This is a genomic window from Paraburkholderia nodosa, assembly GCF_001718195.1.
Taxonomy (GTDB): Bacteria; Pseudomonadota; Gammaproteobacteria; order Burkholderiales; family Burkholderiaceae; genus Paraburkholderia; species Paraburkholderia nodosa_A.
Genome location: NZ_MCNV01000019.1, coordinates 57,672 through 109,359, shown reverse-complemented (window position 1 = coordinate 109,359; position 51,688 = coordinate 57,672). Strand labels below are relative to the sequence as shown.

Sequence of the window (51,688 nt, the reverse complement as noted above, 5' to 3'; positions counted from 1 at the left end):
CTGCGCGCTCGTCTGCTGCGCGGCGGTTGCGGCCGCAGCTGCCTGCCGTGCCTGCTTCAACATGGCCGCAGTCGTCGCGTCGTTGATCCGCGCGCGATCGCCGAGGAAGCGGAGCGTGTAGGCCGCGAGCTCGCGCGTGTCCGCCATCTGATTGCGCAGATCGTCGAGCGCGGCCGCGTCGTGCTGATTCATGTTTGTGAGGTCGTCGATGCGGCCTTTGAACTCACGCACGCATGCCTCGCGCTCCTCGCTGCGCACCAGCGGCATGCGATCGACGAGCTGCATGCGCTCGCGCTGGTTGATCCAGTTCATCACGCCGGCGCCGGCGGCCATGGCCAGCAGAACCACCATCGCAAACAGCACGAAAATGTCGATGCGATGCCAAAACGCTTTCAGTCGCTGCCCTTTCGTCATGGCGTATCCGTCGGCCGACGGCCTCCAATCTGTGCCTGCAGTTCAACGATCCGGCGATCCTTCTCCGCCAGACTGAGCATCAGCGCTTCGATCTTCAGTCGGTCCTGAAGCCGGTCCTCTGCCGCCTGCTGGACCATCTTGCGGTACCGCGCCTCGGAAACCGAGAGCAACCGCCGATAGCGTGTCTCGCGGGAAATCGCCTTGTGGTATTGCGCCTCCCATTCCTTCGACGCGCGGGCGAGGCTCTCGAGGGTCGATGCCTCGATCTCGTCGCGGCGCATCTCGAGCTTGTCGCTCGACTCGGTCTTCCGCACACCGGAAATCTCCCTGCGCGCGCGCAGCCAGCCGGCAGACATCGTGCCTGCGAGCACGGCAAGCGAAGCCGATATGCCGGAAAGGAGCTTTACGAGGCTCATATCATCGCCGGATGTGGGCATGGGCTTCTTATGCTCTCGATATGGTTTTAGAAATGAAAAAAGCCGCCAAGAGGCGGCTGACTGAGTGCTTAGATTTGCGTGCCGTCACTTCGGCATCAGTTGAACCATTGTCTGGAGCGAATTGGAACGTATCACTCGATAGGACGGGAGTGCGCTCAGAAGATCGACGCCCAAATCTGGCGTGCTGCCGCCCTGTCCAACGAAGACACAATCGAACTTGTGCTCATTCAACTGTGCGATCATCGCATCGCGGTCGGCGACTGTGAGCGTCTCCATATAACCGGGACCAATCAGGGGCGAAACGAGGTGAAGCGACGCATAGTAGAGCCCTTGTCGTTTAGACAGGATGACACATGCGTCGCCCCTCTTAGTATTCGACGAGATGAATGCGACTTCATCGTGGACCACTGGCGATGCGGGAATTGACCATTGTGCAATCGTAGACTTCGCCGAACTTGCGAGCGCTGGAATTCCCTGGGCGAAGGCCAAGCCGCAAAGCAGCATGACACCCCCGGCAACAGCCGCAGGCGCGACGAAGATCCGGTTCAGTATTCCAGCTGCCGTTGCTCGAACGAGTCGATCAGCCATCAACGAGGCAGCCAGTAGCGCTGGCCAAGATACCGTGATGAGGTTCAGGATATGAGACCTCCCCTCGTAGTACACAAAGAGGCCTATTCCGAGTAGGCACGTATAGAGCAGCACATCAGCCGAGCGGCTCCGCGGCGAATGTCGCCATGTTGATGCTGCCGTCAAGATGCCCAGCAGATAAACGCCCAGAACCGCCATCCATGGGCTTGCGCGCAGCGGTAGCGGCAGCATCATAAAGCCCAACCCATAGAACAGCCGTTGGTAGCCAACTAGCCACGTCCAGTGCAGCGACCTGTCTGCCTTGAGCGTGAGGTAAAGAACCGCAGTGGTAGCGACCATCGCGAAAATCGCGATATGCAACCATAGCTTCAGGAGGATCGCGCGACGCTCGCGACTTGAGTTCTGCTTGTCGCGGAAAAACAGGGCGCTCCATTTCGCAAGCAGCAATGCGCCAAAGGCCAGCGCTACCATCACCCCTGAATCGGCATTCCACAGACTACCGATCGACCCAATCAATGAAATCAGGGCCGCGCGCCGGATCGTCGGCTTTTTGGCGTAGAGGAAGAACGCAAGGACCGACACCGCCGGCCAAAAAAATCGCACGGGCCAGTACTGGAAGTACAGCTCCGGAATGCCAAGCAGAAATAAACACGTCTCGTATGTGATCATCACAAGCGCGACGCCAAACCCGATCTTGAACAGCGGGTGTCGTAGCGAACGCTGTGCGACCCAGTACACGGTTCCAAGCGAGACTATTTGCATGGCCGCAAACAGAGCGGAAAAAGAGAATATCGATAGCCCGAAAAATCGGAGAACAGGCGCGACGAATTCTGGAAAGAGCCCGTACTGTGAAGGTAGATCTGCAAGGAGTGTGCGACCTCCGACAACCTGGCTCACGGAATAGGTGACGGCGTCCATACTCATCCACCACGTATTACCCTCCGTGATCGAATTCACATTGAGAATGCGCCAGGCCGCTATCTGCAGCATGGCGCTCGAAGCGAAAAGCAACCATCCACTAATTGTCGATGGTATCCGCGTAGAGCGGATCGATGCTTTTATCGGAGGCAAACACGTTAGCGCGGCAACCACGACTACGCCGCAAAGGAGCAGGAAATGATGTGCACCGGACGGCGTCGTCCCCGTCAGTAGCGAGACATCGAAGCCGAACTCTGCGAAGGGCACGAAGAATGCCACCCCAACAGCTGCGGATATTGTCGCTTTCAACGCGTAAAGAAGTGAGTACGCTGGACTGCCTCTGGACTTCAGCGCGCAGAAGAACGCAACGACCGGCATTAGCGACGCCAGCAAGAGGAAAGTGAAGCGCTCGACAGGCTTGGGATTTAGCAGCGGGCGATAGACGGGCAACAGGATGGAGGCATCGATTGGATGATCTCCAACATGCGACCGGTACAAAGAGCCTGCAAGCCAAGCGACAGCTGCCGCTCCGATCACTAAGCCCACGAATGCGAGATAAAGTCTCGCAACTGATTCATCTGCTCGAGCGCGCCGCGCCAGCGAACTCGGCGCGAGTCTGGTCGTATTCATGCCCATCCGTGGCCATTTTGGAAATGGTGCATTCTACGCGATAGTCCCTAGGTGGCTTTACGACGACGCCTGGATTGCCACCCACTGTCCATTCGAATACTGCCATTGACCGAGTTCGAGATTGAACTCGTCTGCTACTGGAATGGCCGTCTGCCCAGGAGCATTCGTTTCGACAAATCCCCATGCCACCAACACGTTGTTTACATCAACAAATGCATTTTTCATAACTTACTCTCCGCCATTTGGAACGCTGTACCCAGTCACGTCGATCGTTACAGACTGACCTGAGCCAGCGAGAATCGCGATCTGGTAGTTGAAACCTTGGGTAATCGCCGGGAATCGTTTTGAGGCGCCAGACGTACCCCATGTTGCCGACGCGGCGCCCGAGCCTTGGATGCCCATCTGAAACGGAGAGTGTGACGACTCGACCTGAATAATCAAGGTCAAACCAGCTGGCCCCGCGGCGGTTGCGTTAATAGAAAGATTCGGAACACTTAGCTCGAACTGGACAGCATTGGGCGGCGTGAGCGTTGCGGTGGTGATCGCGGCAACCGATGTAGAAGATCCCCCCGTGATAACGGCTTGCTGATCCGCATACATGATCCACGAGCCACGCTGGCGCACAAGCATCAGCTGCGAAGACGCATTTAGATAGACCGCGCCGATATACGCCCAGCTCGTATAGCCATTCGGAAGCGCTGGCCCGGTCGGCGGAGCGCTCGCGCTCGAAATCGTCGCAAGCGTGGTGCCATTCCAGACGTAGTAGAAGTGAAGCCACGTCGATGCCGCGAATGCACCGGCTACGTCCCGACCATTAGCGACGGGGCCTGCGGTGAGAATGTTATTGGTGATTACCCCGGGATTTGAAATTGCTGCACACGCCCCGGTCGTCGGGTTTCGCACGACAACCAGATCGCACGACGTATCGAACTGCGTGTTCGGCGTGGCACCGTTGTTCGCGGCCACCATCTTGCGCACCGAGTACGATCCAGCGGCATACGAACTCGTCAGCGACTTGATGGCCAGCAACACCTGGTTATATGCCGTCTTGCTAGGCGAGATGCCAGCGGCTTCCACAACGTTGAGCAACTCCAGCATGAGCATGTTCATGAAGTCGCTTCGCAGGACCGTTGCTGCCTCCGCTTGCGCCGGATTGCCGTCGGTAAAGTAGCCTGACGTGCCCGCTGCGGCTGGCGTCGGCAGCGCAGACACGGCGGTCGGATCGTCATATTGGTACATGCAAACTCCAAAAATGATGAGGGTGCCTAAACGCGCACTAATGAGGAGCGTGGCGACGCAAACAAAGAGCCATCACTCAATGGAAGCGGAGGCAGTTGAGATAGCCGAAGGCGGACATCGTGCTCGTGCTAAAGGCTGCGAAGGTGGACAGGTATACCGTGGTGGCGCTCGAGACGTTCACCATAAGCATTCCGACGGGATAGATGTTTCCGTTCCCGCCAGCAGTTGATGGCAAACTGACAAGGCCGAAGTAGGCGCCGGAATTCGGTGCGCTCGGATTGCTCGCCGATACCGTCGAGATCCACCCGGCCTCCGTCGTGCTGACGGTGGTCGAGCCTGCCAAAAACGCAATGTTTCCGTAGCAGATCCAGTTCCCCGCGGTGAGGGGTACCGATGTAACGTTCGCTGGAGTACCGGACGTAAGCGAGACCGCCGATCCGCTTGGCACATTCGAGTTCTTGCATTCACCAACGTTTCCCGTACTCGCGCACGCTCCGGATGTCACGCCGACGATCGTTGGCGTGGTGATCGTGGGTGAAGATGCGACGAACGCCGTCGTCGCAACTTGCGTGGTGCTCGTTCCGGCCGTGGCGGTCGGAGCCGTTGGCGTGCCACTGAGTGCGGGCGATGCAAGTGGCGCGTATGTGCTCGCCGCACCCGATGTCGTGAGATAGCCAGAAATCGATGCTCCGGACGGAATCGTGACCGTCCCAGTGAATGTCGGGCTTGCAAGAGGCGCGTATGTTGAAGCGGCCGTCGCACTGGTCAGATATGGCGAGAGCAGAGACGTGAAGCCGCTCCCACTAACGGTCCCGCTGACCGAGAGGCCGTCATTGATGGTGACGAGCCCGCTCGACAGATTGACTGAGAACGGGATGTCGGTATAAACGCCGCCAACGTATCGCGCGATGACGAAGCTAGTCGACCCCTGGCTCGCCAGTCCCCACGTGTTGACGCCGCTGGATTGAAACTGAAGGAGAGCCTGATTTGCACCGCCCGAATCATTGAACGTGATCGTCGGGTTGACATACGAGACGGCGAGCGCGCCGGTCATCGTCCCACCGGCCTTCGCGAGGCCGCCGAGGTTGGCCAGCGCAGCCGTCGCGGTCGCCGCGCCAGTGCCGCCCAGGGAGACGCCGATCGGTGCCGTCAAACCGGTAATGGTGCCGTTTGTGATTGTCGGCGAAGCCAGAGCGGAGTTCAGCGCGGCGGCGGTCAGCAGTTGCCCCGACGCAAATTGGGCGTGTGCCGCCATGGATGTAAGCGCGAGCGCGCCCATCGCCGCCAGCCGGCGGGCAAAAAATCTCAGGTTCATAGCGTATTGGTTAGCCGAGAGTGTTTTCGTTCAGGACGAAGTTTTCGTTCAGTCTGCCGAGGCCATATGTGAAGAGCAGCAAGGTGTGCGCCGGTTTTACCGTATTGAGCTCGCACTCGAGCACTGTGTTGTTCCACGACTGCAACGCGTCACCCATCGCCGATTGCCCCATGGTGAATGGGATCAAAGATGCGAGCGGCGCATTAACCGCCCATGTGAATGCCCAATCAGGGCTACCGAGCTGGGAGCCCATGGCCTGCTGCCCCATTCGAAACGGCGCGTACTGGGTGACCGTCACGGTAAAACCGAGCCGTGCCGCGTAATCGATGAAGTATTGGATGGACTGGCCGCCGGTCCCTGCGAATCGAGCCAGTACCTGCGCACGCCGCGCGGCGACAGTCGGCTGCTCGCCGGCGCATGGGTCCGGAAGGCCGAGAGTCAACTCCCATTCCGGAAGCAACTCATACGTCGACGCTGGAAATGCGTCGATCAGAAGATTGTTTGCGCGAGCATTGAGGCGTTCGAAGACGGGGGTGAGCGTGCCTAGCACTGCGGACTGCTTCGCATCGGTGTCGCGAGGCCACACCCGACCACGCGGCAAAAGCGCCTGCAACGCGCGAAGGTAGTCCGCGGCGCTGTAATTAGGAGCGAGCATGGATCAGATGTAGTTGACAGTGCCGAGCACAGGCAATTGGCCCGTGCTCGTGGTGATATTCGCATTCGTCGGAAGCGACGTAGTCACGCCTGCGACTGTGCTTGTGACCGCGGTGATCAGATAGCCACTCGTGCCGGAGACAGAATTAACGGCGCCGGTAAGGTCGGACCAATCGATAGTCCCTTGTGGCTCGCCAGTTCGAATGAATATGTCGGCCAAAGCGGAATTGACCGCGGCTTGAGTAGTGGTGCCTGCTGAACTGAGCCCTGAGATCGTGAAGCCAATCTGATTTTCGATCGGGGAGCAGGCATACAGAAGTGCAGTAACGGGCTGTTCACTCACGATCTTGTCCGCCACCATCAGCTGATCGCCGGAGGCAACTATGCCACGCGGCAATCCGCCCGGGCCTTCATCGTATTGCGATACACCGTTCGTGCCTTGCGGAAAGCCGGAGTGCGCCGACTCAGCGTCATCCATCATGAAATACAGCACGACGGTTCCGACGCCGAAGCCATTGGGCAAACACCATGCACGTGTCACGCCGGCGATGTCCGTGGCCCACTTTACATAGTCGTTCTGGGCTCCTCCCTGCACCGGGCTCTGGTATGCGTCCATCACGCGCGTACGATAATCCTCTTGTTCCTCCACGTCCGCGCCGGGCGTAACCGTTCCGGAGACAGCTCCCGTCGACGGGATTCCCGCAATCGCAGTCGTGAGCGTCATCGCGGTGCCGTTGTCGCAGTTCGCCGCGCTGCCAGCGACCATCGCCTGCACTTCGACGGTCACCGTCCCGTCGTTCGCAACTTGCGTCGACGACAAGACGGTATAGAGGGCATTGTCCTGCCGCGAGACGCCGGCGCCAGCATTGACGGGCGTCCCGGGAACCGCCCCAGTGAAGAGGACATTCAGCACCGTTGCGGTGGCTTCCTTCAGGTAGGTGCTCTTGAGTGCACCCCACCCCGCGAGGTATTCGTCATCGGCCGTCCACGGCACCGCCTGTTTCGCGATCCAGTCGAGATATCCATAAACGCCCCAGATCATCGCGGCCAGCGCGGCACCGAGGATCTTCAGGACAGCCTTCTGCAGGAACGCGAGGATCGAGCTGAGTCCCGTCTGGATGTCGCTCCAGATCTGCGTGCGAAGCTGGGTGAGAGTAGGTCTCGAGTACGGCATTAGTTTGTTCCCCACGCCCAGTTATAAGTCTGTGGTGCACCACCGCCGGGCGGCCACGCGACGATCGTGCTGGCCAGCATGTCCGCGCGAGCCCACTGCACGCCTACGTTAAACCGCGCGACCACGCTCGTGTCGATCAGCCACTGAATTGCCTCAACGATATAGTCATAGGCATCGCGAAGCGTCTCGTCGGTGGGTGATTTGCGCCGCGCGAGTAGCCAGAGGCGCGAGCCCGTGAGGCCTGTCGGATCGTCGGTACCATCGTCGCCCCACCACCCACGACGATCGCTCGAGCCGTCCGGAATGACATCGTCATCCGCAGCTTCGCGATCGCTGAACAGGCTGAACAGGAGGGCTGTCTGCAGGTCGTCACCAGTCGCGATGTCGTTGGCGAGCAGCTGCCAGTCCCCGCGCCCGTTCGCGGCGTCCCAATAAATCTTGATATCGCTCATACGGTGTTGTTCGGGCCCGAAGTTGTAATCGTGCTGCCGCCCGTCTGAACTTCGACGACCTGGTGATCGTGCGAATCGTGAGCCTCGCGCAATTGCGCCACCGTGCTCGTCTGGGTGTCGCAGTTGTCCACGATGTCGCCCGTGCATTCGAAGCGAGGCGTGACCATGCGAACCTTCGACGCCGCATTGATCGTCACGATCGTGGCGTTATCCACCTCGACCGGTTGCCCGTTGGCCGCGACCTTGATGCCGCCGCTTGCCGTGAGATGGATCTGTTTGCCATCCTGCGTATAGATCACGCTCTCGCCCGGCGCGAGATTGCGAACGCGGTACTTCTGGTGGTTCGATGCGACGATCACGCCGTTGCTTCGATCGCCACCGACGAAGACCATGGCCACGTCGCTGCCCGCCGGCGGGTTCGAGCTGAAGCCGAAATCGTGGACGATCGGGATGTTGTCGATCGTCTCGAGATCGTTCACCGTCAGCTGAGCCATCTGCACGGGGCCGGAATCCTTCACGAGATTCACGCGTGCGCGCCCGATGATGTTCAAAATGCGCCGCGCTGCGCGGTCCATGAACCCTTTACTCATCGCGCAGCCCCGGTAGTACTCGCGTCGACGAACATCGGCTGGAGCGCGATCGGCTCCGCCGCGTACGCCGCGGGATCCATGATGATCAGCTCGGCCGTGGTGCCCTCTTCCGCGTTGCGCTTGTAAGTCACCTCGCCGATGAGCCACGTCTGCTGCGAGATCTTCAGCTTCGGGATATCGACATAGACCAGGGTGTTGGGCGTCCACAGCGTGCCTGATGCATCCCGCCAGCTGTCGGTCTTCACCATCACCATCGCCGCGCGCCCGGCGCGCCGGTTCATCTCCCAGATTGCACGCCGGCGCGCGAGATCCTGAAAGCCCTGAACGGCCTCGGCGACGATGTAGCGCTCGCGCACACGCTTCACGCCGACGTCGCTTACCGTGGCGATCATGTTCGGCCCGATACCCGCGTCCGTGAATGACAGAACCGATTGCGCGAAGCACGTGTATGACGAAAACCGGTCGCGCGCCGAATAGACGACCGACGCTTCCTGAATGTTCAAACCCTGCACCAGGCCGCCAGCGGCCTGCACGCCGGAATTCGAGCGCGCTAGCCGCAGACTCCCGTCCGGCTCGTCGTAGACCAGCAGCTGGCTGAAGCGGCTCACGCGCTCGACGATCTCGAACGGTGTCTCGCCGATGAAGACGTTGAACTGCGGGATCGCGATCAGGTCGCTGACATCACATTTGACCGTGATGCCGTAATGCGCCGCCAGCTTCGTCGCGACGTCGAGCGCCGAGGTGCCGCTGATCTGTCCGTTCGGCCACACGGCCGAGCAATCGACCAGGTCCTCACACTTGCTGCGGCCAGCTACGCGCACGGTATGCGTGTTCGGGCCGATCGAAGGGATGTAGTCGTCGATGTAGCCCGTGAGCACGAGGTCCACGCCCAGGTCGATGAGGCATTCGTCGCCCGGCTGCACCACGACCTCGGTCACTACATCCAGCTCGATCTGCTCTTCCGTAAGCCCGATCTCGAAATCGGATACGCAGCGCTCGATGCCGCGCGTCACGCGGATGTCAGTCCAGCCGGTAATCGTCTGGTCACCGACGCTCAAAAACAGTTCATCGTCCATCGATCAGTTCGAAAGCGCCTGAAACGTTGCGGGCATAAAGAGCGGATGGACGGGCGCGACCTGTTGCACGAGCTGGTCGGCGCGCGTGGCGTCGCCATAGATCCGATGAGCGAGCACCAGCGCCGGCAGCGATCCGTTGAACGACATGGTCGACAGCGATGCGAGGTCCGCACCACGCGCCTGCAGATCCTCGACAACGGAGTTGCGAAGCGTGCGCAGCGCGGCGAACGAATTGTCGTCGCCGGCGTCGGCTGCGGTCTCGATCTCGTTGTCGAGCAAGGTCGTGACCGTGGCGATCATCGACGTCGCGTCGTCATACGAGGACGGCTGGTAGACGGACACGGACTGCGCGAGCTGCGAGATTGCCGCGCGCCGCAGGAGCGCAGACGTCGCCGCCTCCATGGTCGACATCGCGCTGCCGATCGTCGACGTCGTATACGTGCCGCTCGGCGCGAAGCTCGCGAGCGATGACAGCGATCGGATCGCGTCGGCGGGACTCGACATCGTCGCGGCCAGCGCCGCGGCGTAAGACTGCGCCGCCGAATTGAGTGCGGCCGACGACGACGGATTCGCGGCCGCTGCCGTGAGCGCGGCTCCCGCCTGTGTGAGCGCAGCTCGAGCAGTGGCATCCGCGTTGAGCAGCTGCTGCGCCGTGGTGCCCGCCGGCGCCGACTGGTTCGACCCGCTGTACCCGGAGTTGCCGGCGCCGAAGAAGCGGCCGAAATTCCCCGCCAGCGTGCTCACGGAGTTCGCGAAGCGCCTCACGTCATTGACTGCCGTCACGCCCAGTTGAACCCAGCTCACAGCAACGCCCACGCCCGTCTGCACGATCGCGGCGCCCTCCTGGATTGCTGCGGCCGTCGACTGAACAAAATCGAGCGCTGCGCCCAGACCGAGCGCATCCGCCGCCCTCTGCAGGAGCGACGTCGTGTCGCTCACCGACGAGGTGTCCGACCGCACGCCGTTGCGCATGAAGACGAAGCGCACGACGATCACGCGGCCGTGCTCGAGACTCTCGCCGGCCTGCGCATCGAGGCATGACACATTCTCGATGCGGCCGAAGGTCGGGTGCACGAGCGTCTGCGCCCCGCTCTCGCAGACCGTCACCATGCGATCGCGCTGGCCGATGACCGCGCCGCCACCATACACACGGCTGTTCTCGACCAGAAAGCCGAAGATCTCGAAGCGACGTGGCAGCTTGCCGAGTTCTTCGACCCAGGCGTCGTCGCGGAAGGCGTACTCATGCACCGCGTTGCGCGTGCCGAACTTCGTGTTCGTGCTGACGACGGCGAACGGCACACCGCCGTATGATGCCTGGCGCAGCGATCCCCACCACGAATTTGCCGACGGGCCGGTGAGCAGCGACGCGAGCTCGCTGGTCGCGGATGCGACGCCGCCAATGCTGCCGGCGAGATTCGTCAGCGATGCGATGCTCATATTGCAGGTTCCATGAGTGCAGAATCGCCCACGTTCGTGGACGCCGTCGTGTTGCCCGTCGTGCGCACGGTCGCGCGCGTGCCAGGCGGCGCGTTCGGCAGCTCGACCTTCACATGCACCGTGCTGTCCCTGCTCTGCGCGACGCTCTGGTTCACGGCGACGGCGTCGGCCGCTCGGCTCGATGCTTCGCCTTCGGCATCCGCCGGACGCTCGTAGAGCCGCGAGACTACGTCGCCGGCCTGCGCCGCGGTTTGCGCCTGTGCCAGCGCGTCGCCGGCGCGCTTCTCGGAGCCCTGCCGCATCTCGTAGTCGACGAACTGCAGCTGCTGGTCGAGCGTCGAGTTGCGGATATCGATTCCGAAACGCTTGCGAAACGCGTCCTGCCGGTCCTTATGCCACTGCCCTAGGCCGTAGGCCGTGCCGTTGTCGCCGACGGCACTGGCGTTGTATCCGCTCTCGCGGTAGAGGTTGGCGGCAATGCCGGAGGCCTGCGCCTGCGACCAACCCATATCCTCGAAGCGCTGCACGATCGCGCCGGTCTGCGAGTTGTCCGCAGCGCTGTTCACGAACAGACTGCGGATCGACCGGAATATGCGGCCGCCGAGACCCCCATCGGCAGGCGCAGCGGCGTTAGGCGTGGCCACGCCGCCGGCGATCGCTTCCGCGACGCGCTGATCGCGGCCAGCAGCCGATTCGCCGGGCAGCTGATGGATGCTGCGATCGAGTGCCGCGGCGCGCTCTTTCTCCGCGATATAGCCGGCCGCCGCGACGACCGCCGCGCCGCCGGGCCCTGTCGTCGCGGCGATAGTCGTGAGAAGGCTCACAAGCCGCACCGCTTTCGCGATCAGCGTCGTGATGCTCAGGATTGGGCCGGCGAACGTGATCGCGGCGATCGCCGCGCCAATCGTCTTCACCCCGCCCAGCGAATCGACGAACCCCTTGATCTCATCGGCCTTCGCCGACCAGTCAGTCTCCTCGATCCAGCGCGCGATCTTCGGGCCGTACTCGTTTGCGATCGGCCCCATCTCGTCGGCCACCTTTGCGAGCGCCAGCGCGAGAGATGCGCCGATCGAGTTCTTCAGCTTGTCGACGTTCGCATCGAGGCCGACGAGGGCCTCGTTATAGCGTTCGCCCTGCGCGATCTGCTCGGGCGTCATCACCGCGTTGAGCGAGCGGAATTTCCCGACATATGCGTCGATCGCCGCGCTGCCCTTGCCAAGCAGCGGCGCGAGGTCACTCACGCCGAAGATCTCGAGGAACTTCTGGCGCGCCTGTGTGTTCGAGATCTTCGAGGCGGCGTTCGCCACATCCTTCAGCGCCTTCGCCGTATCGATCGACCCGTCACGCAGCCGATGGATGCCGATGCCCTTGTCCGCCAGCACGCCGGCAACGAACGTGTCGCGGCCCGCGGCGGCATCCTCAAACGCGCTGCCGACCGACTTCAGGCCGTTGGTCATCGACTCGCTGGACACGCCGGCGAGCCGCGCTGCACCCTGGTATTCCTGCAGCTCCGTCGTGCCCATGCCGATGCTGTAGGCCGTGTTCCGGATCTGCACCGCATTGCGGCCCCAGCTCGTGGCCAGCGCGACGACGCCGGCGACGGTTGCAGCGCCCGTCAGCGCAGCGACCGGCGGCGCGAGCGACGCAACCCGGCGCGCCGACTCGGTCGCGAAAATGCCGACCTTCTCGATGCTCCGCCCGAGCTTGTCCATCCCCGTCTCTTTCGAGAAAGCGGAGACGGACGCCTTCACGTCCGAGATCGGCTTCGTGATCTTGGCGACGGCCTTGTTCACGTTCTGCGCGACGGCCGTTGCCCGGTCGACTGCAGTGATCGTGATCGAAAACACGTTGGCCATCAGGAAGATCCTTTCAGACGTTTAGCTTGCTCAAACCAGTAATTGAACTTCCGCAGCGTCATGCAGCCGGCTGCGTCGGGTCCCCACCGCCAGAAGTAAGTGACGTCTGCGCGTCGGTCCCCGAGCTCTCGCCAGACTGCGGGGGCGTCCAGGTAAAACCCGACAGGTACGCCGTCGCCTCCTCGTAGTCCGTCTTCGTCATCTGGCGCGCGACGATCAGGGGAATGCCGCCGACCATCGAGATCAGCGCGGCATTCGAGGCGTAGGCGCTGCCCTGCGTCTGCGCGCTGCGGTCGAGCTCGTCGACCGTCGGCTCGCGCAGCGTGATCGAGTCGTAGGTCTTCGTGTCGCCCTTGATGGTGATGGGCTTGCGGAGAATGAGAATTTTCGTGTCGTCCATGTTCAGCTCGTGGTGGTTTCAGTAACGCATTCGTCGGGACCCTCGAGACGCACATCGAACTTCGCGTCTTCGGAGTCGACTTCCTGTTCCTCGACCGACCACATGTCGCGGCCGATGATCGTCTTGCCGTTCGCGAGTTGCGCGACGCACGTGACGTCGGTCCAGTTATTGATCGATGCGACCGTCAGGCCGCCCCAATCGCGGAGGTTGAAAGAGATGTACGGCGCCGACGGCTTTTCCTTGTAGCCGTGTACGCGGTCCATGCCCGCGAGCGTTTCGCGTTTTCTGCTGGCCGGCTTGTATTTGAAGTCGCCGGTGATCATGTACGTCGTACCGTCGACGGTCAGCGAAGCGGTGCCGGCGAGCAATCCGGTGGGAGATGCCATTGCGTGTCTCCAGAAGAAAGGAGCGCGCCGCAGCGCGGCGCATCAGGGTGTTTGCTCGCGCGATCAGCTCGAGGTGGCGGGGACGATGTTCGAGAACTGCATCAGCAGCGCGAAGATGCGCAGCTGGTCGATCAGGATTGCCGGGTACAGCACGTCGACGCGGTTCGGGTTCTGCGAGTTCTGCTGCACGATCAGCCCTTGCGCGAACACCGCGCTGCCTTGCACGTAGCCGTTTTCTTCCATCGTCTGGTACTGCGCGACGAGGTCGGCGCGGATGATCGACGGCGTGACGACGTTAGTGCCGGGAACGACGCGCGTGCCGTCGGCGGCGAGCTTCTTGCGCGCGTATTTCGTCGTGACGACCGATTTCAGCTGACGCAGAACGTAAGTCAGCGTATTCATCGTCTCGACCTCCAGATAGCTGTCGTCGGCATCGCCAAACGAGTTCTTCTGGTAGGTCGTGATCGCGTTTTCGATCGCGATCGTGCCGTCATCGGCGACGGAGAACGTGCTGATGCCGTCGTACAGCAGCGTGTTGCGATCGGTCAGCGCGAAGCGCATGGCGAGTGGGGGTGCCTGCATCGTTGCGAGCGTGACCGTCTGCAGGGGCTGCGCCGGATCGGCGCGCGCAGCGACCGCAACCGCAGCTGCGTAGTCAGCTGCAATCACCCAGCTCGGCGTCGGCGAACCGTTGAAGCCCATGATCGACATGTGCTCGTCGTTGCGCGTGACACCGAACGTCGTGAGCGTGCCGAGCGTGCCGCGATAGGCGGCGTAGCCGCCGCCGTAGAGCTGCTGGCTCCAGCTCCAGCGGCCGGTTTGCGTGCTCAGGAATGACTGCAGCGCTGCGAGCGACGTGCTGTCCGTGTATGCGAACGCGATGAAGTCGAATTGCTGATCGCCGAGATTCGCGAGCGCATCGACGACGTCCGGGGCGACGAGGCCACCGGTCATCGCGACAATCGTCGTCGCGAGGCCAGCGGGAGTCGATTCTCCGGCCTGCGTGCCACCGTAGTTCAGTTGCAGGTCGATATCGTTGCCGGCGAGACCTTTGTTCTTCGCCGTGAGGTCGACCTTCGTCGTGACGGTGGCGTCAACCGCCGCCGTCACCGGCAGATCCGGCAACGTGCCGATCTGCGCGACAAGCGCCGTTGCGATTTGCGCCGTCGTCATCGACGGCGTAACGACTAGCGAAACGACCTGCCCACCGATATAGAGCGACAGGACGCCTGTCGCCGTCGGCGGGCTCGTGAAGTTGATGCTGCCCACCGCGGCAACCGATGACGCGCCATCCGCGAGCGGCAGATACCAGACCTCGCCGAATGGGTCGCGCTTGCGATAGGCGGCCGTCATCAGCGCGAGCATCGAGCCCTGGCCGCCAACGGCCTTTGCATCGCTCACGCCCTGGCAGATGCGCGGAATGCCGGGCGTGCCGCTGCCCGAGCTGAGAATCTGACCAACGATCAGCGCGCGTTGCGTCTGCTGGCCGGTGTTCGCCTTGCTGGGGTCCAGGTCCGCATAGAACAGCGGGACGCGCAGGTTCTGCGGGATGTTGGGAAAGGAAATGTCGCCCATTCGATGGCTCCGGTGACGATGTCGCCGCCCAAAAAAAGAGCCCCGCCGAAGCGGGGCTCAGTCAGGGACAGCGCGAGGATCTGTTAGCTCGAGGTCTTTTCGGTGGCCGCCGCGGCGGCGGTCGCTGCAGGTGCAGCCGAGCTGCTCGCCGGCGTGGCGGACTTCTGACCTGTCGCGCGCACTGCGTCGCCGTCGCGCAGGCGGCGGCGCCAGTACAAATCGTTGTCGTCGACCAGCATGCCTTCGTCCGGTACAACGGTGGTTTTGACACCCTCGACAGGCGCGGCGGACAGCAGTTGCTTCGTGACGGGGTCACGCAGCATCAGGCCCGGTGCGGGTTTCACATACATGGAAAGCTCCAGTGGCGCGCGAGCGCCGCTCAGGTTTGCGGAAGGTTGATCGTCAGCCCGGGCTCCGTCGTGCCATTGGGCATCTCGATGGTCAGATCGACACCCTGGAGCGGTACCGCAGCCGGTTGGTAGAAGTCGTCGGGGCCCTGCACGTGCTCCATCTCAAGGTCGAGCGTGAGTTCGCCGATCGGGGACTGACCTTCACGCGGCACATTGATCGTCGACCGAAACGCAGGGAACTGCTGCAGGAGGCTCATGATCGGTGGGTAGTTGATCAGCGCCGCCTTGATCTGCTCGCGCATCAGCTCGAGCTGCTCTTCGACAGCTGCGGCCGCGGCGTCATTCGCCAGCGCCGCCGCCTGCGCGCGCGCCGTCACGCGCAGCGTCGTCGTGACCGTGAACGCAGGCGGACCCTGTCGTCCCCAGCCCTCACCGTTCTCGTCGGGCGTCTGCACGAGCAGCATCGGATACTTCCCGTCCCACGTCGCCCACGTGCGCGGCGAAAAGACGTTCGATCCTGCCGCCGTTGCACCGCTGACCGTGAGCCCCTGCACCGCGAGCTCGCGAAGGTTGCTGGAAGTCGTCATTGCTTGCCCAGATCCATATAGAGCCAGCCGAGACCGTCGATCGCCGCGTCCTTGACGACATACGCGACGCCACCCACCTGAAAGCTATCGCTCTGCACAGGGGAAGGCGCGCCGAGCGCGGCGAACTGCGATGCCTGCATGCCGAGCGTGGCGACGGTAATGTTCCCCTGCGCCTCGCCGGCCTCGTCGAACGTGTGGTCCGTGATCAGCGTGAACACGCCGAGCAGGCCTGCGAAGCTGCCGCCGGCCTTCGGGAGAAAGACGACGGGCTTCTCGTCGCCCAACGTCGCGCTGATCGCGGCGTTGAGCGTGCCGTCAAAATCGATCACGGTCAGATCGTGCCGCTTTGCAGGACTTCCGGACGCGTGCAGATGTGCAGCGGGTAGCTGTACGCCTCCATTTTCCAGAAGCTGTTGCGATCGCGATCGAAGATCGGGATCACATACTGCGGCTTGCCCGGGGTGTTCACCCATTCGAACGATTCGCCCGGCGCATACGCGCAGCGGAAGATCCCGGGCGCACCAACCGGGAAGAACTTCACGGTGTTGTCCGGCACCTTGATCGTTTCGTTGTCGTCCGAACCGCGGTAGTTCAGCCACGTGACACCCGCGAACGGGAATTCATCGAACGCGCCGCCTTGGCGATCATCACGCAGGTCCGCGGCAGCAGACCAGTTCATGAACGTGCGGATGACGTCCTGGTGATTCACGAACGCGTCGTAGAACGCGTCGCCACACAGCGCGTAGATGCGCGTCGTCGGGAGGAACGAACCCTGCGCCTTGCGGGCCATCGCCCGGCGCAGCTTGTTGATGATCGGGCGCAGCGAGAACTCCGTATTCGCCACGAGATTGAACTCGATTGGCTGCGCCGGCGTAATGCCGAATTCGTCGAACCAGTCATACAGCACGGCGCCGTCGGCATCGAGAAGGATGCCTTGGACGGCCGCGAGGCGGTGGAACTCCCACGTGTACTCGATATTGCGCAGGATGCCGGTCGGGCCATTCATGCGACGCGCGACTTCGACCTGAACCTGCATGAGCTCCGATTCCGTGCCGAAGGCGCGGATATTCTGGATCTCGTTCGCATAGATCGTGTCGCTATGCATCAGGCGCGGCACGTCGAAGTAACGCGCCTGGCGCTTTTCGGTCGTACGCTGGAGGCCTTCGGCGCCGCGCGGCGACGTCGGCACGATCACGAGCTTGCCCTGACGCTGCTCGACCGCCAGCGCCGTGGTCCGGATCGGATCCGGATCGAAGATATCGAGGTCGCCGAGCCCCGTCGGCTGGAAAGGATACTTGTCGACCGCCGCAGTGAGCTGGATGGTCGTGAAGGGATCCTGATGGAATACGTCCAAGCTGGCCATTATTTGGCTCCGGAAAAAATAATGGCCGCTTGCGCGGCCATAAGGACTTGAATCGAAGGGAACGCGGCAGACGCCGCGGCGCAATCAGCGCGTGATGATGCCCAGCGCGGTGAGCTGCGAAGTCGCTGCCGCGATCTGCGCTGCCGTCGCCCCGCTCGGCCAGAGCAGCTCCGAGCCGTTGACCTCGCATTCGCGCGTCACGACCGTGCCGGGAACGTCGTTCATCGTCGCGTCGGTAAAGCCAAACGCGATGCCAGCGGCGGTCTGCGAGCCGTCGCTTGCCGACGGATTGAGCGGCACATAGGCACCGGCGATCGCTTCGACCTGCACGGAGAATTCGTCGCCTGCTACGAATGCAGTCGCGCCGGCCGTGATCGTCAGCGCGATCTGATTGCTGAACGCGGTACCGGCCGTCGCAGTTCCGACAGCGTTGCCGAACGGATCGGTCACGGCGAAGTGGGTCGCATCGGTCGCAATCAGCGTGTACATGCCGAGCTGCGCGCCCGCGACGATGGGCGGCGACGCAAGTGCGATCGTGCCGTTGCCGGTATTGTTATTTACCTGCTCGGGGTTGCCCGGCCATGCAGCCGCAACGCCGCCGGTCTGCAGACCGAGCACCGTGCCCGGGTAGACCTTCGCAGCGCCACCGATGGTACCGACGTCGCGCGAGCGGTGCCCGCGTGCTTCGGAAACGAGGAACCCGCCGGCGTGCCATTGCTCGACGAGCGGCGTCTGGGTGAGGTTCGGAGGATTGGTCATGATTCAGTCCTTGATGAGAGAAAGGACGGTGCCTGCGCGTGCGCCGGCGCCCGGGTTTAGCGGCGGCCGCGCGCTCGCGAGTCGCGCGATGCGGACCCGGCGCGCTGGAATGCAACGTCCCAGCTGGCCGCGACCGCCTGCTCGGACGTCATGCCCGGGCCGTCGCCAGACCCGAGGTTCGGATTACGACGCTCCTGCGAGCCCCGGGCCGAACCCGGCGTCTTGTTCAGCACGGCGATCGCTTCGCTGCGCGTCATCGTCGACTCGAAGGCGAGATTGGCGGCGAGCACCGTATTGCGGCCAGCGCCCTTGCTCGCGAAGATCGCGGCGCAGCGCGCGCGCTCACGACGACGGGCACGCGCGGCAGCGCTGTTGCCGCGCATCTCTTCCTCGTCGTCGTCATCCTCTTCGGCGCGCTCGTCGTCGTCATCGTCAGCCGCGCGCTTGCCCTTCTTGCCGCGCTTGCCCTTGCCGCTGTCGTCGTCCGGATCGTCCTTGTCGTCGACGTCGTTGTCCGGATCGTCTTCGTCGTCATCGTCCGAATCGCCGCCCTCGGCGCGCTTGCCCTTCTTGCTGTCACCGTTGTCGCGATCCTGCTGCTGATCATCTTCGTCGTCGGACGCGCGCTTGCCCTTCTTGCCCTTGCCGCTGTCGTCGTCATCGCTCGGACGGTCGTCTTCGGCGCGTGAACCGCGGCCGAGATGGGCGAAGCTCAACCCACCTCGCGCGGCAAGGTTTCGAAACAGATTGCTCATTGGATTTACCCTGATGGTGGGATGAGTCAGCCCAGCTCGTCGAGCAGGGACGCGAAGGCTTCGTCGGGTGCCATGACGGCATCTGCGAAGCCAACCTCGACGCCAGCTGCGCCGAGATAGGTGCCGGCCTCCGTGTCACGCACGGCTGCCGTTTTGAGACCGCGATTGCGCGCGACGGTCCGAACGAAGATCTCGCCCATCGCATCGACGTCGGCCTGGAAGCGGGAAAGCGCATCTTTCGTCAATGGATTGAACTCGTTGCCGTCGGCCTTGCGCGAGCCGTAATGAATCAGCGTAACGTCGATGCCCGCCTTCGAGAGCGCTTGCGACATGTCGACATGCATGCAGATGACGCCGACGCTGCCGACGCCGCCGGTGCGCGGCACGATGATCCGGTCCGTTGCGCTCGCGATTGCATAGGCCGCCGAGTACGCGCTCTCGGTGAGCACAGACCAGATCGGTTTCTGGCCGCGGGCCGCGTAGATCGCATCGCATAGGTCGAAGCAGCCCGCGACTTCGCCGCCCGGCGAATCGATGTCCAGCATGATTGCGCGTACCTCTTCGTCCTCGAGCGCCATTTTCAGCAGCACGCGGATGCCGTCGTAACCCGTCATGCCGGAAAACGGATGCAGCGTGCCGAGCTTGTGCACGAGCGTGCCCTCGACCGGGATACGCGCGACGCCCTCGTTGACGTCGTATGGCCGATATACGGCCGGCTCGTCATCGCCGAACTCTTCAAGGAATGCCCGCGCGCCGCCATCGGCGAGCGCAAGCGCACTGCCGTCTTCGCGAAAGAGCTGCGCGATACCGAAGCGATCGGCGAGCGCGGCCATGACGATCTCGGCCTTGTGCGGCAGGATCGCGATCGGCACATTGAAGAGCCGCGTCGCGAGATGGGGGAAATTCATCATGCTGCCTTCGGCCCTTCAGGAGGTTCATCGGTACGCGTCGCGACTTCACTACCGCCCCATTCGGGAAGCGGGATGTTGCGCCGCCTGAATTCTTCGATCTCGATTTGCCGCTGATCGAGCAGCTCTTCCCAGTCGGAACCCTGTTCGGCCGCTTCCTGTTTGAGCGTAGTAAGCGCCGCGTCCATCTTCAGGATGGAGCCCTGCGGTTCCTTGACCGGATCGACCCAGCCGCGTGCGGGTCCGAGCCACGAGCAACCGGCATATGCGGTCGCCGCTTCAATGAAGTCCGGCGCGCCAGCGGGAAGCTCAAATTCACCGTTCTCCATCGCTTCGCGGAGCCACACCGCATACATAGGGGTTGCGGTGCCCGCCGAGAATTCGAGGCGCCTGCGAATGAGCGTTTTCCAGCTCTCGAGCAGCCCGGAACGAGCGCTCGAATACGTCGTGCGCGTCCAGTCCTGGGTGACCTGTTCCTGCGTGACGCCGAGCGCCGACGCGACGCACCCCTGCATCTCGTGAACAAACTCGGTAAATCCGTTGTGCGGATGGTCCGATGCGACTGACTTGATGTCCTCGCCGGGCGCCAGTGCGGCCACCCGCACGCCGTTGAACATCGCTGGCCGTTCGTCGTTCCATTCCTTGCGCAGGCTCTGATAGAACTTGAGCTCATGGTCGCCAGCGATCGCATCCTGCACTTCGGACGGGTCGTAGGGGCTCGTGATGTAAGTGCCGATCGATGCGGCGAGCGCGGCCGCCTGCAGCTCGATGCCGTAGTACCGCGCCAGCATCTTCGCGTGCGCGAGCACGGGCGTGAACACGCCAATGCCACGGTTCTGGCCAGCGCGATCGCGTTCGAAGTCATGGATCACGCGCCGCCAGCCGTCATCGTCTTCGGCGATGACGCGCTCCCACTCCATCGACTCGACGGCGTTATACCAATCGTTCTGGTGAGCCTTGCGGATATGGAACGCGAGCGGCACGCCGTCGTCGTCGATCTCGACACCGCCGCGCAGATGCCTCGTGTCGACCATCTGCATGGGGTTCGACAGGCGGTCCGGATCCACAATCAGATAGCAGGTCGCATACTGCGCGGCACCGCGCCCGATGCGCTCCGGCTTCCAATGGTTGATGACGAGATCTTCACCATCGATGAGCTTGTGGCGCAGCGCGAGCCGCAACTGCTGCGAGACCGTCAGCTGGCGAGAGACATCGTTGTAGTGGTTCAGATCGTTCGAGAACAAGCGCCAACGGGCTTCGACCGCGCTTGCGAATTCCTTGGCCCATTGGATATCAAAGGCCGCGCCGCTGATGAGGCGCAGCGCGCGATAGTCTGGCATCACCGATAGGCGTAGCGATGCACCTACCGTGTTGTCGAGGATGCGCGTGATCGCGCCGCTCGAGCGGCCGTCGTTGCGCACCTGATCGCGAGAACGCGCGACCATGCGATCGCGAAACTGCGTGATCTCAGCATCTGGCGAGCGGATCCAGGGCAACCAGTTGCCCATCTCCTGCGTCTGCCAGTCGGCCGCCTGATACGGGAAGAACCAGCGGCCCACGCCGCTCGTCAGGGGCATCCCGTTCGGGTATTCGGCGCGCTGGCGCCGAAGCGGGTTGCCCTGGGCGTCGACGATCGTAAGTTCGTTGCCCATATCAGTAGTACGGCGTAATCGGACGACGGCGCTTGATGCGCACGCCCGGGTTGAGTGCCTGCTGCAGCTCGGCGATGAGCAGACGGAGATTCGCCATGTCGGTCTGCTGGAATGTCGCGCTGCGCGATCCGCCGCCCTGCGCATATGACACCGTGACCACCTTCGTCCCCGTGCGCAGCTGGATGTAGGCCTGCTGAGCGGCTGTGATCGCCGCCTGCAGCTGCGCGTCGCTCATGCCGTAGTACGGTGAGCTGAAATCGGATGTGGCCATAGGATTAGCGGAAACGGTGTACTGCTGATTTCGGGTTCTTCGGCTTCGGACCGTCGCCATCAGGCGATGCGGCTAGCGTCGGCGCTGGCGCCTGCTTCGCCGGCGGCGTTGCGCCGATGAGCGACGAGTTGGTGTCCCATGTAGCCGCCCACGATGGCGGCTTCTTCCAGTCGATCTGCGCGAGCCCGTGGAGGTGGGCAACCATGTGCGTCAGCACCATCAGGTCGAGCGCCTCATTTCGACGTCCGCGCACGAGCTTCTCCCAGCGGCCATTCTTCTGCCGCGTCTCCGACGTCAGCTGCTCGAACCAGACGTGAGGTTCTTCGGGAGATCGCAGCCCATGCGGAAAATGCACGTACCAGTCGCCGAGGTCGGCCTTCTGCAGCTGGCCGGCCAGGTCATCCTTGAAAAGGTTCGGATTGAACTGCGCAACCGGAACCGTGCCGCCGGCGGCCGCGCGGTTCGATTTGCGCGCGGTGTCTGGATACGTCACAAGCAGTCGCTGCGCCGTGAGCGCACTCGCGCCTTTCGTCGGCAGCACGGTCCATGCGTCGCGGCCCGAGATCTTGCCGATCAGACGCACGACGCCGTCCAGCTTCCGCCAGCGGCGCCACGCTGCGTATGCCTGCTGCGTAACGCCAGCCTCGCCGCCGCTGTCGAAGCCGAAAGCGCGGACCGGCATGCGTCGGCCACTGCCATCCGCGAGCGGATAGGTGCGCTGGATCACCTCGAGCAAGAGGTCCCAGTCATCGGGCGATGTCGCCGGATCGCCGTTGACGCGGCCCTTGTCGATCACCCAGCTTTCGCCGTTCACGCCCCAGCCGCGCATGAGCCATTCGAAGCGGCCGCCGTTGGCGTCACAGCCGCCGGTAATGAACCGCACGCCGTCCGGCACAAACGCCAGCTTGAGATCGCCTTCCGCTCGCTCCGCCAGCACGTTCGCGTCGATCGAGCCAACGCCGCGCTTCGGCGAGTACAGGAAACCCCATTGCTTGACGACGACCTGTTTCAGCGTCTTGTCGTCGCCGTCGACCTCGAGCTCACGCTCGGCCTTCGCCTTCGCCCGTGCGAGGCCGCCAATGCCGCCCAGGATGAATGGCGACATCGCGCCGACAATCCAGAAGCCGGCGGACTTTCGAGCGACGAGCTCGCCGCTTACAACGCCCTCCTGCGAGATCTCCTGACCGTCGCCCACCCATCCGCCGAACGGTGACCGGTATGCGGCGAGGTTCATCTCGCGGCGGTACCGGTCCTCGATGAGACAACCATTAACCGGGCAGACGAGCCGCGCCTTCTCCTCGATCTCATCGAGGCTCCAGCCCTCCTCGTAGTGGAGCGGCATGAAGCGCGCGGCGATCGGCACGGGGCTCGACCATGCGCCGCAGTGCGGGCACGGCCAGTACCAGACACGGCGATCGCTGTCGCCGTAAAGCGCCATTACGCCTGCCGTCCAGTCGCGCTCCGGATTCAGGCCGCGGGCGCGGTCCGGGTGGCTCATCGCAAGCAGCATCGACTGCCGGCCGAACGTCTGACGCCGCACGTCGAGCAGCGCCTTGATATCGCCGAGGCCTTCCGGATACGCATCGACCTCGTCGGCGACGATCCGCGGCGCCGACTTGTTGATCAGGTTGTTCTCGGTCGCCGACAGAAACTCGACGCGCATGCCGTCGAAGCGCTTGAAGTGAAGCGAATCGTCGACGGGCCGCGAGCCGAGCCGCATGGCCATTTCAGGATGGCCATCAATCTGTGTGTTGATCCGGCTCTTGACGAAGGCCTCGAGGCCCGGGTCCGTCTGCATGTACCAGAGGAAGTCGCCCGGGTCGTTGGCCACCGACTTGAGCATCCAGTTCTGTGCGATCTCCGTCTTGCCCGACTGGCCCGGGCCGACGACCACGGTCGTCAGATAGTCGAGCCGCGTGAGCGTTTCCATCGGCGCCACGAGGTACGGTGCCTTCTCGTGGTGCCAGCGGCCGACGTAACCGCCGCCCTGGTTTGTCAGTCGACGGTTGAGCGACGCGTACTGCGCGACCGTCTCGCGCGCAGGCGGCACGAGCGCGCCGAGGGCCTCGCGCACGATCTGGTACGGGTCGGCGTAGGCGTTCTCAAGCATCGGGGCCCAGCAGTACTTTCAGCTCGTCGACCATAGTCGTGCGGAGGTCGTCCGTCAGCTCGCGGATCGAGTCCGCACTCTCCTCGGGAAGCCCGAGCTTCTCGACCACCTGGTCCGCGAGCCGGTCGATGCCCTTGCCGAGATGCACGAGCATCTTCGTGATCACCTGGCGCATCACCTCGGCCTGCACGAGGTCGCCGCGGTCGCGCCGCAGCTTGTCCTCAAGGATCTCGGCCTGCACCTGATCGCGGCGCTGCCGCGCGGTCTGTTCGCCGCTGTGTATGACAGGCTCAACGCCAGGCGGCGGTACCGCGCTGGGCGGCAGGACCGTGTACTTCGCGCCCGGGTACGGATTCGCGCCGGGCGCGGTCTGCGCCGGCGGTCGAGCTCGAGCTGCACCGGCACCGCCGGCGAGATACGCCTTCACCGTGGCGAGATCGAATTCCCAGCCGCCGGCGCGCGTGCCGCGCTTCGCGATCGGGAACGACTCGTCGCTGTCGAGCCGTCGATCGAGTTTCGGTCGCGTCCAGCCGAGCGCGTCCGCGAGCGCTGCTTTTCCGATTACACCGTCGGTCCCGACCGGTGTAACGCTCTCAGGTGTAACGTTCCCGCCCTTTCCCTTCGCTTTCGCGTCGCGTTGCGTTACACCCGCTTCGCTAGGCTCGGCGCGCCTTGGAGCCGCATTGGATGCCGCCATAGCGTGTAACGTGTAACGAGTTTTTTTTGGTCAAAGGAACGGGAAAAACGGGCGCGCGCAATGCCCGCGTAATAGGGCTCTCCCGGAAGGACCCTGTAAGGTTTGGGGGTCCCCTCGGGGCCGCCGGTCACCATCCACCGGGTGACCTTCCTTCTCAGCGCTTGGCGGTCTTCAGGGCCGCGGCGAGCGCGTCCTCGAGATCGCGGTCGATCCACTGATCGACGATCTGCTTCGCGCGCGTGCCCCAGTTGAGTTGCTTCTTCACAGGCAACGCGTCGCCGAATCTGATCAGCAGCTTGAGCTTGCCGCGACCGTTGTTCTGCGTGGCATCGAGCTTGTTCAACTTGCCAAGCCGTTTGCCACGAGCATTCAACAGCGTGACGCGTTTCGTGTTCGTCGGCCGCTGCCACACACCATTGATCGTCTCGCCCGATGCTGTCTTCACCGCGCCGATGAACACGTCAGGCCTGCCCTTGAGTGCGGCGAGCGTGCCGCGCGGCAGCTGGCCGTACTGATTGAGCCGGATGTTCTTCGGGTTGAGCAGCGCGCGGCTGGCGAGTTTGTGCACGCCGCCGGTCTCGAACGGCTCGAGATAGCTGGCTGTGATGTCCTTCATATAGACGATCGCCGTGGGCGTGCCCTTCTTCGCGCGCTGCAGCCCGACGGCGCTGCGCGTGAATGGCGATGGGCTTTCCAGCGTGTCCGCGAGGTTCTTACGCTCGGCGTCAACGACGCGTTGCGCGGTGCGATTGATGCCTTGCGCGATCGCGAACGGCACCTGCCGCTGGATGAAGTCGTTGAGGCCTCGCGCTAGGTCACGTGCATTCGACGTGACCCGGATCGTCATCAGGCCGGCCATGCTGCGGAGCGCACACTAGCGTCAGGCTCCGCATCGAAAAACGGGATGCCCGGTACTTGCAGCGAGTCGCGGCCGAGCGGGAACGCCTGCACTGCGATGTCGTCGGTCTCGTCGTCGAATGTCGCGATGACAATCGCTACCGTCGGCTTCGGGAAATAAGGCGCGCGCACGATGACGCTGTCGCCGAGGCGCGGGCGCGCTGCCGCTTTGGGCGCGGCGCCCTTGGACTTCGGTTTGTTCATCGCTTTGCTCGTTTGATGCGCAATCACCGCAAATCCAGGGTTTACGCCGGGATTGAAATTGAAGATGCTGCCGTCACCTCTTTTGCCCCACGCAAAAAGAGGAGGTAAACATGCACGCGCTCTTCGATCAAAACTGCAATCTGGTCGGCTGGTATGACCCGGCCAACAGCAGCATCTGGGACACGCAAATGCGATGGTCCGCCTTCATCGTGGACGGGAATGCGTTCTCGACGCAGACCGAACAATGGCTGGGCGCCTTCGTCAATGCCACGTTCCAAGACCGGAACGGGAAGGCTGCGCTCTGGATGCCGGAACTCGGTTCTCCGGAGAGCGGTTTTGCGCCCTTCCCCCCTTTCGCGCCGTTCAAGCCGTTCACGCCCTTCACACCGTTCAAGCCGGCGGCGCCGTTTGCGCCATTCGCTCCATTTGAACCGCTTGGCGGCTGGTCGCAGTTGAACTTCAACGCCTGGATGGCTCAGAACTGAAAAGCAAAAAGCCCCGGTCGGTGAGGACTCGGGGCTTTGGAGACACTTATTCACAGTGTCAGATTGAGCGGTAATTTACTGTCGAAAATGGAAGGCGTCAAGAAAATGTGTCACGGACGGATAAAAGGCAGTCCGGAAAGCAGCTCGTCGGCACGCTTCCGCGCTTTCGATTCGACGCCGTCGACAGCCGTTTCGACAACCGGCAGTGCGAGCGCGTCGTCATGCAGATGCGCCTCGTCGGCGACGTCCGCCGTTGCGTCGCCAGCTGCGGCGCGCTTTCGCTTCGATGGTTTCGCCTTTCGCTTCGGCTGACCCTGAAACCACAGCTTGATGAGCTGCCAGTGCTCGCCCGCCGTTTTCTCCGACACCTCGCACTTGATCGCCAGCGCCTTGACTTCGACCTTCCTGCCGGCCGCTTTCTCAATGAGCCCGCGACGCAGTTGGTAATGCACTAGTCTGCCGGCCAGAGCGGACATTACCTTCTCAGTCAGTAAGCTGATCGCCGCCTGGTATTCCGGGTTCGGCGTATAGCCAGAACAACACGCATGCCCGCACGTGCATGGCCACGCCTTCGGCGCAAAGCGTGCCACTAACACCGCGCGCTCGAGCTCCGTCAGCTGCTGGAGCTCGCGGCGGATCATACCGGCCTGCCCGGCGCCATCGTTGCCGCTCAACCCCTTCCCCGTGCGAGGAGATGGCGAGGCGAGACGATCGACGGCCGAACGATCGCGCGTCTGCATGGAATAGTTGAATGCGAAAACGAGAGCATCCTGCGGCGTGCGGAAAAGTACTTCGTTGGTCTCGCTCATCGGATGGCCTTTGTGGTTTGCATGGTCTTCAATTGCTCAATGCGCTTGCTCTGCGCGTGCAGCGTCTCGCTCAACATCCAGAGAGCGGACGCCGAAATCCTGATCGTTTCCTCGGGGTGGCCGGCGCGCACCGCCCGCGACGCCTCCCGAAGCGCGCTTTCCAGATCCGTGCGCGGCGCCGGCTGGCGGTTCAAACCGCCAGCTCCATGAAGTCGGATTCGAAGAAGTCGCGCAGGCTTCTTTTGTTTTTGCTCCGCAGCGCGCGGCAGCGCAGGTATTCCGGTGTCACCCAGGCGTCGCGCGGCGCTTCGATGCCAGCGCGGCGGTCCTCCGGCACATAAACCTCGACCTCGGCTCGCTCCGGATCCAGCGAGCCGTCCGCCAGCCGGATGCGCCTGACGACGCGCACGCGCGCGATGTGTTCGGCAAAGCCCGGTTGATATGAGACACGGCCGCGAAACGACGTCGCGACCATGGTCGGCACTTCGGTTGTCAGCACCAGCGTCATCGCGTGGCCTCCAGTGCAGCCATCTTTCGTTTGCGCACGGGGATCCAGCGGCCGAGAGCTACGAGCGTGGCGTCGCGCCGCTCCTGCTTCGTCGGCACCGTGCTTTGATCGAGCCAGAAATGGCACGCACCGCAACCGGGGAACGTGTAGCGGTGGTCGGCCTTGATACCCTTCCCGGCGCCGTGCTCGAGCAGATTCGAATGGCACGGCACAACCGTTTCGTCGATTGGGTTCAGGCGACACACGCCGGGGACACGCAGATAGCAAGGCTCGCCGCGGCACGCCGCGAGGTAGTGCGCGCCCTCCTCGACCGTCGGCTTGCGCACACGGCGCTTGATTGCCGAGCGGCGCAGCGCGGTGCCGCGGTTCGCCAGACTGCTGAACGGTGAGTCCGGTTTGCGTTTGAAGCCGGTGCGCTTCATGGGCGTTTTGCGTGACAGCATCACTGCCACCATCCGCTGTGAACCCCAAACCCGAAGATGCCCGCAAGGATCCCGAGAAACAGCGCGGCGCGCGGAGGGATTGCACGCGATAGATAGACGGCGGCGATGATATATAGCCCCTGCCAATTGCTCATGCGGCCACCTGCTGGCGGTCGATCGCGGGCGCTCCGCAGCTCACCATGCGACGCATGCATTCGACGAGCAGCGTGTCCGCCAGCTGCGTCGGGTGATCGGTTTGCGCGGCTTCCGTGGCCCTCGCGCGGCGCGCGGCGCGAGCCGGGTCACGCCATGTCTTCACGGCCACGTTCTTGCCCGGGCCATTGACATAGACGAGCACGTTGCCGTCGCGCCGGCAGATGTGGATCTGCTGCATTGGGCCTTCCTGAGACAGCTCGTGCAAAGCGCGCTGCACGGTCTTGCGGGAACGGTTCAATGCGTCGCCGCAATCCTTCACCGTGCGCTCCTTACCGTCTTCCATCAGGTCCGCCAGCCGCGCCGCGAGCGGTTCGCATCCCTTTTTCGCATTCCGCATCGCCGCTCCTTCATGCGTTGCCGCGCAGTACGCGCCACGCGCGCGTCAGCAGCCCGGAAGGCGCCGGCGGCGCGACGTATTCCTCCCAATGTCGACCTTCAGGACCGCACGCGTCATCGCCAAATCCATCCCCGCCCCGAGCGGCGCTGCAGGTCGGCAGCCAACCATCCACCGGATCGCGCAAATGCTCTAGCTGCGGATGGCGGCACGCACGCGGCATGCGTGGCGATGGCGGAGAGGGTTGGCCAAAACGGCACGTAGCGCACGTCGGCGCGGGTTTGATGTTGGATCGGTTTGCCATCTGTTTCACCCCGGGCGGAAATTGGACCCGCCGGCGCAAGCCGGCGGTGTTGGAGGGCCTCGCGTTATGCTTGTTCGGCGCCCTGCTGCGCGATCGCGCGCGTGACGCTATGCGCGCTGACGTTCACGCCAGCGGCCGTGAAGCGGGCATCAGCCGATTCGCCATACGGGTCGGCCTCGGTCCACTGGTAGCCGACCGATCCGTACATGTCGACGCGCACGTCCATCGTCTCGTCGTCCGCCAGCATGTCGATGAACGTATGCGCCGTGCTGATCGCGGCATCCTTGTCCTTCGCGTGGCAGCGCTGCTGCTCGACGATCTTCGCCATTTCGTCGGCGACTCGCTGTTTCGCTTCGGCCTTGTTGGCCGCGGTAAAATTGATTGCGTAGCTCATGAGCTTCTCCGGGAGGTGGGGAAATCACCAGCTGCGGCTGGTGAGATCTTCGGTGCGCCAGCCGTGGCGGCCGTCGCGCTGAATTGCGATGAAACGGAATGGGAACTGGCTGGCGGCCGCCTTGGTTTTGGCCCTTGCGTCGTCAGTCCATCGGCCCTTCACCTCGTGGAACTCGAGCTGGCCCGCCGCGGTGATGACCGGGAAATCGATGGTGATGAACGTGCGGGTCCGCCAGCCGCAATTTGATTGATTCGAAGCGGTACCAAAGGATCTCGCCGGCGTGCAGCTGCGTCTTGAGTACTTCGTCCTCGTATGCGGTCTCGAGCTTGTTCTGGCGGCCGCGCGACTCGCGACCGATCTGCTGCATGCGCTCGATGGGCGTCGGGTAGGAAACGCCACGCCACCCGTCGATGACCGCTTGCGTCGGCATGGCCATGGCGCCGGCGAGCGCGCGGATGGTCGGGTCAAGCGGCGTGGGCGTGGTATCCGCCAGATCGCGCGCGGCGCTCGCGATCTGTTCGCGGATCCGCGCCGTGCCCACGCGGCCGCCCGTGATCGCGCTGGCGGGGAGACGAATGGTTCCCTTGCTCATGGGTTCCTCGTGCGCGGCACTAACCCAACCGGCAAAACCGGATCCATGGCCCCGGGGAACGCCTCGCAATTCACCATGAATTTCATGCGCTCCGGTACGTTGGTGCCGGTGAACCAGTCCGTCAGATTGACTGCTGACCATCTGCCGAGGGCGTATGCCTCGAGCTCGTTCTCGGGTGCCACGATGAGCATCCCGCCAGCTGTGATCGTCGCTTTCATCGCACCACCTTCGAGATGGACGCCTCGTCTCGCACGTCATATCCGTAGTCATGCGAGCGCCACATGCCATCCGCGCCGCGCTCGCGGTGCTCGTGCGGCTCTTTCATGTCGCATATCGAGCAACGCCAGTTGTCGGGATAGGTATCCACGCGAACGCCCGCGGCGACCAACCGATCAATGATTTCGAGGAAGCTCATGCCGGCACCTCATCGGGCACGTCGTCGCCGAATTTGGATTTGACGAAGCAACGCATCGCCGCCTCGAGGAACGTGCTCCCGGTCGACAGGTATTCGCCGTGATAATGGTTCGCCCGCCAGCACCGCTCGCCGGGCCGAAACGTGCGGAGCTGCGCCATCGTTCTCACGCAGATCTCTTCGCGTTCGATGATCGGGCCACCGACGCTCCAATCCGCCGATGGGAAGTACAGGCGCTCGGGGCGCCAGTGGTTTTCGCCCACTTGCTGTCCGGGTAGCAGGCAATGGAGGCATCCGTCTGTGTATTCCGCAATACGCGGCTCATGGAGCCCGTCCGCCTTCGCCACCCAGTAGTTGAGCAACGCGCCGCTTAGCTCGCTGACCTTCATGCCGTCACCTCGTCCGACACTTCGAAGCCGAAGACGGAGGCCACATAGCAGCGCATTGCGGCTACGAGTGCTTCGTCGGCGCACATCACAACCTTTCCATCGCGACTCCGTGCACACCATGGCGTCAACACCTTGGGTGAGTCTTCATATGCAAGACTGATGCCCTTTCGCTCGATGATCGGGCCACCCTGGCGCCATGTCCGCGAATAGAAGACCTTCACGCCCGCGTCCGTCGCGTGCCATGCGCCATTCTCAAAATAGAGCTCGGCGCATTTCGAACCCGCTGCCCGCTCCACCCAGTAGTCGAGTCGCGCACCGCTCAATTCGCTCACTTTCATGCTGTAGCCTCATCGCGCACGTCATCCTCAAGCTGAAGCCCCGTGACCGGAAGCAGGAAGCGATCGCCCGTCGCGATCTCATATGCTTCGAAGATCTCGCCGTTCGTCGCGCGCCACTTCAGTGGGACGTCACTGCGGATGCGCCAAACCTCTGTGTCGGGATCCCCCAGCAGGATCAGCACGCCGTTCGTCATCACGAATGCCTCGCCGTAGGTCGCGCGCGAAACGACGTCGACGATGCGGCCAAGGTTCTCGGGCGTGTACTTCGTCCCGACGATGATGGCCATCTGGCCGGCTTCGCAGTTCATCGTGCGACCTCCTGAAGCTGAAGCGCCGCCCACGCCTTCGGGCCCATCGCGATCCTGTTGCCGGGCAGCTGGTATGCAACGCTCTGCGTGCCGAAGAACTCGAGCATCCACGCGTTCAAATCGGCGACGAACTCTTCCGGCATGAGCTCCGCGAACCGCGTCGAGACAGTCATCCGCGGCACGTTGTCGAGGTGTGGGTGGACGATCACGTCCATGCCGCCGAAGCGACCGAGGGGGCTGTTGATCATGCGTAGAAGTCCGTTGGAAGAAGCTCGGCGCCGAAGAACTCGACGATCTGCTGGTAGCGCGAACTGCCCTGCCAGCTCTTGAGGACGTGGTCGATCCATGGGCCGCGGCCTGAGGCCTGCGCCACGCGAATCAAGTAGTCGGGCGTCGATTCGTTCGGGCGCCGCTCGACGCGCACGCGTTTGCCTTGGGCGCCGGTGCCGGAGTCCGACTTCCACCAGGGCTCCTCAACGGGCACCGGTGCGTCAGCAGCGGTCGAAGCCGCCAGCACCTCGTCGACAAAGCGCGCGAGGAACCCTGCGTAGATCGGCCGGCTATCGCTCGCAAGCTTTCGGCGACCCGTTGCTCGGCGATGCGCATCCGCCAGCTGCGCGGCCGTCACGCCCCTCCCCACCCACGTCAGCACGTGGACGCGATCGGCTTGAGCGTCAACCTCGCAGTTCGGCAGCGCAGCGATCCAAGCGAGCATCGTCGCTTCGGCATCGGATGGTGCGATCTCGTCGGCGTCGGGCGACGTTTCGCCGTTGCCTGTTTTTTGAGCAGCGGCAGCAGCGTCGTTTTCCGCGCTCGCGTCTGCTGCTGCTAATGAAGGGTTAACTGCAGTATTAGACTGAACCTCCTTCAGTGCCTTTATGTCGTTAGGTTCAGTGCCTTCCTGCACGACGTTCAGTGCCTCTTGAGAAGGCACTGAACCTCCTTCAGTGGCTTTATCCACAGGGCACTGAACCTCCTTCAGTGCCTTTTTTCCGCGCCCCTTTTTCTGAGGCACTGAACCTCCTTCAGTGCCTCCATCATCACGATCGGGAACTTCGAAGCCCTCGGGAATGCGCGGGAAGTACTCGTGACGAGCCCACTTCTGCTTGCCATAGCCGTGCTTGCGCACGACGAACCAACCCTGCTCGGCGGCGAGGGCAAGGTGCGTGCATACGGACCGCTCGGAGAGCCCTGTTTCGGCCGCCAGCATGGCCGTTGACGGGAAGCAGTCCTCGCCAAGGTCGTTCAGATGGCACGAGAGCGTGAGCAAAACGTGCCGCGTGGTCGGCGGCAGCTTCGATTTGATAATGGCGTGGCGCCATGTCCATGGCTTCATGACTGCGCCCTTCGCATGAAGTCCGCGATAGCGTCCACGTCGGCGCGCACATACATCAGCCCGTCAGACTGGCGTGTTGCGAAAAGGCCGATGTTGCACAGCACGGTGAGCGCGGCGCCCAATTCGGGCCAGCTGAGTCCGGTGCCGCTGGAGAATCCGCCGCGCGTGAGGTCGAGCTCTTCACCAGTTGGGGACTGGCGATCGAGGACGAAGCCGAGAAGCACAGCGGCGTGCGCGCCGAGCTCACGCACGGCGCACGGGTAACAGGGAATCGGGCGATCGATCTCGCCCAGCGTGTTCGCCGTCATACGACACTCTCACGGACGTTGCGCGGGATACGCTGCTCGAGCGTCATGCGCTGGTCCCAATAACGGTAGTAGAGGTTTTTGTGCCAGGTGCCGATCACGGCGGCCGGCACCTTCTCGCGGCCGAGCACGTGCGGCGCGCGCTTCACGACGATTCCGTAGCCGTCTGGTCGGTGCGGGCCATTCCATGCGTCTTGAGCACCGACGAGCGTCGGAAATACGTGCCACACGCCAGCATGCGCCGGCACCCAATCGGGAATGCCGAGCTGCTCGGGCACGACGTAGACGAAACGCGTGATCCAGTCGGGCATGCCAACCCACTTCGGCTTCGACAGATCCTTTCGCCAGTCCGCCAGCGACACCTTCACCTCGAGCTCGGTGGCATAGCCCGCACGCGTGACCATGACGAAGTCGGCGCGGTACTCGCCGAATCCGCGCCCGCGCGCGCCGAGCGAATAGCGGACAGAGGCCTCGGGAATCAGGAGGTTCGCGCGGTGATCGACGTGGCGCCTGATCGCGGCGTCGACGAGCCCGGCATTGATCCCCGGTGCCTTTCTAGACTCGCTCATCGCGCACATGGACGTTCACGCGGTAGAAGGTTTGACGGCCGTCGCGCAGCTCTTCGACGAGGCCGAGCGCGACCAACGACGTGATCTGCTGGCGAACGCCGCTCGACGACATGCCGCACAGCACCATCAGGCGCGCGATCGTCACACTGCACTCGCGCGTGCTCTGCACGCTCAGATGCGACAGGCAAAGCAAAACGAGCTTCTGCGGTCCGCGAAGCTCGATATCCCAGGCGAGATTCGAAAGATGAAACGACATGCGTTGCGACCCCGCGCAGTGAAACGACGAATTGAATACTGCTGGCCCTGCTCTTACGCGGCCGCGCCGCACGCACCCATGCTCATGCGTGCGCAACGGCAGTTGCTCCCGATCACGTTGCCCTGAGCGAGGTACTCCATGTAGCTCTTCGGCACGATGACGAGGTCGAGCGCGTCGATGACGGCGGTCTGGTGCTCGAGCGTGATGCCTGCCGTGTTCGACAGGATCTTCGACAGCATCGAGACGTCCCAGCCAGTGGCTTCGAGGATCGCCTGCTTCTTCTTCGGATCCGAGATCGCATCGCGTAAGAGTTTTTCGACGATCGGCACGCGCGGAAGCATGCTCTGGACCGTCTGGGCAACGGCATTCATAAGGGTTTACTCCGTATTCAAATATTCAGGAATGCGCATGAACGCACCGGTAATTAAATTCGCTTCATGTTCCCCACGCGAACGCGAGATCACATGTCCATTCGATTCATCCGCCGTCGGCAGTACCGCCTCGGGCATAACGCCGCAGCTAACAGCGCGCGCGAATTGCAACAGCCAATCTGTCGGCCACAGCTTCGTAGTCAGGACGGTCAACTCCGCGCCGGCGCTCGACCCACGCGAGGTTGCGTCGCAGTCCACGCTAAACAGTCCCTCGCGGAGTCGCTCGCCTTCGTAGAGGCAATGCAGGATCTCCAGCTGGAGTGCCGGGTATCGATGGCCAGCATCGATAACGTCGGCGAGGATCTCGTGCAGCGAGCGCTCAACCATTCACGCCCCCGCGGGCTTCTTTTCTTCGGCCGCAAGCAGGACAGCGAGTCTCGCAAACAGCCAGCCGGTGAGCGTGAAAACCGCCAGCGATGTGCAGCCGATCGCAACCTGTGCGATCACGCGCGCGAACAGCAGCGTGCGAGACCAGACGCGATGCGCGCGCGTCGAGCCGGGAATCGGAACCGGGCGCTTCGCGAGCGCGGCGAGCACGAACAGGAAGGCGAGGCCGAACGTAATCGCGACACCGAGCCACCAGTAAAACGTCAGCAGGCGACCAGCGACGTTGGAGCCGCCCGCCAGCCAGAACCAGCCGAGCCCGATTTCGATGGCCGGCAGCACGAATCCGCACAAAAGCTTCATTCAGTTCCCCTCCTCGGGTTGAGCCGCGTCGTCGAGCTCAGCGATGAGATCCACGAGTCCCTTGACGAGCGAGTACGCCGGCCGTTTTTTGCCAATCTTTCCGTTGGCAATGTCGGAGACGGTCGGCTGGCTGCAGCCAAGCCGGTCGGCGATCATTCGCTGCGTGCGCCCAGCTGCGATAAGCCGGTGCACCATGCTCTGGAGGTCGGGATCTTGAGTCATGCGCAGAAATATAGATGTTCCGATATTTTTAGTCAATCGGAAAATCTATGCGCCCTTGTATAAGAATCCCTATATGAAATTTGGGCAACGACTCCGCGAGGCCAGAAAGGCCGCGAAACTCACACAGATCGAGCTGGGCAAGCGCGTCGGGCTGACGCAGGCAGCCATTTCCGATCTCGAAAACGGCAACACCGAGGGAACCGCGCAAACCGTCAGGCTTGCGTATGCCCTCAGCGTCACGCCTGAATGGCTGGCCGAGGGAAAGGGGCCCAAGACGGCACCTGACTGGGGCTATCGTGAGCCAGCTACGGATCCCAACTCCCTGGGAAGAGACCCGAATCTTAGCGACACTATCTTCGCCGCACGCCGGGACGGCGTTCTCGGCGACGGCGCCGCGCGGCTGATCATTGCCGCAATCGAGGCCGACGCGAACGGCCTGGATGAAGAACTCTTGCCGCTTCGCGACATGGTATTCACGCTATCTCGCCTTAAAACGGGTACTTTGCCCTCTGTTCGGCCTTTAGAAAAGAATGAAGCAGACGCAGAATCTTCGCTCGACAAAAACGTGACCGAGGCGTTGAGAGGCGCATTACCGAGTCGCGACGCGGGGCACGCCGAAGATGAACGGGGAGCACGAGGGCACAAGCGGAAAGGTGGTTGATCTGGTGGCATTCCGCCGCCGGCGGGAGCGCAAGCGCAAGCCTCCGACGTCTCGCAAACGCTCCCTCCCTCGCAGTTCCCTGAGTATCGAGATCTTAGGCGACACCGTGAAATTCCCCACGCCGATCGTGCGGCGTGTTCACGCTCTTGCCCTGCTGCGGATCGTGCTCGAAGTATCAAACCACCTCCTAGAAGTCCATTCCGGCCGCTTCGGCGACTGACTCACGACGCGCACTTCCACCGTCAAACCGATATTCGCACACAAATATAGATTTTCCGATTGACAGTGAATATCGGAACATCTATATTTCGCTCCATCAGATCCCAACGTGGAGCGAACGATGTCCCAGCAACAGCAAGCCAACCCCACCGCCAGCGCAGCAGCACCCCGCGCCGGCGCGCGCGGCGTCCGCGCTCTTGTCCGGACTCTTCGCATCGCTCGCAACGTGTTCGCCGTGCTCGGCGTGCTCTTCGCCTATCTGCTCTACACGGGCTGGCAGCAATACGAAGACCGCGTCGATGCCGGCGACACGACGTGCACCCTCACCCGTTGCCTGTGAGGTCGCGATGAAACCGACATTGCAAAGCGAGCTGCTCGACTGTATCCAGCGCGCGGCCGAATCGGCCGACGAGTTTGCTCGGAAGGTGCCTGACGCGAACCGCACGGAATATTTCGTCGCCTGTCTGTGCGGCGGCCTGAGCGTCAAGTTTCCGAAAGTCGCGAAGGCTCTCGCCATCGGTGCTGGCTTGCAACATCTCGCTTGTGCGCGAGGAGACTGAAATGCGCCCGACGCCCACCCGCCTCCCCGACGAGCTGCTCGCGCAAGCGTGCCGCACGCTCGGCGTCGAAGGCGCGCCGGACGAAGCGCTGCTCAATCCCGCGGTTCGCGCCGCCGTGCAAGCCGCGGTCCGCGCGCAGATCGTCGGCCGCCCGCAGCGCCACGTCGGCCGTCACGTGACGCCCCGCGCTGAGTCCCGCACCCAAACGTGCTTCGCGTTCGACGACCAGATCGTCGATCTGAAGCGACTCGCAGCCAATGACGCAGACGAGGAATGACATGAGCACGCTCGGATATCTCGGCCTCGCCACCGTGGCCACTGGCTGCGTCGCCTGGACAATGACCGCCGTCGCGAAGCGCTACGACGCCCACTTTTCCGCCCCCGCGAACGATGTATCGGGCTCTGACGGAGGCGCGGCCGCGGCGCGCCTTCCGCATGGGGTTTCCATGACGTCGATCGCGCTCCGGCAGGGCCTGCCGGAAATTCCGGTGCGCATGCGCGCGCTGCCGCTGGATTCCCGCGGCTATCCGATTCCGTATTTTGTCGCCCGCATCGACGGCAAGCCGGACTTTCGCGTCGCAGACACCGAGAAGTTCGCGACATGCATCTATTACAAGCGCTGCTGGATCTGCGGCACGCAGCTGGGCCAGTACAAGGCATTCGTGATCGGGCCGACGTCGGCCGTGAGCCGCACGTCCGGCGAGCCGCCCTGCCACGTCGAGTGCGCGAAGTTCGCCGCGCAGGTTTGCCCGTTCATCGTCAATCCGCGCGCCTCGCGCCGTGACTCGGGAATGCCCGTGAATAAGCAGGCACCCGCCGGAACGATGTTCGAGCACAACCCGGGCGTCGCGCTCGTCTGGGTCACGCGTGACTCGATGGCCGTGAGCGTCCGCAATGGCGTGATCTTCCGTATGGGCGAGCCCGAGCAGACGTTCTGGTACCGCGAGGGCCGTCTGGCGAACCGCGACGAGGTGCGCGCGGCGCTCGAAACCGGTTTGCCCGCACTCTACGACCTCGCGCACGACGAAGGCGAAGCCGCGGTGCTCGAGCTCGACACGGCCGTCGCCCGGGCGACGCGCTATTTCCCTCCGTATTCGACTGGCGCCGCGATCGCGATGCCCAACTAATCAGGCTCTCAGGTGCGCGGCAATTTCCCCGACCGCGTGCTCTCGGCGGCGGCTCGTACAGCGCCCCATTTTTTAAGGATTCGAGATGAGTGAGCAGAAATTCGAGCAGTGGGCGTTGATTGAATTGTTCGGACACCAACGCATTGCGGGCCGCGTGTCCGACCTCACGATTGGTGGCGAATCGTTCGTGCGCGTCGACGTGCCGGCGTGCGAAGCCACCGACGACGAGCCCGCGCTGCAGGCCTTCACGAAGGCATTCGGCAAGGGTGCGATCTACGGGATCACGTTCCTCGACGAGGCCGCGTCCCGCTTGTTCGTCCGCCAGCTGCGCGTGCAGCCGATCGGCACGTGGGAATTGAAGCGTGCTCTGCAGGATCTGCCGGCTGGCCGCGGCACCACGCAGCGGCTCGGGTTCGAGGATGAAAACGCGCCGGCCTAGGAGGCGTACGCCTGCCCCGACCCTCTTCCAGCTGTTCGCTGCCGTCGACGACGGAAGCATGGACTTCAGGGACGCATACCGAATCGCACGCGCGCAATTGCGCGCCGCCAAGCGCCAGCGCATGACGCATTACTCGAAGAGAGCGAAGCCATGAAAACGATCTTCATCTTCAACGATACCCGCCCCACCGATCTCGCAATGCACATGACCGCGCTCGGCGAGGACGGCCGACGCGTCGCCACCATCGTGTTCGACCCCAAGACGGAACCGCATCACGAATATGCGATGGGCTGCGCGCACGAGCTCGGCGCGAACGTCGATCCCTCGATCTCGATCCCGGTGAACGAGACCCGCCGTGACCTCTTCGCTTCGTACGACCGCATTTATGGCGCCGGCAACTGGATGCCGCTGCTGGTCCAGCCCGGCACCGACAACGCCGAGTGGCGCCACGCGCTTGAGCTCTACCGCGCACGAGCAGCGACCGCTGGCGCGCCTGAGCCGCGATTCAGCGCGACGGCACTCGCGCGGATCTTCGAAGCCGTGCTCGGCGCGACCGCGCCCACTCAGGCTCCGGCCGACGCCCGCGTGGTGCATTGAACGCTCTTGAATGAGCGTGAATGACCCGAATAGATCAGGAGATTATTTCGTGCAGACCGAACAGGCATCCATCGACTTCCTGCCGCTCGACAGTATCCGCAAGTCGCCGACGAACCCGCGCAAGCGCTTCCCCGAGGCCGAGCACCTCGAGCTCGTCGAGAGCGTACGCGAGCACGGCATCCTGCAGCCGGTGCTCGTGCGGCCGTGGCCTGACGAGCCCGGCCTGTTCGAGCTCGTTGCTGGCGAGCGCCGCTATCGCGCCGCGAGCGTGGTCGAGCTCGAGCTGATCCCCGCGCTCGTGCGGGATCTGACGGATGACGAAGTACTCCAGATCCAGATCGTCGAGAACCTGCAGCGCCGCGACCTTCATCCGCTCGAAGAAGCAGACGGCTACAAGGTGCTTTCCGATCGCGGCCACACGCTCGAGCAGATCGCGACCGAGGTCAGCCAGACCCGCACGTACGTCGCGCAGCGCCTGAAGCTGTGCGCGCTCAATGCGCAGACGCGCAAGCTGTTCTTCGACGAGAAGCTGAACGCGAAAACCGCGCTGATGATCGCGCGCCTCCCCACCGACCTGCAGGACAAGGCGGCGAAAGAGCTGACCGCGACGTACATCAACGGCGAGCCGCGATCAGTCAAGGCGGCGTCGGAACACATCGAGCGCACATACATGCTGCGCCTCGATCAGGCGCCGTTCAAGACGGCCGACGCCGCGCTCGTGCCCGCGGCCGGCGCATGCGGCCCGTGCCCAAAGCGCACCGGGAATCAGCCCGAGCTGTTCGAAGACGTGCGCGGCAAAGAGATCTGCACGGATCCTGCGTGCTTTGCGAAGAAGCGCGAAGCCGCGGCCGTACAGAAGCGCGCTGACGCAGAAGCCGCCGGGCGCACGGTCATCACCGGCAAAGAGGCGAAGGCCGCTCTGCCCAACCAATATAGCCAGCTGCAGGGCGGCCTGGTGAAGCTCGACGACACCTGCTACGAGGATCCGAAGCGCCGTTCCTATCGCCAGATCATCGGTGCCAAGGGCGTGAAGGCGGCGGCGCTTCTCGAGAGCCCGCACGACGGCAAGCTGATCGACGTCATGCCGAAGGCTGACCTCAAGAAGGCGCTCGCCGATAAGGGCATCGAAGCGCGCAGCGCTGGGGCCTCGAACCCGTCGCAGTCGGCCGAGCTCGCGAAGAAGAAGAAAGCCGACGCATATCGCGGCGAGCTCTTCCGTCAGGTGCGCGAGGCGCACGACGGCACCGGCCTCGATGACTTCGACCTGAAGATCGTCGCCGTCACGTTCTATCGGCGTCTGTGGAATGAAAACCAGAAACGTCTCTGCAAGCTTTACGACTGGGGCAAGACCGCCATCAGCGAAGCCGATTTCGCGAAGAAGGTCGACGAGATCGCGGCCGATTCCGAAGCGCTCGGCCGGCTAGTGATGGATATCGCGCTGATCGACGAATCCGTCGCGCCGACCTATTCGACCGGCAAGCCTGAGCTGCTCGAGGCGATCGCGCGCGAGCGCGGCATCGACCCGGGCGTCGTGCGCAAACAGGTCGAGACCGACATGCGCCCAAAGCCGAAGGAAAAGCCGGCGCCGGCGAAGAAGACGCCTCCCGCTGCGCCGAAGCCCACCGCGAAAGCTGCACCTACCAAACCCGCGCCGGCGCCCGCGAAGAAAGTCGCGGCCAAAAAGGCACCTGCGAAGAAGGTCACCGCTGCGCTAAAGCCCGTCATCGCGAAGAAAGCGGCGAAGAAGCCTTCGCCTGCCGAGATCTTCAATAGCAGCGAACCGGCTTGGCCCTTTCCCAACACGGGTCGGCCATGAACGAAGAACTCATCGAACTCGCGCGCACTGCCGGTATGTTTGTGCAGCTCGACGCAGTGATTGGGAATCAGCAGTACTCGAGCGTAAGAGGTTCGCTCGACGCGCTGCGTCGCTTCGGCGATGCATACAGCGCGGCGCTGCAGCTCGAGCGCGATCGCAAGGCAGGAAGCAGCGAGCAGCTCACATAAAAGGTTTGAAGGACCGGGCGCGGCCGGACCACCGCGCAAAACCAACCTACGGAGATCTACATGAAGCGCATCACTTTTGCATTTGCAGCAGCCCTCGCACTCGTCGCGGCGCCCGTCGCTTTCGCCGGCAATGGCAACGGCAATAACGGCAACGGGAATGGCAACTACGGCGCGACGAGCTCGTTCTCGTTCAGCGGTGGTTTCGGCTCGTCGGTCAGCACGTCGGGAGGCTCGCAGGCCGAAGCCGGCCAGAACGGCAACGGTTATTCGTCGCAGTGGAGCAATTCGAGCGGCGGCGGCTATGCCATCGGCGGCACAGCGATCGGCGCGGGTGTCGGTGGATATGGCCTGAGCGGCGTTGGCGCCGGCGCGTCGGGTTCGTTCGGCTATACGGGCAGCACCTCGAGCGCGAACGCAGGCGGCTATACGAACGGCAGCGGCTATGGCGACAGCAAGTCGGGGGTCGGCACCGACGTCTCGTCGTACGGCTACTCGAACGTCAACGGCAGCTATTCCTACGGCAACTGATGAAAAGGGCCTTCGGTACGGCTAATACCGAAGGCCCCGTGCAACCACCGTTGGGGGTGACAACAATGAAACAGAATTTCATCATCGCGGCGTCGATTGTACTCCTGGCTCATGCGGCCGGCGCAATCGCACAGACGTCGACATCGGCGAGCGCAACGCAGAACTCGGCATCGACCTCGACCGCGCAAGGAACCATCCAGTTCAGCCAGGAGCCGGAGCATACCTCGCAGACCGTGCGCAACGTATCGGCGCCTGTTCTCGGCGCATACGCGGCTAGCTTCTCGCAGATGAATTGCGGACAGACGGTCCAGTTCGGAGGCGCTGTCGCCGGCGTTTCGCTCGTCGGTGGCGCTTCGCACAGCCTGCAGGATTGCAAGCTCGAGGTCGCGGCCGCCGAGACGGTCCGTCAGTCGACAGTCACTGAAGACGTCGACGTGAAGGCAAAGCTGCAGAAGGCCGCAGTGCTCATCCGATGCCAGGTGTCGAAAGAAGTCTATGACGCCTATCTCGCCGCGGGATTCGACTGCGCACTGAAGCCCGAGGAACTGCAGTCGCGCACCGACACGCAGCCTGCCAACTATCGCGTCGCAGGCAACTGATGAACGTCGAACGAAAGCGCCGGCGCGAGGCCTTCCTGGAGCAAAGCCGACGCTATCTCTTCGCGAAAGATCCGACGACTGAGCAGCTGCATGCGCTCGTTCAGTCGTTCGCCGACATGGTGTCATGCGATCGCGATGAGCCGGTGTGCGTGCTGATCGGGAAGGTTGCAATCGAGCGTAATCAGCATCGCGTGCGCTAGCGCGTCAGTATGGAGGAACAGTCAATGGATACACAGGATAAAGGTAACCGCTCTCCCATAGATGGCGACCAAGGTTCGACGCTTCGCGTCGGGCCCGATGAAGTCATCTGCACGGTTGCTGGCGTCACGCTTTTCGGCTCGGCCGACAACGTGCGCGCCGCGCGCGCGGCACTCGAGGCATGTCCGCTGCCGACCTACCCCGATGAGCTCACGCCCGAGCTGCGCGAAGTCCTCGGCTGGATGTGCTTTCAATGCATCTCCATTGCACAGGCGATGCGCGCGGCCGGAATCGACGTGAAGAAAAAGGCTGAAGACGAGCAGGCGCACGTGCTGCATTGGATGGTGAAGCTCGTGCTACGTCACGGAGCCAACTGGCGCAAGGAAGGCGTGAAGGATATCGAAGCATGGCGCGAAGCCGCGCGCGCTCGATCGTCTCAGTCCAATGGAGCGCCGGCATGATCACTTCCGAAAAGAGGCGCTTCCACATGTGCCTCGACGTGCGCGGCGCGCTGACGAATTGGAAGAAAAGCGACTTCCGCGGCATGTTCAAGCGCGATGACGGCCGCACGATGTCCGCCGATGAAGCGAAGTCGATCCTGATCGACGAGCTGTCGAAGGGCCACAACTTCATTCCCTATGGCGCGTGCGACAACTTCGATCACAAAGAGCACGGCTGCCTTGGCCACGCTGTCGACGACCCGTCAGGGAGTCGATGATATGGCGACGAGATCGAAGCGCCAACTGAGCCGCGATATCGCGTGCATCCGGATCGGCTACGAGCACTACTTGCTCGACGCCGATAAGGCGATGCAGGTCCTCAAACTCATGCGCGAATCTATTTCGTGCAACCGCCAATTCGGCGGACGACACATGCGCTATATCGCTGGCGCTGCACCGGAGCTCGAGCTCTCGATGATTCAAGCATCCGAAGTCGTCATGCCGGGCAATCAGTTGGCGCTCGAAGATATGAGTTGGCCGAAGTGAGGAAACGATGACACACACAGTTTCGACGCTCGAGATCTCCGAGCGCTCGTTTAAAGAGATCGCCGATAAGCTCCGCGCTGCGGGATATGGGCATCTCTTCATGGCCGACGGCTCGATTGATATGTACGGTATCGGCCTCGCACGCGGCGTGGCGCTCGCCCCTTCTGATGCGGCGGAAGCGGCGCAATCTGACCGGGCACATACGCTCGTCCAGCGACACGCGAATGCCACGCGAGCGCTCGAGCACATGTACACCGAAAAGAACATCGAGCGTTTGAAAGCGGTCGGCGCCGAGCTCGAAGCAGCACTCGCCGCTCCCGTCGCCCCTGCTGCGCAAAACCCGTGGCAAGACCTCTATGCGAGCGCGATGGCAACGCTTGCGCCCGCGTTCGACTATATACAGGCGCACGCTGACCAATTCGGAGCGACGGCCGGCGACTGCAAGATGGCAATCATCGCCGAGACGTTCCCGAAGCTTGCCGCCGCCGATGCCGCGCGACTCGTCGCCCCTGCTGCGGTAGCGCCGAGCCCGCGCAAGGAACTGGCGAAGAGTGTGTTTGGCGGCATCAATGCGTTGCGTTGGCTGCTAAACATCACCACCGAGTTCGACCGAAAGGACGTGCGCACCCGGCAAGCGGCGAGATTGCTCGATGAGTACGGCGACAAGAACGGGCGCATGAACCGCGTTCATCTGGAACACCTTTGGAAGGTTCTCAATGATGAGCTGTCTCTCGACGACACGCTCGAATGCTTAAGCGCTCGCGACGCCGCCCCTACGCCTACCGTCGCCGCAGATGCGGCAGCGCCGCACTCCGACGATCTCGCGGTCGATGCGCTCGCCGCAGCCATGAAGGAGAAGTTGGCGCAGGCGCGGGCCAAGGGTCGCAGTGGCTGGCAGGAATGCGATCCGGAAGACCTATCACACATGCTCCGCGAGCACGTTTCGAAGGGAGACCCGCGCGACGTCGCGAACTTCTGCGCGTTCCTCTGGAATCTCAAACAGCCGATCGCGAAGGCAAAGCTGCTTGCCGCCAATGAGCACGATGCGCAGCCGATTGGCGATCGACTGACGCTCGCCGCGATCAACGCGCTCCGCAGCTACGAATACGGCAACTCGTCGCCGGACCTCGCGAAATCGGTCGCTGACCGGCTCGGCGAGGCGCGCGCGGGGGTGGGGCCATGACCGTCTACGTCGACGACATGCGTGCCTCCTACGGCCGCATGGTGATGTGCCACATGATCGCGGATACCGATGCCGAGCTGCACGCGATGGCCGATCGGATCGGCGTCGCTCGGCGTTGGTGGCAAGCGCCTCCGAAGCACGACAGCCACTACGACATCGCGCTTAGCAAGCGCGCGATCGCTGTCGCCGCCGGCGCAATCGAGATCACCTGGCGCCAGTGTGGCGCCATGGCGATGCGCCGCCGTATCACGGGCGAGCTCGGCCCGCATGCAGATGCGATGGACTGGCAGCAAAAGTGGTATGCGGAACGCCGCGCGGCGTCACTTCAGGGAAGCATCGAATGAGCGAGAACAGCAAAATCGAATGGTGCGACCACACGTTCAATCCCTGGGAGGGTTGCACGAAGGTCGGCCCGGGCTGCGATCACTGCTATGCCGAGGCGCGTAATGCGCGCTTCGGCGGCGGCACGGCGACCAACTGGGGCCCAGGCGCGCCGCGCCGGCGCACATCCGCCAGCAACTGGCGCAAGCCGCTGCATTGGAACAAGGCACACGCGGAGTTCTTCGCAGCTCACGGACGCCGCCAGCGTGTGTTCTGTGCCTCTCTCGCTGACGTTTTCGACAATGAGGTCGACCCGCGGTGGCGCATCGACCTATTCGACCTGATCGAGCTGACGCCGAACCTCGACTGGCTGCTGCTGACGAAGCGCATCGGCAATGCCATGCGCATGCTGAAGTCGCACGACTGGTGCGCTGGCCAGCGCAATGTCTGGCTCGGTATCACAGTCGTCAACCAGGAAGAGGCCGACCGCGATATTCCGAAGCTGCTGGCAACGCCGGCGCACGTGAAATTCCTGAGCATGGAGCCGCTGCGCGGGCCCGTCGACATCGCGGGATATCTGACGCCCTCATTTCCCCATTGCATCGCGTTCGTGCAAGGCAAACAGATGGAGGACGGCTACTGCGGCCGCTGCGGCGGCCACAAGTCTGATCCCATCCATCGCCGCGACACGCACGACTACGTCGACTGGGTGATCGCCGGCGGCGAGAGCGGGCCCGGCTCCCGGCCGATGCATCCGACGTGGCCGCGCATGCTGCGCGACCAATGCGCAGCGGCAGGCGTGCCATTTCTGTACAAACAGTGGGGCGAGTGGACCGACGAGGATTGGGGCGAACGTGCTGGCTGTCAGGACACCGCCGGTGTGCTGCCGGCCGGTGAGTTCCTGCTGATGTCGGAGGGCTACATGCCACCGTTCGACCAGCAAGAGCGCCTTGCCGCCGCTGGCAACGTACGCCTCGATGGCCGAATGCTCATGGACCGCGTTGGCAAGAAAGCTGCCGGCCGCATGCTTGATGGCCGCACGCACGACGAATTCCCGCGAGGGGCACCGTGACCGACAACGAAAAGTTCTACGACGACGAGATCGCGCCGGCGCTGCTCGAACTCGCCAACAAGATGCGGCCGAGAGGCATGTCGATGGTTGCGACCGTCGAATACGATCGCGGCGATCGCGGATCGACCTGCGAGCTGGCGAAGGACCGCGGCTTCGAGATGGACCTACTGCACGCCCTCTCTCGCGCCGGCAATCACATCGATAGCTTCCTGATCGCTGTCATCCGCATATGCAACTCGCGCGGCATCAGCATGCGCGAGAGCATTTTCCTGAAGAGCTACGGCGAGGATCCTCGATGAAAGCCCTGTCAATCCGCCAGCCGTGGGCGTGGCTCATCGTGCGCCCCGACCTGACCGGCGCGGCGCGCGAAGTCGCGATCGAGGCCTGCAAGCTGAAAGACATCGAGAACCGCACTTGGCCGACACGACTTCGCGGACGATTCCTGATCCACGCGAGCAAGACGATGACGCGCGCCGAGTATGACGACGTCGAGGCCTTTCTCGACTACTTCGATATCGACATCGCACTGCCCGGGCAAGAAAAGCTTCACCGCGGCGGGATCATCGGCGCCGCGACCCTCACTGACTGTATTCCGTCGGCGAAACGAACTTCGACCTGGCACATGGAGGGCCAATGGGGCTTCCGTCTCGACGATGTGAAGCCGGTGCCGTTCGTCGAATGCAAGGGCGCGCTCCAGTTCTTCGATGTTGCCGCCGACGTCGCGACGCAGCTGCGCCAGATGCACGACATGGGAGTCATCGCGTGAACGGCAAGCCCTGGAGCCCCGAGGATCTCCTCAAGTTGACGCGCGAATACGCCGATCGGCCGACGAAGGACATCGCAGCCGAGCTCGGCGTGAGCGAGGCTCGTGTCTATTCGAAGGCAAGCGGGCTCGGGCTGCACAAATCGGAGGCCTTCTACGAGTCCGACAAATCCGGGCGCATACAGCGCGGACGGACGCACCCCGCGATGATCGCGACGCAGTTCAAGCCCGGGCATGTGCCTTGGACCGCTGGCACTAAAGGCGTTGCCGGCCAGCACCCGAACTCACGCCGCACGCAGTTCAAGAAAGGCGAGATGAGCGGCGCGGCGCAGCACAACTATGTGCCGATCGGCAGCTACCGGCTGAGCAAGGACGGCTACCTCGAGCAGAAGGTCACCGACGATCCGAATCTCGTGCCGGCACGGCGCTGGGTTGCCGTGCACCGTCTCGTCTGGGTAGCGGCGAACGGCCCGATACCGGACAGCCACGTGGTGGCGTTCCTGCCCGGGCGCCGAACCAACGTGCTGGACGAAATCACCATCGATGCGCTTGAACTCGTCCACCGCGGCGAGATGGCGCGTCGCAATCATCCGCGGGCGCGCAGCCCCGAGCTGGCGAAGCTGGTCCAGCTCAAAGGCGCGATCACGCGGCAGGTCAACCGCATCGCCCGCGAGGCGAAGGAGAAGGACAGTGAGCACGATGAATGACATGCGCGAGCACCTGATGCAGACGCTTGCGGCGCTTCGCGACAAGGACAATCCGATGGACATCGACCGTGCCAAGGCGGTCGCGCACGTCGCGAGCGTGCTCGTCGATACGGCGAAGGTCGAGGTCGAATACATCAAGGCGACCGACGCGATCGGCGGCTCGACGTTCATGGACAACCAGAAGCGGCTGCCCGGCGACAATCCGCCGGCGGTCGAGCGCACGCCTACCGGGCTCATCCACAGGGCGAAGTGATGAGACCTGCCGCCGGCGCCGAGATCGCCCCGCTCATCTCGTCACAGCGCTTCCTGGACCCCGCGAAGGTCGCGGACAAGGCCGGGCGCTTCCGGGTGTTCATCGTCCGCGTGGCCGAGCTCGAGCTGCGCGGCCGTCGGTACCGGATCCTCGTCGACGGACATCACACCTTGGCCGCGGCACGCGCCGCCGGCGTCTCGCCGACGTGGCGCGGTCCGCCAGCGAAGTGGCAACGCATCCAACGCGCCACCCCGCCAGCCGATTTCGAACGTTTTCTGATTAACAACCTGACGGACTCGGACTGGTACTTCGTCGAAACCGGCGAAGTTGTCCGAGAATTGCTTTAACCCGATCCACAGCGCACGCGAGGCATCATGCAAGCACAGCTCATCCCCGTAAAATCGTGGGCAAGCCGCGTATTCGGCGACCATCAACCGCACCGCAACACGCTGCGTAACTGGATCAAGAACGGTCGCATTCGACCGCTGCCCCGCAAGATCGGCCGCGAGTACTTCTGCCGCCCGGATGCCGAATACGTTGACCCGGTCGCCGAGCGCATCGAAAGGATGACGAATGGCCGCGGCTAGACGACGGATCGCGAGCCGGCGCAGCTGGCCCGCGAACCTCTATCTCAATTCGAAGGGCTATTACTGGTACCGCAATCCGGCAGACGGGTCGGTATGGGGCTTGGGTCGCGAGTTCAAGGAAGCGGCCGCGCAGGCGCGCGTCGCGAACGCCGAGCTCGAACGCCGCAAGGGCGCGGTCGGCCTCATCCAGCGCATCGACGGCGCCGACGACACGCTCATCGTGTTTTGCGACGAGTACGAGAAGATCTACACGGAGCGAGGCAACACGCGCAAATCGGTGATGACGGTGCAAACGTATCTGCGCACGATCAAGAAAGCGCCCTTCGCCCAGACCTCGATATCGAAGATCACGCCGAAGCAGGTCGCCGACTACATCGCGGCCGAGGAAAAGCGCGTGAGTGGCTCGCACAGCAGCCAGATCCAGACGCGCCTGATCGATATATTCAATGAGGCGATCGGCGCCGGCAAGCTCGAGGCGGGCAAGAATCCGGCGATCGCGATCCGCCGGCGCAAGTCAGTCGTGAAGCGCGAACGTCTGAGCCTGGACGAATTCAAGAAGATCGTCGCGAAGGCACGCGAGAACCTCGGGATGTCGTGGGCGGCGCGCGCCTTCCTCCTCGCGCTGCTCACTGGCCAGCGGCGCGAGGACATCAAAAAGATGAAGTTCTCCGACATCAAGGACGGCTTTCTCTGGGTCGAGCAATCGAAGAGCAAGGGCCAGACGAAGCTGAAAATTCCTGTGACGCTTGGCCTCGCTGCGCTCGACGGCCTGACGATCGAAGAGGTCATTCGCGAGTGCCGCGACGCGATCCTCTCGAAGCACGTCATCCACCACGTCATGAGCAAGGGCACCGCGAAGCCAGGAGACAGCCCGAAGCTCGGCGGCTTCACGACCGCATTTGTGAAGTTTCGCGAGCTGGCCGAGATCGAGACGACGGAGGGGAAAACGCCGCCATCGTTCCACGAGATTCGCTCGCTCGCGGCGCGCCTCTATGGCAATGAACGGGGCGCGGATTTCGCTCAGGCGCTGCTCGGCCACAAGAATGCGCAGATGACCGCGCTCTATCGCGACAGCCGTGGAACCGAATGGAGCGAGGTAAAAGTCGGCTGATTATTTTGGATCGATATTGGATTTATTTTGGATCAGCCGCTTAAATCCGTTGTCAATCAACGCGTTGCGTGATTCCCATCCATCGGATTCGGATGGATCGGTTTTCGCTCACTTGCGCTGGCATTCCGGCTGGATCACACGCGTGGGGCCGGACGGCGCGCGAAATGGGGCAAATACGCGGCGCGGCCCGGCAACTTGCAGCGCGGCGCGCGCGGGGAATCGGCGCGCGGCCCTGGCTGTCAGGCTAGGATTCTACTGTATATTTATACAGCACGCTGGATGGCCGTTCGGCTGGGTCTCGGCCGCCAGTTGCCCGTATTTACGCGCCAGATGGCCCTATTGCGCTGCAGCGCGCCACATGGCGTCGTACGCCGCTTCGACGCCGCGCGCAAACCGCTCTCCGTCCATGAGCGGCGAGTGCACCATGCGTTCGCGCAGCGTCGCGCGCAGATTCGCGAGGCGCGGCAAGTCGTTCGCGAGACTCACCGCCGTCTCCACGAATGCCTCGTCGGAATCGGCGGCCAATTCGGTAAGACCGAGGTTCGCGAGCTGGCTCAAGCCCGCGCGCCCAGCCACGGTCGGCCCGATGCGTGTGACGACGGGCACCCCCATCCACAGCGCGTCGAGCGAGGTGGTGTGGCCGTTGTACGGCAACGTGTCGAGCCCGAGATCGACCTCGTGATAACTGCGCAGATAATCCGTGCGCGGCCGGAACGGCAGGAAGCGCACGCGCGCCGGGGCGATGCCTGCCCGCGCAAGCCGCTGTACGAGGCCGCGCCTCGCTTCGCCCTCGGCGGCCATGAGCACGAGGCGCGCCGCAGGCAAGCGCGCGAATACACGGGCCCACAGGTTCAGCGTCGTATCGGTGAGCTTGCACGGGTTGTTCAGGCTGCCGAACGTGACGTATCCCGCGCTCGATGCCGGCAGCGCATTCACTTCGGGCTCCGAAGCAAGCGGGTCATAACACCAGAACGTGTGCGGCAGACGCCACGACTTTTCGCTGTAGTGGCGATCGTGTGCAGGCGGATCGAGCCACGGATCGGTGAGCCGCCAGTCCATCGCGCCGATGCCGGTCGTACCGGGATAAGCGAGCCAGGCGACCTGCACCGGTGCCGGCTTGCGAGCGAACAGCAGAGGCCGGCCATTGGACATGTGCATCGTGAGATCGACCAGGATATCGATGCCGTCCGCACGGATCTGGTCCGCCAGCGCCGCGTCGCTCAACGTGCGCACGTCGTGCCACTCGTCTACGTGCGCGGCGAGACGTGCGGTCGTCGCATCGGGCCTGACCACGCTCGAATATGCGTGAATTTCGAAGCGCGTGCGGTCGTGGTGGGCAAATAGCGGCGTCATGAACAATGCCTGGCAATGCTCACGAAAATCGCCCGATACGTAACCGATGCGCAAGCGCCTTCCCGCCGCGGGTTCGACAGCCGCCCGCGTGCGTTGCACGCCGAGCGGCGCTTCGTGCTGCGCGGACCAGCGTCTCGCCTCGTCGAGAATCACCTGCGGGTCTTCGGCCTGGAACGACAACGCGTACAGAAGATTGCTGTGCGCGATGAGGTTGCCGGGTTCGCTCGCCACGGCCCGGCGAAAGCATTCGATGCCTTCGCCCAGGTCCCCGCAGTCCTTGAGCACGTTGCCCAGATTGTTGAGCGTGGCCGAGCGCGACGGATCGAGGTCGAGCGCCTGGCGCAAGAGCGCTTGCGCCTCGTCGAGGCTGCCGAGCGTGCGCATCAGGTTGGCGGCGTTGTTGAACGCGTCGACGAAATCCGGCCGGGCGCGGATAGCCGTTTCGTACGCTTCGCGTGCAGCCGGGTAATCGCCGAGATCGCGGCAGACATTCCCAAGGTTGTTCGCCGCTTCCGCATGCGCCGCGTCAAGCGCCAGCGCGCGGCGATATTGCGCTTCGGCCTCACGCAAACGGCCGCGCGCCTGCAGCGCGACGCCATAGTTGTAGGCCGCATGCGCCATATGCGGTTCGATGGCCACCGCGCGTTCGAGCAGGGGCAATGCCTCGTCCAGACGCTCAAGACGCGTCAGCAGCACGCCGAGGTTGATCATCGCGACGGCGGTTTCCGGCGCAGCCGCCAACGCGGCGCGCAAGCTTTCGAGCGCCTCCTCGTCCTGCCCCGCTTCCTGCAGCAGCGTGCCGAGGTTCGTCAATGCGTTGACATCGCCCGGCTGCAAGGCGAGCGCTCGACGGTAAGCGGCCTGAGCCTCGCCGGAATCGCCCAGCAGACGCAGACAATTGCCGAGATTGTTCCAGGCGTCGGCCCGGTTCGCCTCGCGCTCCAGTGCCGCGCGCCACGCCTCCACCGCTTCCGCCAGCGCACCCTGCGCCTGCAGCGCCGCGCCGAGCCCGCACCAGAGATCGGCCGACGACGCGTCGTCCGCCAGCAGACCGCGATAGATCTGCGCCGCTTCGGCGTGGCGCGCGGCCATGGCATAGGCCTGCCCCAGGCCTTCGCGATAGCGCCGCTGACCGGGCTCGATGGCGAGCGCGCGCTGCAGCCAGCCGATCGCATCGGCCGGCGCGCCTTCCTGTAGACCAATCACGCCGAGGCGAAACATCGCGCCCGCGTGCGCTGCGTCGGCTTCGAGCAATTGCGTGTACAACTGACGCGCGCGCGGCAGGTCGCCGGCGAAATGGCGCTCACTGGCGCGCTCGTAAAGGGAGTCGTTCTGCATCGGGCTCACTGAATTCGTGCAACGAAGTCGTTACCAAACCTTATTCAATATTAACGGCAGTTTCTTTCGAA

Annotated in this window: 77 protein-coding genes (1 of these 77 running past the window's edge); 26 read left to right on the top strand and 51 right to left on the bottom strand. The window is 63.4% G+C overall.

All coding sequences use genetic code 11. The features are described from left to right. From BFD71_RS27260 to BFD71_RS27125, 29 genes are all read right to left on the bottom strand, one after another. Positions 1–363, bottom strand: the 5' portion of a protein-coding gene (locus BFD71_RS27260; protein WP_141710815.1) for a hypothetical protein. 135 nt of this gene lie to the left of the window's left edge; the window shows 363 of its 498 coding nt (coding positions 1–363); it begins with the start codon at positions 361–363; its stop codon lies beyond the left edge, outside the window. Positions 364–410: 47 nt separating this feature from the next. Further along, positions 411–830: a hypothetical protein gene (locus BFD71_RS27255; RefSeq protein WP_141710814.1), complete on the bottom strand. Its 420-nt coding sequence runs from the start codon at positions 828–830 to the stop codon at positions 411–413. 105 nt (positions 831–935) lie between these two features. Continuing rightward, the gene (locus BFD71_RS27250; protein ID WP_141710813.1) at positions 936–2,987 is read right to left on the bottom strand and encodes a hypothetical protein; all 2,052 of its coding nucleotides are present in this window, start codon (positions 2,985–2,987) and stop codon (positions 936–938) included. Between the two features lie 57 nt (positions 2,988–3,044). Beyond that, the gene (locus BFD71_RS41605) at positions 3,045–3,212 is read right to left on the bottom strand and encodes a hypothetical protein (RefSeq protein ID WP_176732966.1); all 168 of its coding nucleotides are present in this window, start codon (positions 3,210–3,212) and stop codon (positions 3,045–3,047) included. A gap of 3 nt (positions 3,213–3,215) precedes the next feature. Further along, positions 3,216–4,226 (bottom strand): hypothetical protein, encoded by a 1,011-nt coding sequence (locus BFD71_RS27245; RefSeq protein ID WP_069267432.1) that lies wholly within the window; start codon positions 4,224–4,226, stop codon positions 3,216–3,218. A 76-nt stretch (positions 4,227–4,302) separates the two neighbouring features. After that, positions 4,303–5,541: a hypothetical protein gene (locus BFD71_RS27240; RefSeq protein WP_069267431.1), complete on the bottom strand. Its 1,239-nt coding sequence runs from the start codon at positions 5,539–5,541 to the stop codon at positions 4,303–4,305. 10 nt (positions 5,542–5,551) lie between these two features. Then, entirely contained in the window at positions 5,552–6,196 is a 645-nt protein-coding gene (locus tag BFD71_RS27235; RefSeq protein ID WP_069267430.1) for a YmfQ family protein, read from the bottom strand. Positions 6,197–6,199: 3 nt separating this feature from the next. Continuing rightward, complete coding sequence (locus BFD71_RS27230; protein WP_069267429.1) at positions 6,200–7,369, bottom strand: baseplate J/gp47 family protein; 1,170 nt, start codon at positions 7,367–7,369, stop codon at positions 6,200–6,202. Next, positions 7,369–7,821 (bottom strand): phage GP46 family protein, encoded by a 453-nt coding sequence (locus BFD71_RS27225; protein ID WP_069267428.1) that lies wholly within the window; start codon positions 7,819–7,821, stop codon positions 7,369–7,371. The genes BFD71_RS27230 and BFD71_RS27225 overlap by 1 nt, the downstream gene beginning before the upstream one ends. After that, positions 7,818–8,396 (bottom strand): phage baseplate assembly protein V, encoded by a 579-nt coding sequence (locus BFD71_RS27220; protein WP_256094946.1) that lies wholly within the window; start codon positions 8,394–8,396, stop codon positions 7,818–7,820. Before BFD71_RS27220 ends, BFD71_RS27225 begins: the two co-directional genes overlap by 4 nt. Positions 8,397–8,407: 11 nt before the next feature. After that, positions 8,408–9,487, bottom strand: a complete 1,080-nt coding sequence (locus BFD71_RS27215; protein ID WP_069267426.1) for a phage baseplate assembly protein — start codon at positions 9,485–9,487, stop codon at positions 8,408–8,410. Between the two features lie 3 nt (positions 9,488–9,490). Beyond that, a complete protein-coding gene (locus BFD71_RS27210; RefSeq protein ID WP_069267425.1) occupies positions 9,491–10,924 on the bottom strand; it encodes a DNA circularization protein in 1,434 nt (477 codons plus the stop codon). Continuing rightward, on the bottom strand, positions 10,921–12,780 hold the full coding sequence (locus tag BFD71_RS27205; RefSeq protein ID WP_069267424.1) for a phage tail tip lysozyme: 1,860 nt from the start codon (positions 12,778–12,780) through the stop codon (positions 10,921–10,923). Before BFD71_RS27205 ends, BFD71_RS27210 begins: the two co-directional genes overlap by 4 nt. Positions 12,781–12,838: 58 nt before the next feature. After that, positions 12,839–13,180, bottom strand: a complete 342-nt coding sequence (locus BFD71_RS27200; protein ID WP_069267423.1) for a phage tail assembly protein — start codon at positions 13,178–13,180, stop codon at positions 12,839–12,841. Between the two features lie 2 nt (positions 13,181–13,182). After that, positions 13,183–13,566 carry a phage tail tube protein gene (locus BFD71_RS27195; protein WP_069267422.1) on the bottom strand — a complete coding sequence of 128 codons (384 nt, stop codon included), beginning with the start codon at positions 13,564–13,566 and terminating at the stop codon, positions 13,183–13,185. Between the two features lie 63 nt (positions 13,567–13,629). Next, a complete protein-coding gene (locus BFD71_RS27190) occupies positions 13,630–15,141 on the bottom strand; it encodes a phage tail sheath subtilisin-like domain-containing protein (protein ID WP_069267421.1) in 1,512 nt (503 codons plus the stop codon). Between the two features lie 83 nt (positions 15,142–15,224). Continuing rightward, positions 15,225–15,491 (bottom strand): DUF2635 domain-containing protein, encoded by a 267-nt coding sequence (locus BFD71_RS27185; protein WP_069267420.1) that lies wholly within the window; start codon positions 15,489–15,491, stop codon positions 15,225–15,227. 29 nt (positions 15,492–15,520) lie between these two features. Then, positions 15,521–16,078 (bottom strand): hypothetical protein, encoded by a 558-nt coding sequence (locus BFD71_RS27180; protein ID WP_069267419.1) that lies wholly within the window; start codon positions 16,076–16,078, stop codon positions 15,521–15,523. Further along, on the bottom strand, positions 16,075–16,407 hold the full coding sequence (locus BFD71_RS27175; RefSeq protein WP_069267418.1) for a head-tail joining protein: 333 nt from the start codon (positions 16,405–16,407) through the stop codon (positions 16,075–16,077). The genes BFD71_RS27180 and BFD71_RS27175 overlap by 4 nt, the downstream gene beginning before the upstream one ends. Before the next feature lie 2 nt (positions 16,408–16,409). Then, positions 16,410–17,441, bottom strand: a complete 1,032-nt coding sequence (locus tag BFD71_RS27170) for a major capsid protein (RefSeq protein ID WP_069267417.1) — start codon at positions 17,439–17,441, stop codon at positions 16,410–16,412. 84 nt (positions 17,442–17,525) lie between these two features. After that, a complete protein-coding gene (locus tag BFD71_RS39425) occupies positions 17,526–18,200 on the bottom strand; it encodes a head decoration protein (RefSeq protein ID WP_083245499.1) in 675 nt (224 codons plus the stop codon). Between the two features lie 56 nt (positions 18,201–18,256). Continuing rightward, complete coding sequence (locus BFD71_RS41600) at positions 18,257–18,955, bottom strand: hypothetical protein (RefSeq protein ID WP_176732965.1); 699 nt, start codon at positions 18,953–18,955, stop codon at positions 18,257–18,259. A gap of 26 nt (positions 18,956–18,981) precedes the next feature. Then, positions 18,982–19,866: a S49 family peptidase gene (locus tag BFD71_RS27155; protein ID WP_069267415.1), complete on the bottom strand. Its 885-nt coding sequence runs from the start codon at positions 19,864–19,866 to the stop codon at positions 18,982–18,984. Continuing rightward, entirely contained in the window at positions 19,863–21,515 is a 1,653-nt protein-coding gene (locus BFD71_RS27150; RefSeq protein ID WP_069267414.1) for a phage portal protein, read from the bottom strand. The genes BFD71_RS27155 and BFD71_RS27150 overlap by 4 nt, the downstream gene beginning before the upstream one ends. Position 21,516: 1 nt before the next feature. After that, positions 21,517–21,786 carry a gpW family head-tail joining protein gene (gene gpW / locus BFD71_RS27145; protein ID WP_069267413.1) on the bottom strand — a complete coding sequence of 90 codons (270 nt, stop codon included), beginning with the start codon at positions 21,784–21,786 and terminating at the stop codon, positions 21,517–21,519. 4 nt (positions 21,787–21,790) lie between these two features. Then, a complete protein-coding gene (locus BFD71_RS27140) occupies positions 21,791–23,896 on the bottom strand; it encodes a phage terminase large subunit family protein (RefSeq protein ID WP_069267412.1) in 2,106 nt (701 codons plus the stop codon). Beyond that, entirely contained in the window at positions 23,889–24,593 is a 705-nt protein-coding gene (locus BFD71_RS27135) for a hypothetical protein (protein ID WP_069267411.1), read from the bottom strand. Before BFD71_RS27135 ends, BFD71_RS27140 begins: the two co-directional genes overlap by 8 nt. A 154-nt stretch (positions 24,594–24,747) precedes the next feature. Beyond that, positions 24,748–25,440 (bottom strand): hypothetical protein, encoded by a 693-nt coding sequence (locus tag BFD71_RS27130; RefSeq protein ID WP_141710811.1) that lies wholly within the window; start codon positions 25,438–25,440, stop codon positions 24,748–24,750. After that, positions 25,440–25,694, bottom strand: a complete 255-nt coding sequence (locus BFD71_RS27125; RefSeq protein ID WP_069267409.1) for a hypothetical protein — start codon at positions 25,692–25,694, stop codon at positions 25,440–25,442. The genes BFD71_RS27130 and BFD71_RS27125 overlap by 1 nt, the downstream gene beginning before the upstream one ends. 110 nt (positions 25,695–25,804) lie before the next feature. Here BFD71_RS27125 and BFD71_RS27120 point away from each other — a divergent pair, with 110 nt between their 5' ends. Next, a complete protein-coding gene (locus BFD71_RS27120) occupies positions 25,805–26,179 on the top strand; it encodes a 4-fold beta flower protein (protein ID WP_069267408.1) in 375 nt (124 codons plus the stop codon). Between the two features lie 110 nt (positions 26,180–26,289). Here BFD71_RS27120 and BFD71_RS27115 read toward each other — a convergent pair whose 3' ends face one another. From BFD71_RS27115 to BFD71_RS27015, 21 genes are all read right to left on the bottom strand, one after another. After that, positions 26,290–26,988 carry a hypothetical protein gene (locus tag BFD71_RS27115; protein ID WP_069267407.1) on the bottom strand — a complete coding sequence of 233 codons (699 nt, stop codon included), beginning with the start codon at positions 26,986–26,988 and terminating at the stop codon, positions 26,290–26,292. Then, positions 26,985–27,182, bottom strand: coding sequence for a hypothetical protein (locus BFD71_RS27110; RefSeq protein ID WP_069267406.1), 198 nt, complete (start codon positions 27,180–27,182; stop codon positions 26,985–26,987). Before BFD71_RS27110 ends, BFD71_RS27115 begins: the two co-directional genes overlap by 4 nt. Beyond that, positions 27,179–27,496: a hypothetical protein gene (locus tag BFD71_RS27105; protein WP_069267405.1), complete on the bottom strand. Its 318-nt coding sequence runs from the start codon at positions 27,494–27,496 to the stop codon at positions 27,179–27,181. The genes BFD71_RS27110 and BFD71_RS27105 overlap by 4 nt, the downstream gene beginning before the upstream one ends. Then, entirely contained in the window at positions 27,493–27,918 is a 426-nt protein-coding gene (locus BFD71_RS27100; protein WP_069267485.1) for a nuclease domain-containing protein, read from the bottom strand. Before BFD71_RS27100 ends, BFD71_RS27105 begins: the two co-directional genes overlap by 4 nt. Before the next feature lie 151 nt (positions 27,919–28,069). Beyond that, a complete protein-coding gene (locus BFD71_RS27095; protein WP_069267404.1) occupies positions 28,070–28,471 on the bottom strand; it encodes a hypothetical protein in 402 nt (133 codons plus the stop codon). Between the two features lie 365 nt (positions 28,472–28,836). Further along, the gene (locus BFD71_RS27090; RefSeq protein WP_069267403.1) at positions 28,837–29,166 is read right to left on the bottom strand and encodes a hypothetical protein; all 330 of its coding nucleotides are present in this window, start codon (positions 29,164–29,166) and stop codon (positions 28,837–28,839) included. Between the two features lie 142 nt (positions 29,167–29,308). Continuing rightward, a complete protein-coding gene (locus BFD71_RS42320; RefSeq protein ID WP_256094945.1) occupies positions 29,309–29,758 on the bottom strand; it encodes a hypothetical protein in 450 nt (149 codons plus the stop codon). Beyond that, positions 29,755–29,976 (bottom strand): hypothetical protein, encoded by a 222-nt coding sequence (locus BFD71_RS27080; protein WP_069267402.1) that lies wholly within the window; start codon positions 29,974–29,976, stop codon positions 29,755–29,757. Before BFD71_RS27080 ends, BFD71_RS42320 begins: the two co-directional genes overlap by 4 nt. Then, positions 29,973–30,173: a hypothetical protein gene (locus BFD71_RS27075; protein WP_069267401.1), complete on the bottom strand. Its 201-nt coding sequence runs from the start codon at positions 30,171–30,173 to the stop codon at positions 29,973–29,975. The genes BFD71_RS27080 and BFD71_RS27075 overlap by 4 nt, the downstream gene beginning before the upstream one ends. Next, positions 30,170–30,559: a phage protein NinX family protein gene (locus tag BFD71_RS27070; RefSeq protein WP_069267400.1), complete on the bottom strand. Its 390-nt coding sequence runs from the start codon at positions 30,557–30,559 to the stop codon at positions 30,170–30,172. Before BFD71_RS27070 ends, BFD71_RS27075 begins: the two co-directional genes overlap by 4 nt. Continuing rightward, positions 30,556–30,897: a phage protein NinX family protein gene (locus tag BFD71_RS27065; RefSeq protein WP_069267399.1), complete on the bottom strand. Its 342-nt coding sequence runs from the start codon at positions 30,895–30,897 to the stop codon at positions 30,556–30,558. The genes BFD71_RS27070 and BFD71_RS27065 overlap by 4 nt, the downstream gene beginning before the upstream one ends. Continuing rightward, positions 30,894–31,205: a hypothetical protein gene (locus tag BFD71_RS27060; RefSeq protein WP_069267398.1), complete on the bottom strand. Its 312-nt coding sequence runs from the start codon at positions 31,203–31,205 to the stop codon at positions 30,894–30,896. Before BFD71_RS27060 ends, BFD71_RS27065 begins: the two co-directional genes overlap by 4 nt. Beyond that, entirely contained in the window at positions 31,202–31,453 is a 252-nt protein-coding gene (locus BFD71_RS27055; RefSeq protein WP_069267397.1) for a hypothetical protein, read from the bottom strand. Before BFD71_RS27055 ends, BFD71_RS27060 begins: the two co-directional genes overlap by 4 nt. After that, a complete protein-coding gene (locus BFD71_RS27050) occupies positions 31,450–32,541 on the bottom strand; it encodes a helix-turn-helix domain-containing protein (protein ID WP_069267396.1) in 1,092 nt (363 codons plus the stop codon). The genes BFD71_RS27055 and BFD71_RS27050 overlap by 4 nt, the downstream gene beginning before the upstream one ends. After that, a complete protein-coding gene (locus tag BFD71_RS27045) occupies positions 32,538–32,849 on the bottom strand; it encodes a hypothetical protein (RefSeq protein ID WP_069267395.1) in 312 nt (103 codons plus the stop codon). Before BFD71_RS27045 ends, BFD71_RS27050 begins: the two co-directional genes overlap by 4 nt. Beyond that, positions 32,846–33,415, bottom strand: coding sequence for a hypothetical protein (locus BFD71_RS27040; RefSeq protein WP_069267394.1), 570 nt, complete (start codon positions 33,413–33,415; stop codon positions 32,846–32,848). Before BFD71_RS27040 ends, BFD71_RS27045 begins: the two co-directional genes overlap by 4 nt. Then, on the bottom strand, positions 33,402–33,671 hold the full coding sequence (locus tag BFD71_RS27035; RefSeq protein WP_069267393.1) for a hypothetical protein: 270 nt from the start codon (positions 33,669–33,671) through the stop codon (positions 33,402–33,404). Before BFD71_RS27035 ends, BFD71_RS27040 begins: the two co-directional genes overlap by 14 nt. A gap of 53 nt (positions 33,672–33,724) precedes the next feature. After that, positions 33,725–34,042: a hypothetical protein gene (locus BFD71_RS27030; protein ID WP_069267392.1), complete on the bottom strand. Its 318-nt coding sequence runs from the start codon at positions 34,040–34,042 to the stop codon at positions 33,725–33,727. Between the two features lie 6 nt (positions 34,043–34,048). Then, positions 34,049–34,429, bottom strand: a complete 381-nt coding sequence (locus tag BFD71_RS27025; protein WP_069267391.1) for a hypothetical protein — start codon at positions 34,427–34,429, stop codon at positions 34,049–34,051. After that, complete coding sequence (locus BFD71_RS27020) at positions 34,430–34,789, bottom strand: hypothetical protein (protein WP_069267390.1); 360 nt, start codon at positions 34,787–34,789, stop codon at positions 34,430–34,432. It lies immediately after the preceding gene. Next, positions 34,790–35,011 (bottom strand): helix-turn-helix domain-containing protein, encoded by a 222-nt coding sequence (locus tag BFD71_RS27015; RefSeq protein ID WP_069267389.1) that lies wholly within the window; start codon positions 35,009–35,011, stop codon positions 34,790–34,792. On the opposite strand from BFD71_RS27015, the gene BFD71_RS27010 reads away from it, so the two are divergent. From BFD71_RS27010 to BFD71_RS26890, 25 genes are all read left to right on the top strand, one after another. Then, positions 35,010–35,672 (top strand): helix-turn-helix domain-containing protein, encoded by a 663-nt coding sequence (locus BFD71_RS27010; RefSeq protein ID WP_069267388.1) that lies wholly within the window; start codon positions 35,010–35,012, stop codon positions 35,670–35,672. The genes BFD71_RS27015 and BFD71_RS27010 overlap by 2 nt on opposite strands. Positions 35,673–36,012: 340 nt before the next feature. Further along, positions 36,013–36,231 carry a hypothetical protein gene (locus BFD71_RS27005; RefSeq protein ID WP_069267387.1) on the top strand — a complete coding sequence of 73 codons (219 nt, stop codon included), beginning with the start codon at positions 36,013–36,015 and terminating at the stop codon, positions 36,229–36,231. Positions 36,232–36,238: 7 nt separating this feature from the next. Next, entirely contained in the window at positions 36,239–36,451 is a 213-nt protein-coding gene (locus BFD71_RS27000; RefSeq protein WP_141710810.1) for a hypothetical protein, read from the top strand. Position 36,452: 1 nt separating this feature from the next. Continuing rightward, positions 36,453–36,728 carry a hypothetical protein gene (locus BFD71_RS26995; RefSeq protein ID WP_069267385.1) on the top strand — a complete coding sequence of 92 codons (276 nt, stop codon included), beginning with the start codon at positions 36,453–36,455 and terminating at the stop codon, positions 36,726–36,728. A gap of 1 nt (position 36,729) precedes the next feature. Next, complete coding sequence (locus BFD71_RS26990; RefSeq protein ID WP_256094944.1) at positions 36,730–37,578, top strand: hypothetical protein; 849 nt, start codon at positions 36,730–36,732, stop codon at positions 37,576–37,578. A gap of 85 nt (positions 37,579–37,663) precedes the next feature. Then, the gene (locus tag BFD71_RS26985) at positions 37,664–38,017 is read left to right on the top strand and encodes a hypothetical protein (RefSeq protein ID WP_069267384.1); all 354 of its coding nucleotides are present in this window, start codon (positions 37,664–37,666) and stop codon (positions 38,015–38,017) included. Positions 38,018–38,167: 150 nt separating this feature from the next. Continuing rightward, positions 38,168–38,614 carry a hypothetical protein gene (locus BFD71_RS26980; RefSeq protein WP_069267383.1) on the top strand — a complete coding sequence of 149 codons (447 nt, stop codon included), beginning with the start codon at positions 38,168–38,170 and terminating at the stop codon, positions 38,612–38,614. A gap of 49 nt (positions 38,615–38,663) precedes the next feature. Beyond that, positions 38,664–40,430, top strand: coding sequence for a ParB/RepB/Spo0J family partition protein (locus BFD71_RS26975; protein WP_069267382.1), 1,767 nt, complete (start codon positions 38,664–38,666; stop codon positions 40,428–40,430). After that, positions 40,427–40,618 (top strand): hypothetical protein, encoded by a 192-nt coding sequence (locus tag BFD71_RS26970; protein WP_069267381.1) that lies wholly within the window; start codon positions 40,427–40,429, stop codon positions 40,616–40,618. The genes BFD71_RS26975 and BFD71_RS26970 overlap by 4 nt, the downstream gene beginning before the upstream one ends. A gap of 60 nt (positions 40,619–40,678) precedes the next feature. Next, positions 40,679–41,146 (top strand): hypothetical protein, encoded by a 468-nt coding sequence (locus BFD71_RS26965; protein ID WP_069267380.1) that lies wholly within the window; start codon positions 40,679–40,681, stop codon positions 41,144–41,146. A gap of 65 nt (positions 41,147–41,211) precedes the next feature. Continuing rightward, the gene (locus BFD71_RS26960; protein ID WP_069267379.1) at positions 41,212–41,745 is read left to right on the top strand and encodes a hypothetical protein; all 534 of its coding nucleotides are present in this window, start codon (positions 41,212–41,214) and stop codon (positions 41,743–41,745) included. Further along, positions 41,745–41,945 carry a hypothetical protein gene (locus tag BFD71_RS26955; protein WP_069267378.1) on the top strand — a complete coding sequence of 67 codons (201 nt, stop codon included), beginning with the start codon at positions 41,745–41,747 and terminating at the stop codon, positions 41,943–41,945. Before BFD71_RS26960 ends, BFD71_RS26955 begins: the two co-directional genes overlap by 1 nt. 9 nt (positions 41,946–41,954) lie before the next feature. Continuing rightward, complete coding sequence (locus BFD71_RS26950; protein ID WP_141710809.1) at positions 41,955–42,404, top strand: hypothetical protein; 450 nt, start codon at positions 41,955–41,957, stop codon at positions 42,402–42,404. Beyond that, positions 42,401–42,661 (top strand): hypothetical protein, encoded by a 261-nt coding sequence (locus BFD71_RS26945; protein ID WP_069267376.1) that lies wholly within the window; start codon positions 42,401–42,403, stop codon positions 42,659–42,661. Before BFD71_RS26950 ends, BFD71_RS26945 begins: the two co-directional genes overlap by 4 nt. A gap of 1 nt (position 42,662) precedes the next feature. After that, positions 42,663–42,929, top strand: coding sequence for a hypothetical protein (locus tag BFD71_RS26940; RefSeq protein WP_069267375.1), 267 nt, complete (start codon positions 42,663–42,665; stop codon positions 42,927–42,929). 7 nt (positions 42,930–42,936) lie between these two features. Next, complete coding sequence (locus BFD71_RS42315; RefSeq protein WP_069267374.1) at positions 42,937–44,112, top strand: hypothetical protein; 1,176 nt, start codon at positions 42,937–42,939, stop codon at positions 44,110–44,112. Then, the gene (locus BFD71_RS26930; RefSeq protein WP_069267373.1) at positions 44,109–44,456 is read left to right on the top strand and encodes a DUF4031 domain-containing protein; all 348 of its coding nucleotides are present in this window, start codon (positions 44,109–44,111) and stop codon (positions 44,454–44,456) included. The genes BFD71_RS42315 and BFD71_RS26930 overlap by 4 nt, the downstream gene beginning before the upstream one ends. After that, the gene (locus tag BFD71_RS26925; RefSeq protein ID WP_069267372.1) at positions 44,453–45,505 is read left to right on the top strand and encodes a phage Gp37/Gp68 family protein; all 1,053 of its coding nucleotides are present in this window, start codon (positions 44,453–44,455) and stop codon (positions 45,503–45,505) included. Before BFD71_RS26930 ends, BFD71_RS26925 begins: the two co-directional genes overlap by 4 nt. Beyond that, positions 45,502–45,804 (top strand): hypothetical protein, encoded by a 303-nt coding sequence (locus BFD71_RS26920; RefSeq protein WP_069267371.1) that lies wholly within the window; start codon positions 45,502–45,504, stop codon positions 45,802–45,804. The genes BFD71_RS26925 and BFD71_RS26920 overlap by 4 nt, the downstream gene beginning before the upstream one ends. A 38-nt stretch (positions 45,805–45,842) precedes the next feature. Further along, complete coding sequence (locus BFD71_RS26915; protein WP_256094943.1) at positions 45,843–46,271, top strand: hypothetical protein; 429 nt, start codon at positions 45,843–45,845, stop codon at positions 46,269–46,271. Further along, positions 46,268–46,975, top strand: coding sequence for an HNH endonuclease (locus tag BFD71_RS26910; RefSeq protein WP_069267369.1), 708 nt, complete (start codon positions 46,268–46,270; stop codon positions 46,973–46,975). Before BFD71_RS26915 ends, BFD71_RS26910 begins: the two co-directional genes overlap by 4 nt. Then, positions 46,968–47,228 carry a hypothetical protein gene (locus tag BFD71_RS26905; protein ID WP_069267368.1) on the top strand — a complete coding sequence of 87 codons (261 nt, stop codon included), beginning with the start codon at positions 46,968–46,970 and terminating at the stop codon, positions 47,226–47,228. Before BFD71_RS26910 ends, BFD71_RS26905 begins: the two co-directional genes overlap by 8 nt. Beyond that, on the top strand, positions 47,228–47,575 hold the full coding sequence (locus BFD71_RS26900; RefSeq protein ID WP_069267367.1) for a hypothetical protein: 348 nt from the start codon (positions 47,228–47,230) through the stop codon (positions 47,573–47,575). The genes BFD71_RS26905 and BFD71_RS26900 overlap by 1 nt, the downstream gene beginning before the upstream one ends. Positions 47,576–47,602: 27 nt before the next feature. Next, positions 47,603–47,815, top strand: coding sequence for an excisionase (locus BFD71_RS26895; RefSeq protein WP_069267366.1), 213 nt, complete (start codon positions 47,603–47,605; stop codon positions 47,813–47,815). After that, positions 47,802–48,926, top strand: a complete 1,125-nt coding sequence (locus BFD71_RS26890) for a tyrosine-type recombinase/integrase (protein WP_069267365.1) — start codon at positions 47,802–47,804, stop codon at positions 48,924–48,926. Before BFD71_RS26895 ends, BFD71_RS26890 begins: the two co-directional genes overlap by 14 nt. A 336-nt stretch (positions 48,927–49,262) precedes the next feature. Here BFD71_RS26890 and BFD71_RS26885 read toward each other — a convergent pair whose 3' ends face one another. Continuing rightward, positions 49,263–51,617 (bottom strand): tetratricopeptide repeat protein, encoded by a 2,355-nt coding sequence (locus BFD71_RS26885; protein ID WP_069267364.1) that lies wholly within the window; start codon positions 51,615–51,617, stop codon positions 49,263–49,265. Between the last annotated feature and the right edge of the window lie 71 nt (positions 51,618–51,688).

Bases quoted from the DNA above. Each gene is read 5' to 3' on its own strand.
- BFD71_RS27255 (WP_141710814.1), bottom strand. From the start codon at position 830: ATGAGCCTCGTAAAGCTCCTTTCCGGCATATCGGCTTCGCTTGCCGTG.
- BFD71_RS27250 (WP_141710813.1), bottom strand. From the start codon at position 2,987: ATGAATACGACCAGACTCGCGCCGAGTTCGCTGGCGCGGCGCGCTCGA.
- BFD71_RS41605 (WP_176732966.1), bottom strand. From the start codon at position 3,212: ATGAAAAATGCATTTGTTGATGTAAACAACGTGTTGGTGGCATGGGGA.
- BFD71_RS27245 (WP_069267432.1), bottom strand. From the start codon at position 4,226: ATGTACCAATATGACGATCCGACCGCCGTGTCTGCGCTGCCGACGCCA.
- BFD71_RS27240 (WP_069267431.1), bottom strand. From the start codon at position 5,541: ATGAACCTGAGATTTTTTGCCCGCCGGCTGGCGGCGATGGGCGCGCTC.
- BFD71_RS27235 (WP_069267430.1), bottom strand. From the start codon at position 6,196: ATGCTCGCTCCTAATTACAGCGCCGCGGACTACCTTCGCGCGTTGCAG.
- BFD71_RS27230 (WP_069267429.1), bottom strand. From the start codon at position 7,369: ATGCCGTACTCGAGACCTACTCTCACCCAGCTTCGCACGCAGATCTGG.
- BFD71_RS27225 (WP_069267428.1), bottom strand. From the start codon at position 7,821: ATGAGCGATATCAAGATTTATTGGGACGCCGCGAACGGGCGCGGGGAC.
- BFD71_RS27220 (WP_256094946.1), bottom strand. From the start codon at position 8,396: ATGGACCGCGCAGCGCGGCGCATTTTGAACATCATCGGGCGCGCACGC.
- BFD71_RS27215 (WP_069267426.1), bottom strand. From the start codon at position 9,487: ATGGACGATGAACTGTTTTTGAGCGTCGGTGACCAGACGATTACCGGC.
- BFD71_RS27210 (WP_069267425.1), bottom strand. From the start codon at position 10,924: ATGAGCATCGCATCGCTGACGAATCTCGCCGGCAGCATTGGCGGCGTC.
- BFD71_RS27205 (WP_069267424.1), bottom strand. From the start codon at position 12,780: ATGGCCAACGTGTTTTCGATCACGATCACTGCAGTCGACCGGGCAACG.
- BFD71_RS27200 (WP_069267423.1), bottom strand. From the start codon at position 13,180: ATGGACGACACGAAAATTCTCATTCTCCGCAAGCCCATCACCATCAAG.
- BFD71_RS27195 (WP_069267422.1), bottom strand. From the start codon at position 13,566: ATGGCATCTCCCACCGGATTGCTCGCCGGCACCGCTTCGCTGACCGTC.
- BFD71_RS27190 (WP_069267421.1), bottom strand. From the start codon at position 15,141: ATGGGCGACATTTCCTTTCCCAACATCCCGCAGAACCTGCGCGTCCCG.
- BFD71_RS27185 (WP_069267420.1), bottom strand. From the start codon at position 15,491: ATGTATGTGAAACCCGCACCGGGCCTGATGCTGCGTGACCCCGTCACG.
- BFD71_RS27180 (WP_069267419.1), bottom strand. From the start codon at position 16,078: ATGACGACTTCCAGCAACCTTCGCGAGCTCGCGGTGCAGGGGCTCACG.
- BFD71_RS27170 (WP_069267417.1), bottom strand. From the start codon at position 17,441: ATGGCCAGCTTGGACGTATTCCATCAGGATCCCTTCACGACCATCCAG.
- BFD71_RS39425 (WP_083245499.1), bottom strand. From the start codon at position 18,200: ATGACCAATCCTCCGAACCTCACCCAGACGCCGCTCGTCGAGCAATGG.
- BFD71_RS41600 (WP_176732965.1), bottom strand. From the start codon at position 18,955: ATGAGCAATCTGTTTCGAAACCTTGCCGCGCGAGGTGGGTTGAGCTTC.
- BFD71_RS27155 (WP_069267415.1), bottom strand. From the start codon at position 19,866: ATGATGAATTTCCCCCATCTCGCGACGCGGCTCTTCAATGTGCCGATC.
- BFD71_RS27150 (WP_069267414.1), bottom strand. From the start codon at position 21,515: ATGGGCAACGAACTTACGATCGTCGACGCCCAGGGCAACCCGCTTCGG.
- gpW (WP_069267413.1), bottom strand. From the start codon at position 21,786: ATGGCCACATCCGATTTCAGCTCACCGTACTACGGCATGAGCGACGCG.
- BFD71_RS27140 (WP_069267412.1), bottom strand. From the start codon at position 23,896: ATGCTTGAGAACGCCTACGCCGACCCGTACCAGATCGTGCGCGAGGCC.
- BFD71_RS27135 (WP_069267411.1), bottom strand. From the start codon at position 24,593: ATGGCGGCATCCAATGCGGCTCCAAGGCGCGCCGAGCCTAGCGAAGCG.
- BFD71_RS27130 (WP_141710811.1), bottom strand. From the start codon at position 25,440: ATGACGATCCGGGTCACGTCGAATGCACGTGACCTAGCGCGAGGCCTC.
- BFD71_RS27125 (WP_069267409.1), bottom strand. From the start codon at position 25,694: ATGAACAAACCGAAGTCCAAGGGCGCCGCGCCCAAAGCGGCAGCGCGC.
- BFD71_RS27120 (WP_069267408.1), top strand. From the start codon at position 25,805: ATGCACGCGCTCTTCGATCAAAACTGCAATCTGGTCGGCTGGTATGAC.
- BFD71_RS27115 (WP_069267407.1), bottom strand. From the start codon at position 26,988: ATGAGCGAGACCAACGAAGTACTTTTCCGCACGCCGCAGGATGCTCTC.
- BFD71_RS27105 (WP_069267405.1), bottom strand. From the start codon at position 27,496: ATGACGCTGGTGCTGACAACCGAAGTGCCGACCATGGTCGCGACGTCG.
- BFD71_RS27100 (WP_069267485.1), bottom strand. From the start codon at position 27,918: ATGAAGCGCACCGGCTTCAAACGCAAACCGGACTCACCGTTCAGCAGT.
- BFD71_RS27095 (WP_069267404.1), bottom strand. From the start codon at position 28,471: ATGCGGAATGCGAAAAAGGGATGCGAACCGCTCGCGGCGCGGCTGGCG.
- BFD71_RS27090 (WP_069267403.1), bottom strand. From the start codon at position 29,166: ATGAGCTACGCAATCAATTTTACCGCGGCCAACAAGGCCGAAGCGAAA.
- BFD71_RS42320 (WP_256094945.1), bottom strand. From the start codon at position 29,758: ATGAGCAAGGGAACCATTCGTCTCCCCGCCAGCGCGATCACGGGCGGC.
- BFD71_RS27080 (WP_069267402.1), bottom strand. From the start codon at position 29,976: ATGAAAGCGACGATCACAGCTGGCGGGATGCTCATCGTGGCACCCGAG.
- BFD71_RS27075 (WP_069267401.1), bottom strand. From the start codon at position 30,173: ATGAGCTTCCTCGAAATCATTGATCGGTTGGTCGCCGCGGGCGTTCGC.
- BFD71_RS27070 (WP_069267400.1), bottom strand. From the start codon at position 30,559: ATGAAGGTCAGCGAGCTAAGCGGCGCGTTGCTCAACTACTGGGTGGCG.
- BFD71_RS27065 (WP_069267399.1), bottom strand. From the start codon at position 30,897: ATGAAAGTGAGCGAATTGAGCGGTGCGCGACTCGACTACTGGGTGGAG.
- BFD71_RS27060 (WP_069267398.1), bottom strand. From the start codon at position 31,205: ATGAACTGCGAAGCCGGCCAGATGGCCATCATCGTCGGGACGAAGTAC.
- BFD71_RS27055 (WP_069267397.1), bottom strand. From the start codon at position 31,453: ATGATCAACAGCCCCCTCGGTCGCTTCGGCGGCATGGACGTGATCGTC.
- BFD71_RS27050 (WP_069267396.1), bottom strand. From the start codon at position 32,541: ATGAAGCCATGGACATGGCGCCACGCCATTATCAAATCGAAGCTGCCG.
- BFD71_RS27045 (WP_069267395.1), bottom strand. From the start codon at position 32,849: ATGACGGCGAACACGCTGGGCGAGATCGATCGCCCGATTCCCTGTTAC.
- BFD71_RS27040 (WP_069267394.1), bottom strand. From the start codon at position 33,415: ATGAGCGAGTCTAGAAAGGCACCGGGGATCAATGCCGGGCTCGTCGAC.
- BFD71_RS27035 (WP_069267393.1), bottom strand. From the start codon at position 33,671: ATGTCGTTTCATCTTTCGAATCTCGCCTGGGATATCGAGCTTCGCGGA.
- BFD71_RS27030 (WP_069267392.1), bottom strand. From the start codon at position 34,042: ATGAATGCCGTTGCCCAGACGGTCCAGAGCATGCTTCCGCGCGTGCCG.
- BFD71_RS27025 (WP_069267391.1), bottom strand. From the start codon at position 34,429: ATGGTTGAGCGCTCGCTGCACGAGATCCTCGCCGACGTTATCGATGCT.
- BFD71_RS27020 (WP_069267390.1), bottom strand. From the start codon at position 34,789: ATGAAGCTTTTGTGCGGATTCGTGCTGCCGGCCATCGAAATCGGGCTC.
- BFD71_RS27010 (WP_069267388.1), top strand. From the start codon at position 35,010: ATGCGCAGAAATATAGATGTTCCGATATTTTTAGTCAATCGGAAAATC.
- BFD71_RS27015 (WP_069267389.1), bottom strand. From the start codon at position 35,011: ATGACTCAAGATCCCGACCTCCAGAGCATGGTGCACCGGCTTATCGCA.
- BFD71_RS27005 (WP_069267387.1), top strand. From the start codon at position 36,013: ATGTCCCAGCAACAGCAAGCCAACCCCACCGCCAGCGCAGCAGCACCC.
- BFD71_RS27000 (WP_141710810.1), top strand. From the start codon at position 36,239: ATGAAACCGACATTGCAAAGCGAGCTGCTCGACTGTATCCAGCGCGCG.
- BFD71_RS26995 (WP_069267385.1), top strand. From the start codon at position 36,453: ATGCGCCCGACGCCCACCCGCCTCCCCGACGAGCTGCTCGCGCAAGCG.
- BFD71_RS26990 (WP_256094944.1), top strand. From the start codon at position 36,730: ATGAGCACGCTCGGATATCTCGGCCTCGCCACCGTGGCCACTGGCTGC.
- BFD71_RS26985 (WP_069267384.1), top strand. From the start codon at position 37,664: ATGAGTGAGCAGAAATTCGAGCAGTGGGCGTTGATTGAATTGTTCGGA.
- BFD71_RS26980 (WP_069267383.1), top strand. From the start codon at position 38,168: ATGAAAACGATCTTCATCTTCAACGATACCCGCCCCACCGATCTCGCA.
- BFD71_RS26970 (WP_069267381.1), top strand. From the start codon at position 40,427: ATGAACGAAGAACTCATCGAACTCGCGCGCACTGCCGGTATGTTTGTG.
- BFD71_RS26965 (WP_069267380.1), top strand. From the start codon at position 40,679: ATGAAGCGCATCACTTTTGCATTTGCAGCAGCCCTCGCACTCGTCGCG.
- BFD71_RS26960 (WP_069267379.1), top strand. From the start codon at position 41,212: ATGAAACAGAATTTCATCATCGCGGCGTCGATTGTACTCCTGGCTCAT.
- BFD71_RS26955 (WP_069267378.1), top strand. From the start codon at position 41,745: ATGAACGTCGAACGAAAGCGCCGGCGCGAGGCCTTCCTGGAGCAAAGC.
- BFD71_RS26950 (WP_141710809.1), top strand. From the start codon at position 41,955: ATGGAGGAACAGTCAATGGATACACAGGATAAAGGTAACCGCTCTCCC.
- BFD71_RS26945 (WP_069267376.1), top strand. From the start codon at position 42,401: ATGATCACTTCCGAAAAGAGGCGCTTCCACATGTGCCTCGACGTGCGC.
- BFD71_RS26940 (WP_069267375.1), top strand. From the start codon at position 42,663: ATGGCGACGAGATCGAAGCGCCAACTGAGCCGCGATATCGCGTGCATC.
- BFD71_RS42315 (WP_069267374.1), top strand. From the start codon at position 42,937: ATGACACACACAGTTTCGACGCTCGAGATCTCCGAGCGCTCGTTTAAA.
- BFD71_RS26930 (WP_069267373.1), top strand. From the start codon at position 44,109: ATGACCGTCTACGTCGACGACATGCGTGCCTCCTACGGCCGCATGGTG.
- BFD71_RS26925 (WP_069267372.1), top strand. From the start codon at position 44,453: ATGAGCGAGAACAGCAAAATCGAATGGTGCGACCACACGTTCAATCCC.
- BFD71_RS26905 (WP_069267368.1), top strand. From the start codon at position 46,968: ATGAATGACATGCGCGAGCACCTGATGCAGACGCTTGCGGCGCTTCGC.
- BFD71_RS26900 (WP_069267367.1), top strand. From the start codon at position 47,228: ATGAGACCTGCCGCCGGCGCCGAGATCGCCCCGCTCATCTCGTCACAG.
- BFD71_RS26895 (WP_069267366.1), top strand. From the start codon at position 47,603: ATGCAAGCACAGCTCATCCCCGTAAAATCGTGGGCAAGCCGCGTATTC.
- BFD71_RS26890 (WP_069267365.1), top strand. From the start codon at position 47,802: ATGGCCGCGGCTAGACGACGGATCGCGAGCCGGCGCAGCTGGCCCGCG.
- BFD71_RS26885 (WP_069267364.1), bottom strand. From the start codon at position 51,617: ATGCAGAACGACTCCCTTTACGAGCGCGCCAGTGAGCGCCATTTCGCC.